The 56,056-nt window shown below is 59.3% G+C and carries 54 protein-coding genes and 2 pseudogenes (1 of these 56 running past the window's edge); 31 read left to right on the forward strand and 25 right to left on the reverse strand.

Going from position 1 to position 56,056, the window contains the following annotated elements; translation table 11 throughout:
- Positions 1-38 precede the first annotated feature (38 nt).
- The 3 genes from AC1DNW_RS17425 to AC1DNW_RS17435 form a co-directional block, all read right to left on the reverse strand.
- The gene (locus AC1DNW_RS17425) at positions 39-665 is read right to left on the reverse strand and encodes an FMN-dependent NADH-azoreductase (RefSeq protein WP_477853816.1); all 627 of its coding nucleotides are present in this window, start codon (positions 663-665) and stop codon (positions 39-41) included.
- Positions 662-1,099, reverse strand: a complete 438-nt coding sequence (locus tag AC1DNW_RS17430) for a GNAT family N-acetyltransferase (protein ID WP_477853818.1) — start codon at positions 1,097-1,099, stop codon at positions 662-664. The genes AC1DNW_RS17425 and AC1DNW_RS17430 overlap by 4 nt, the downstream gene beginning before the upstream one ends.
- Positions 1,100-1,199: 100 nt before the next feature.
- A complete protein-coding gene (locus AC1DNW_RS17435) occupies positions 1,200-2,225 on the reverse strand; it encodes a LacI family DNA-binding transcriptional regulator (protein WP_477853820.1) in 1,026 nt (341 codons plus the stop codon).
- A gap of 272 nt (positions 2,226-2,497) precedes the next feature.
- On the opposite strand from AC1DNW_RS17435, the gene AC1DNW_RS17440 reads away from it, so the two are divergent.
- From AC1DNW_RS17440 to AC1DNW_RS17460, 5 genes are all read left to right on the forward strand, one after another.
- A complete protein-coding gene (locus AC1DNW_RS17440; protein WP_113298969.1) occupies positions 2,498-3,544 on the forward strand; it encodes an ABC transporter substrate-binding protein in 1,047 nt (348 codons plus the stop codon).
- 69 nt (positions 3,545-3,613) lie between these two features.
- A complete protein-coding gene (locus tag AC1DNW_RS17445) occupies positions 3,614-4,435 on the forward strand; it encodes an ATP-binding cassette domain-containing protein (RefSeq protein WP_477853822.1) in 822 nt (273 codons plus the stop codon).
- The gene (locus tag AC1DNW_RS17450) at positions 4,432-5,694 is read left to right on the forward strand and encodes a sugar ABC transporter permease (RefSeq protein ID WP_477853824.1); all 1,263 of its coding nucleotides are present in this window, start codon (positions 4,432-4,434) and stop codon (positions 5,692-5,694) included. The genes AC1DNW_RS17445 and AC1DNW_RS17450 overlap by 4 nt, the downstream gene beginning before the upstream one ends.
- 24 nt (positions 5,695-5,718) lie before the next feature.
- Positions 5,719-6,447 carry an SDR family oxidoreductase gene (locus tag AC1DNW_RS17455; protein ID WP_113298967.1) on the forward strand — a complete coding sequence of 243 codons (729 nt, stop codon included), beginning with the start codon at positions 5,719-5,721 and terminating at the stop codon, positions 6,445-6,447.
- A 64-nt stretch (positions 6,448-6,511) separates the two neighbouring features.
- Positions 6,512-8,146 carry an FGGY-family carbohydrate kinase gene (locus AC1DNW_RS17460; protein ID WP_477853826.1) on the forward strand — a complete coding sequence of 545 codons (1,635 nt, stop codon included), beginning with the start codon at positions 6,512-6,514 and terminating at the stop codon, positions 8,144-8,146.
- 25 nt (positions 8,147-8,171) lie between these two features.
- Here AC1DNW_RS17460 and AC1DNW_RS17465 read toward each other — a convergent pair whose 3' ends face one another.
- Complete coding sequence (locus tag AC1DNW_RS17465; protein WP_477853828.1) at positions 8,172-9,071, reverse strand: helix-turn-helix domain-containing protein; 900 nt, start codon at positions 9,069-9,071, stop codon at positions 8,172-8,174.
- Positions 9,072-9,364: 293 nt separating this feature from the next.
- Here AC1DNW_RS17465 and AC1DNW_RS17470 point away from each other — a divergent pair, with 293 nt between their 5' ends.
- Positions 9,365-10,816 carry an aldehyde dehydrogenase gene (locus AC1DNW_RS17470; RefSeq protein WP_113298964.1) on the forward strand — a complete coding sequence of 484 codons (1,452 nt, stop codon included), beginning with the start codon at positions 9,365-9,367 and terminating at the stop codon, positions 10,814-10,816.
- Between the two features lie 31 nt (positions 10,817-10,847).
- Here AC1DNW_RS17470 and AC1DNW_RS17475 read toward each other — a convergent pair whose 3' ends face one another.
- Both AC1DNW_RS17475 and AC1DNW_RS17480 read right to left on the reverse strand, forming a co-directional pair.
- The gene (locus AC1DNW_RS17475) at positions 10,848-11,084 is read right to left on the reverse strand and encodes a hypothetical protein (protein ID WP_477853829.1); all 237 of its coding nucleotides are present in this window, start codon (positions 11,082-11,084) and stop codon (positions 10,848-10,850) included.
- A gap of 58 nt (positions 11,085-11,142) precedes the next feature.
- Positions 11,143-11,385, reverse strand: a complete 243-nt coding sequence (locus AC1DNW_RS17480) for a DUF982 domain-containing protein (RefSeq protein ID WP_113298962.1) — start codon at positions 11,383-11,385, stop codon at positions 11,143-11,145.
- Positions 11,386-11,642: 257 nt separating this feature from the next.
- Here AC1DNW_RS17480 and arfA point away from each other — a divergent pair, with 257 nt between their 5' ends.
- The 9 genes from arfA (at position 11,643) to AC1DNW_RS17525 (ending at position 20,674) form a co-directional block, all read left to right on the forward strand.
- Positions 11,643-13,163, forward strand: coding sequence for an arabinosylfuranosidase ArfA (gene arfA, locus AC1DNW_RS17485; RefSeq protein WP_113311858.1), 1,521 nt, complete (start codon positions 11,643-11,645; stop codon positions 13,161-13,163).
- A gap of 62 nt (positions 13,164-13,225) precedes the next feature.
- A complete protein-coding gene (locus AC1DNW_RS17490) occupies positions 13,226-14,311 on the forward strand; it encodes an ABC transporter ATP-binding protein (protein ID WP_477853831.1) in 1,086 nt (361 codons plus the stop codon).
- A gap of 140 nt (positions 14,312-14,451) precedes the next feature.
- Positions 14,452-15,720, forward strand: coding sequence for an ABC transporter substrate-binding protein (locus AC1DNW_RS17495; protein WP_113298959.1), 1,269 nt, complete (start codon positions 14,452-14,454; stop codon positions 15,718-15,720).
- A gap of 97 nt (positions 15,721-15,817) precedes the next feature.
- Entirely contained in the window at positions 15,818-16,651 is an 834-nt protein-coding gene (locus AC1DNW_RS17500; RefSeq protein WP_113311882.1) for a carbohydrate ABC transporter permease, read from the forward strand.
- Position 16,652: 1 nt separating this feature from the next.
- Positions 16,653-17,477, forward strand: a complete 825-nt coding sequence (locus AC1DNW_RS17505) for a carbohydrate ABC transporter permease (RefSeq protein WP_113298958.1) — start codon at positions 16,653-16,655, stop codon at positions 17,475-17,477.
- Positions 17,478-17,640: 163 nt separating this feature from the next.
- On the forward strand, positions 17,641-18,564 hold the full coding sequence (locus tag AC1DNW_RS17510) for an ArsR family transcriptional regulator (RefSeq protein ID WP_113298957.1): 924 nt from the start codon (positions 17,641-17,643) through the stop codon (positions 18,562-18,564).
- 255 nt (positions 18,565-18,819) lie between these two features.
- Positions 18,820-19,584, forward strand: a complete 765-nt coding sequence (locus AC1DNW_RS17515) for a GNAT family N-acetyltransferase (protein WP_477853833.1) — start codon at positions 18,820-18,822, stop codon at positions 19,582-19,584.
- 101 nt (positions 19,585-19,685) lie between these two features.
- Positions 19,686-20,153, forward strand: coding sequence for an MEKHLA domain-containing protein (locus AC1DNW_RS17520; protein WP_113509019.1), 468 nt, complete (start codon positions 19,686-19,688; stop codon positions 20,151-20,153).
- Between the two features lie 230 nt (positions 20,154-20,383).
- On the forward strand, positions 20,384-20,674 hold the full coding sequence (locus tag AC1DNW_RS17525) for a DUF2934 domain-containing protein (RefSeq protein ID WP_113318914.1): 291 nt from the start codon (positions 20,384-20,386) through the stop codon (positions 20,672-20,674).
- A 121-nt stretch (positions 20,675-20,795) separates the two neighbouring features.
- Here the strand turns inward: AC1DNW_RS17525 and AC1DNW_RS17530 are convergent, their stop codons facing one another.
- Positions 20,796-20,999: a cold-shock protein gene (locus AC1DNW_RS17530; protein ID WP_113310792.1), complete on the reverse strand. Its 204-nt coding sequence runs from the start codon at positions 20,997-20,999 to the stop codon at positions 20,796-20,798.
- A gap of 251 nt (positions 21,000-21,250) precedes the next feature.
- Here AC1DNW_RS17530 and AC1DNW_RS17535 point away from each other — a divergent pair, with 251 nt between their 5' ends.
- Complete coding sequence (locus AC1DNW_RS17535; protein ID WP_113297317.1) at positions 21,251-21,499, forward strand: hypothetical protein; 249 nt, start codon at positions 21,251-21,253, stop codon at positions 21,497-21,499.
- A 241-nt stretch (positions 21,500-21,740) separates the two neighbouring features.
- Here the strand turns inward: AC1DNW_RS17535 and AC1DNW_RS17540 are convergent, their stop codons facing one another.
- From AC1DNW_RS17540 to AC1DNW_RS17550, 3 genes are all read right to left on the reverse strand, one after another.
- Positions 21,741-22,061, reverse strand: a complete 321-nt coding sequence (locus AC1DNW_RS17540; RefSeq protein WP_113510607.1) for a hypothetical protein — start codon at positions 22,059-22,061, stop codon at positions 21,741-21,743.
- A 366-nt stretch (positions 22,062-22,427) separates the two neighbouring features.
- The gene (locus AC1DNW_RS17545) at positions 22,428-22,928 is read right to left on the reverse strand and encodes a YciE/YciF ferroxidase family protein (RefSeq protein WP_113297315.1); all 501 of its coding nucleotides are present in this window, start codon (positions 22,926-22,928) and stop codon (positions 22,428-22,430) included.
- A 458-nt stretch (positions 22,929-23,386) separates the two neighbouring features.
- Positions 23,387-24,115, reverse strand: a complete 729-nt coding sequence (locus tag AC1DNW_RS17550; protein WP_113510627.1) for an endonuclease/exonuclease/phosphatase family protein — start codon at positions 24,113-24,115, stop codon at positions 23,387-23,389.
- A gap of 98 nt (positions 24,116-24,213) precedes the next feature.
- On the opposite strand from AC1DNW_RS17550, the gene AC1DNW_RS17555 reads away from it, so the two are divergent.
- Positions 24,214-25,185, forward strand: coding sequence for a lysylphosphatidylglycerol synthase domain-containing protein (locus AC1DNW_RS17555; protein WP_113510608.1), 972 nt, complete (start codon positions 24,214-24,216; stop codon positions 25,183-25,185).
- Here AC1DNW_RS17555 and AC1DNW_RS17560 read toward each other — a convergent pair.
- On the reverse strand, positions 25,123-26,631 hold the full coding sequence (locus tag AC1DNW_RS17560; RefSeq protein WP_113510609.1) for a phospholipase D-like domain-containing protein: 1,509 nt from the start codon (positions 26,629-26,631) through the stop codon (positions 25,123-25,125). The two genes, AC1DNW_RS17555 and AC1DNW_RS17560, sit on opposite strands and share 63 nt — an antisense overlap.
- A gap of 234 nt (positions 26,632-26,865) precedes the next feature.
- Here AC1DNW_RS17560 and AC1DNW_RS17565 point away from each other — a divergent pair, with 234 nt between their 5' ends.
- On the forward strand, positions 26,866-27,066 hold the full coding sequence (locus AC1DNW_RS17565; RefSeq protein WP_113510610.1) for a hypothetical protein: 201 nt from the start codon (positions 26,866-26,868) through the stop codon (positions 27,064-27,066).
- Positions 27,067-27,285: 219 nt separating this feature from the next.
- On the opposite strand, the gene AC1DNW_RS17570 is transcribed toward AC1DNW_RS17565, so the two are convergent.
- On the reverse strand, positions 27,286-27,954 hold the full coding sequence (locus tag AC1DNW_RS17570) for a LuxR C-terminal-related transcriptional regulator (RefSeq protein WP_113510611.1): 669 nt from the start codon (positions 27,952-27,954) through the stop codon (positions 27,286-27,288).
- A 248-nt stretch (positions 27,955-28,202) separates the two neighbouring features.
- Between AC1DNW_RS17570 and AC1DNW_RS17575 the strand changes: the two genes are divergently transcribed.
- Both AC1DNW_RS17575 and AC1DNW_RS17580 read left to right on the forward strand, forming a co-directional pair.
- A complete protein-coding gene (locus AC1DNW_RS17575; RefSeq protein ID WP_113510612.1) occupies positions 28,203-31,043 on the forward strand; it encodes a helix-turn-helix transcriptional regulator in 2,841 nt (946 codons plus the stop codon).
- 178 nt (positions 31,044-31,221) lie between these two features.
- Positions 31,222-31,899 (forward strand): GNAT family N-acetyltransferase, encoded by a 678-nt coding sequence (locus AC1DNW_RS17580; protein WP_113297309.1) that lies wholly within the window; start codon positions 31,222-31,224, stop codon positions 31,897-31,899.
- 218 nt (positions 31,900-32,117) lie between these two features.
- On the opposite strand, the gene AC1DNW_RS17585 is transcribed toward AC1DNW_RS17580, so the two are convergent.
- Together AC1DNW_RS17585 and AC1DNW_RS17590 are read right to left on the reverse strand one after the other, a co-directional pair.
- Positions 32,118-33,416, reverse strand: a complete 1,299-nt coding sequence (locus AC1DNW_RS17585; RefSeq protein WP_113297308.1) for an epoxide hydrolase family protein — start codon at positions 33,414-33,416, stop codon at positions 32,118-32,120.
- A gap of 500 nt (positions 33,417-33,916) precedes the next feature.
- Positions 33,917-34,585, reverse strand: a complete 669-nt coding sequence (locus tag AC1DNW_RS17590) for a VOC family protein (RefSeq protein ID WP_113297307.1) — start codon at positions 34,583-34,585, stop codon at positions 33,917-33,919.
- 442 nt (positions 34,586-35,027) lie between these two features.
- Here AC1DNW_RS17590 and AC1DNW_RS17595 point away from each other — a divergent pair, with 442 nt between their 5' ends.
- Genes AC1DNW_RS17595 through AC1DNW_RS17605 form a run of 3 tightly spaced genes read left to right on the forward strand, consistent with a single transcriptional unit; the run spans position 35,028 to position 37,557 of the window.
- Positions 35,028-35,828, forward strand: coding sequence for an SDR family NAD(P)-dependent oxidoreductase (locus AC1DNW_RS17595; RefSeq protein WP_477853839.1), 801 nt, complete (start codon positions 35,028-35,030; stop codon positions 35,826-35,828).
- Positions 35,829-35,884: 56 nt separating this feature from the next.
- On the forward strand, positions 35,885-36,913 hold the full coding sequence (locus AC1DNW_RS17600; protein WP_477853841.1) for a D-cysteine desulfhydrase family protein: 1,029 nt from the start codon (positions 35,885-35,887) through the stop codon (positions 36,911-36,913).
- 50 nt (positions 36,914-36,963) lie between these two features.
- A complete protein-coding gene (locus tag AC1DNW_RS17605) occupies positions 36,964-37,557 on the forward strand; it encodes an NADPH-dependent FMN reductase (protein WP_113297303.1) in 594 nt (197 codons plus the stop codon).
- 485 nt (positions 37,558-38,042) lie between these two features.
- Here the strand turns inward: AC1DNW_RS17605 and AC1DNW_RS17610 are convergent, their stop codons facing one another.
- The 5 genes from AC1DNW_RS17610 to AC1DNW_RS17630 form a co-directional block, all read right to left on the reverse strand.
- Entirely contained in the window at positions 38,043-38,678 is a 636-nt protein-coding gene (locus tag AC1DNW_RS17610; protein WP_477853843.1) for a cysteine hydrolase family protein, read from the reverse strand.
- Positions 38,679-38,695: 17 nt separating this feature from the next.
- Complete coding sequence (locus AC1DNW_RS17615) at positions 38,696-39,244, reverse strand: hypothetical protein (RefSeq protein WP_113297301.1); 549 nt, start codon at positions 39,242-39,244, stop codon at positions 38,696-38,698.
- 143 nt (positions 39,245-39,387) lie between these two features.
- The gene (locus AC1DNW_RS17620; protein ID WP_477853845.1) at positions 39,388-40,380 is read right to left on the reverse strand and encodes an enoyl-CoA hydratase/isomerase family protein; all 993 of its coding nucleotides are present in this window, start codon (positions 40,378-40,380) and stop codon (positions 39,388-39,390) included.
- A 38-nt stretch (positions 40,381-40,418) separates the two neighbouring features.
- Entirely contained in the window at positions 40,419-40,889 is a 471-nt protein-coding gene (locus tag AC1DNW_RS17625; protein WP_477853847.1) for a RidA family protein, read from the reverse strand.
- Entirely contained in the window at positions 40,883-41,608 is a 726-nt protein-coding gene (locus AC1DNW_RS17630; RefSeq protein WP_477853848.1) for an SDR family NAD(P)-dependent oxidoreductase, read from the reverse strand. The genes AC1DNW_RS17625 and AC1DNW_RS17630 overlap by 7 nt, the downstream gene beginning before the upstream one ends.
- 285 nt (positions 41,609-41,893) lie before the next feature.
- On the opposite strand from AC1DNW_RS17630, the gene AC1DNW_RS17635 reads away from it, so the two are divergent.
- The 4 genes and pseudogenes from AC1DNW_RS17635 to AC1DNW_RS17650 all read left to right on the forward strand — a co-directional run bounded on the left by AC1DNW_RS17635 (position 41,894) and on the right by AC1DNW_RS17650 (position 43,604).
- Complete coding sequence (locus AC1DNW_RS17635; RefSeq protein WP_477853850.1) at positions 41,894-42,085, forward strand: hypothetical protein; 192 nt, start codon at positions 41,894-41,896, stop codon at positions 42,083-42,085.
- 18 nt (positions 42,086-42,103) lie between these two features.
- Positions 42,104-42,565 (forward strand): YybH family protein, encoded by a 462-nt coding sequence (locus AC1DNW_RS17640; protein WP_477853852.1) that lies wholly within the window; start codon positions 42,104-42,106, stop codon positions 42,563-42,565.
- A gap of 272 nt (positions 42,566-42,837) precedes the next feature.
- Positions 42,838-43,041: pseudogene (locus AC1DNW_RS17645) on the forward strand (LysR family transcriptional regulator); the annotation flags it as partial.
- A gap of 230 nt (positions 43,042-43,271) precedes the next feature.
- Positions 43,272-43,604 (forward strand): hypothetical protein, encoded by a 333-nt coding sequence (locus AC1DNW_RS17650; protein ID WP_113297297.1) that lies wholly within the window; start codon positions 43,272-43,274, stop codon positions 43,602-43,604.
- Positions 43,605-43,866: 262 nt separating this feature from the next.
- Here the strand turns inward: AC1DNW_RS17650 and AC1DNW_RS17655 are convergent, their stop codons facing one another.
- Positions 43,867-44,658 (reverse strand): SDR family NAD(P)-dependent oxidoreductase, encoded by a 792-nt coding sequence (locus tag AC1DNW_RS17655; RefSeq protein ID WP_477853854.1) that lies wholly within the window; start codon positions 44,656-44,658, stop codon positions 43,867-43,869.
- Between the two features lie 600 nt (positions 44,659-45,258).
- Positions 45,259-45,864 carry a L,D-transpeptidase gene (locus AC1DNW_RS17660; RefSeq protein WP_113312096.1) on the reverse strand — a complete coding sequence of 202 codons (606 nt, stop codon included), beginning with the start codon at positions 45,862-45,864 and terminating at the stop codon, positions 45,259-45,261.
- A 191-nt stretch (positions 45,865-46,055) separates the two neighbouring features.
- On the opposite strand from AC1DNW_RS17660, the pseudogene AC1DNW_RS17665 reads away from it, so the two are divergent.
- A pseudogene (locus tag AC1DNW_RS17665) lies at positions 46,056-46,323 on the forward strand (type II toxin-antitoxin system RelB/DinJ family antitoxin).
- 551 nt (positions 46,324-46,874) lie between these two features.
- Here AC1DNW_RS17665 and AC1DNW_RS17670 read toward each other — a convergent pair.
- The 3 genes from AC1DNW_RS17670 to AC1DNW_RS17680 all read right to left on the reverse strand — a co-directional run bounded on the left by AC1DNW_RS17670 (position 46,875) and on the right by AC1DNW_RS17680 (position 48,584).
- Positions 46,875-47,210 (reverse strand): hypothetical protein, encoded by a 336-nt coding sequence (locus AC1DNW_RS17670; protein WP_477853856.1) that lies wholly within the window; start codon positions 47,208-47,210, stop codon positions 46,875-46,877.
- 118 nt (positions 47,211-47,328) lie between these two features.
- Complete coding sequence (locus tag AC1DNW_RS17675) at positions 47,329-47,775, reverse strand: hypothetical protein (RefSeq protein ID WP_477853858.1); 447 nt, start codon at positions 47,773-47,775, stop codon at positions 47,329-47,331.
- Between the two features lie 137 nt (positions 47,776-47,912).
- Entirely contained in the window at positions 47,913-48,584 is a 672-nt protein-coding gene (locus AC1DNW_RS17680) for a glutathione S-transferase family protein (RefSeq protein ID WP_477853860.1), read from the reverse strand.
- A gap of 118 nt (positions 48,585-48,702) precedes the next feature.
- Here AC1DNW_RS17680 and AC1DNW_RS17685 point away from each other — a divergent pair, with 118 nt between their 5' ends.
- Both AC1DNW_RS17685 and AC1DNW_RS17690 read left to right on the forward strand, forming a co-directional pair.
- Entirely contained in the window at positions 48,703-49,632 is a 930-nt protein-coding gene (locus AC1DNW_RS17685; RefSeq protein WP_477853862.1) for a LysR family transcriptional regulator, read from the forward strand.
- A 370-nt stretch (positions 49,633-50,002) separates the two neighbouring features.
- A complete protein-coding gene (locus AC1DNW_RS17690) occupies positions 50,003-50,662 on the forward strand; it encodes a response regulator transcription factor (RefSeq protein WP_113297288.1) in 660 nt (219 codons plus the stop codon).
- Here the strand turns inward: AC1DNW_RS17690 and AC1DNW_RS17695 are convergent.
- Entirely contained in the window at positions 50,659-51,909 is a 1,251-nt protein-coding gene (locus AC1DNW_RS17695; protein WP_477853863.1) for a sensor histidine kinase, read from the reverse strand. The genes AC1DNW_RS17690 and AC1DNW_RS17695 overlap by 4 nt on opposite strands.
- Before the next feature lie 471 nt (positions 51,910-52,380).
- Here AC1DNW_RS17695 and AC1DNW_RS17700 point away from each other — a divergent pair, with 471 nt between their 5' ends.
- Positions 52,381-56,056 carry the 5' end (the start) of a peroxidase family protein gene (locus AC1DNW_RS17700; RefSeq protein WP_477853865.1) on the forward strand. 4,403 nt of this gene lie beyond the right edge of the window, so 3,676 of the gene's 8,079 nt are visible here — the first part of the coding sequence; its start codon is at positions 52,381-52,383; its stop codon lies off the right edge, out of view.

Genomic DNA, 56,056 nt, shown 5'->3' on the forward strand with positions numbered 1-56,056 from the left:
CAGCCGTTCTTTTCAAGACAGCGCGTGTGCTGCCGGCGCTACGATCCCATGAGGGCAGACGTTAGACCGAAGACTGGATCGGCAGCAAGTTGGCGATCGGCCTGCGCCAGGGCTTGCTCGGCAACATCCGGTCTCACCAAACCCTGCAGGCGGATGAAGCGCACATCCTCAAGGCCGATCGTCGCCAGAACATGGGTGAGATAAGCAGAGAGATAGTCGGGTTGGCGGGCCTGCGGACCGTGATAGACTCCACCCGAACCGACGACGATGAGCGTCGGGCGATCGGCGAGCAGGCCGACCTTATAGCCATCCCGATAGGTAAAGCTGCGCCCGCCGCGCAGCACATAGTCGATCCAGAGTTTCAGCGATGCCGGCACCGAAAAATTATGCATGGGTGTGGCGACGATCAGGTAATCGCAGACTTCGACCTCACGGATCAGCATTTCCGAATCGGCAAAATCGGGCGCGTCATGTTCAGCCTGGCCGATGATCGCGTCGGCATAGGCTGCCCTGATCGGCGAAGCATGGAGGCGCGAAAGGTCGCGTTCGACGAGTGCAGTGTCGGAGTAGGCGCTGAGCAGATTACTGGCTGCCTTTTTCGCCAGCGTATAGGCGCGCGATGCCGTGCCCATGGGGCTCGCATTGAGAAGCAGGATGGTCTTCATGCGCCGGTCTCCTCCAGAGCCTGACTGAAATGCAGGCCGCGGGAAAGAAGCCCGTTGCGGAAGTAGAAGCGCTGGGCGAGGGAATTAGCAAGCCCGGTGTCGAGCACCAGAAAGACGCGGCGATCGGCTTTTGCCAGCCTTCGCACCTCGACAATCAGGCCCGCGCCGAGTTGAGAGCGTTGGCTCGCCTGGCTGACCACAAGGTCGTCTATATAGGTGAAGCGGCCATAGATGAGGTTTTCAAGATGGCGATAGCCCGCCAGTCCCGAGAGCTTGCCATCCTGCCATATGCCGAGAAGCTTATAGCCCTCGCGCTGCTGCCGCTCGATGCGCTCGCGATAGATGTCGGCATCGTGGAGTTGCTGTCGCAACTCGCGCATGACAGGAAAGCTCTCGGCGATATCCTCTCTGGTTTCGATATGCTTGAAGATCATGTTCTGCTCTTGCTGAATTGAGATCGGCAAGAGCTAAGCCGTCCTTGGCCCGCTCAACAGAACCAAGAATCGAGAGATCGACTGGGCCAACAAAAGGCCATCAAGCGTCCTGTGCTTCCGGAATGAGCGGCGGAACCTGGATGACGACAGGCTTGTTCGCTCCGGATTCGATGAGCTCGAAGACCTTGTTCAACATGCCTGGCACATCCTGGCGCACCATCTCGATGCCATTTCCGAGTAAGGTGACAAAGGGGTCCCAGTCGAAGCAGCCGAGCACCAGACTGCGGTCGTCGAGATGACCGGAGCGGCGGATCCAGCGCATGACGCCTTCAAGCGAGATCGTCGAATTGATGAACATGCCCTTGGGCAGCGCGTTGGCCCCAAGGGCGCGCTCGTCCAATGCCTTTTCAGCCTTTTCCGGCGCATAGCCGCAGGCAAGGATATTCTCTTCATGAACGGAAACGCCGAGGTCGGCATGGGCCGCGCGGAAGCCGCGGATACGTTCGGCCGTGTTGTGGTCGCTGCCGCGGCCGCCGATGAAGAGCAGCGGCTCCATCTTGCCGAGCCGCTGCTCGCTGTTTTTCAGAATGCGGCGCGTCAGCTCGCGGGCACCGGCAAAGTTGTCCGATATGACCGACGGGGCGAGCGCGCCGGGCAGGTCGAGATTGAGGCTGCGCACGCCTGCGGCCGCGCACATTTCGGTGATCCGGTCGGGATCGGTCGCGCCCGTCGCGATCAGGCATTCGACCTGGTAGGACAGCATGGTGCGCGCGGCCTCGACCTCGAGCTCCGGGTCGCGGCGTGTGCAGGTGATGATCGGGAAAAGGCCGCGCGCACGCGCCATGTCTTCGAACAGTTCGACGATCGAGCCGAAGTAGCGGTTATCGTATTTCGGCACGATCATGCCGATAATGTGGGACTTTTCACGCCTTAGCAGGCTCGCCTGCATGTTCAGCGCATAACCCTGTTCCTCGGCGATCCGCATGATCTTTTCGGCAAGTTGGCTGCTGATCCTGCGTTTCTTCCAGTTGCCGTTGAGCACGGCGCTGACGGCGCTGGCCGATGTGCCGGCAAGGGCCGCCAGATCATAGATCGTCGTCCTCTTCGTCTGCTTGACGTGATTCAAAATGTCTTTCTCCATTTGGCCTAACTTGACATCAATCGGCAGAAGTGGCAATTCTTGCTTCATCGATTGAGCAAGCTTGCGCAATCGATGATACAAACCGGTCAACGGACCGGTACAGGGAGGTATTTCTAAGAAGCTACGGAGAGGTTGTCCTTTTGCGGGGACGCTTTGCTCGTCGTTTTCATGGCGGCGACGGCGGCGGCGAGCGGGCGAACCGTGGTGACTTCCAGCAATGCCTGGGCCTGTCTATCGATCACACCAAGGAGGAGAAAATGAATTATCGCAATTTGCTTATGGCCTCGGCGACCGTTTTCATCGGTTTTGCCGGCATGGCCTCGGCTCAGGAAGCGGCGACCGTCGCCTTCCTAATGCCCGACCAGGCATCCACCCGCTATGAGCAGCACGACTTCCCCGGCTTCAAGGCCGAGATGGAGAAGCTTTGCCCGAAGTGCACGGTGATCTATCAGAACGCCAATGCCGACGCCTCGCTGCAACAGCAGCAGTTCAACTCGGTCATCGCCCAGGGCGCTAAAGTGGTCGTTCTCGACCCTGTGGATTCTGCCGCTGCGGCCGGTCTCGTCGAAATCGCCCAGTCCCAGGACGTCAAGGTCATCGCCTATGACAGACCGATCCCGGACAAGCCGGCCGATTATTACGTCTCCTTCGACAATGAAGGCATCGGCTATGCGATCGCCAAGTCGCTCGTCGAGCATTTGAAGGCTTCAGGTGTTGCCGATGGCGCCGGCGTGCTCGAAATCAACGGCTCGCCAACCGATGCGGCTGCCGGCCTTATCCGCGACGGCATTCATCGCGGCCTCAAGGAATCCGCCTATAAGACGCTGGCCGAATATGACACGCCGGAATGGGCGCCGCCGAAGGCACAGGAATGGGCTGCAGGCCAGATCACCCGTTTTGGCGCCGACATCAAGGGCGTCGTCGCCGCCAATGACGGCACGGCAGGTGGTGCGATCGCCGCCTTCAAGGCCGCCGGCGTGAAGCCGGTTCCGCCGGTCACCGGCAATGATGCGACGATCGCAGCCCTTCAGCTCGTCATTTCCGGCGACCAGTACAACACGATTTCCAAGCCGTCGGAGATCGTTGCTGCTGCTGCCGCCAATGTGGCAGTGCAGATGATCAAGGGCGAAAAGCCTGAGGCCAAGACGACGCTCTACAATACGCCGTCGCAGCTTTTCGTTCCCGCCGTCGTGACTGCGGAGAACATCAAGGCGGAAATCTTCGACAAGAAGATCCAGACCGCCGAGCAGATCTGCACCGGCGAATATGCCGAAGGCTGCAAGAAGCTTGGTATTACCAACTAAACGCGCTTGAGTGAGCTCCGGCCGCGTTCGTCGCGGCCGGATGCCCCTATTGGCAGGAAAGGCTGCACGATGAGCAGGGATGTGAAGGATATGCCGGAGAGAGGAGAGACGATCCTCCGGTTGAGCAATATTTCCAAAAATTTTGGCGCGGTTTCGGCGCTGACCGATATCGAGCTCGAAGTGAAAGCCGGTGAGGTTGTGGCGCTGGTCGGCGATAACGGTGCCGGCAAATCGACACTTATCAAGGTCCTTGCTGGCGTGCACCAGCCGTCCTCCGGAACGATCGAATTCTGCGGCAGCAATGTCACGCTCGAGAGCCCCGGCAAGGCGTTGGAGCTCGGCATCGCCACCGTCTTCCAGGATCTTGCGCTCTGCGAGAACCTCGATGTGGTCGCCAATCTCTTTCTTGGCCACGAAATGTCCCCCTGGAGCCTCGATGAGGTGGCCATGGAGGTGCGCGCCTGGACGTTGCTCAGAGAACTCGCCGCCCGTATCCCCTCAGTGCGCGAGCCGATTGCCTCCCTTTCGGGCGGCCAGCGCCAGACGGTTGCCATCGCCCGCTCGTTGCTGCTCGATCCGAAGATCATCATGCTCGACGAGCCGACAGCAGCCCTTGGCGTTGCCCAGACCGCGGAAGTGCTCAACCTCATCGAGCGCGTTCGCGAGCGCGGCCTCGGCGTCATCATTATCAGCCACAACATGGAAGACGTGCGCGCCGTGGCGGACCGCATCGTGGTATTGCGCCTCGGGCGCAACAACGGTGTCTTTACGCCCGACTCTTCCAACCAGGAGCTCGTCGCTTCCATCACCGGCGCTACCGAAAACGCTGTGTCCCGCCGGATCGAGCGCAAGACCGGCGCGCCCCATGAAACCAGCGGGAGGCCTGCATGAGCCAGAAGATATCAAATCCCATCAGCAAGCCGGCCGCTGCTCTCGATCGCAGTGACGAACGCGTCCGCCACGACGACAACGTTCGCGGTATGATCAAGGCCTTCTTCGACCGCGTACGGTCGGGCGATCTTGGCATGCTGCCAGTCTTCGTCGGCCTCGTCGTCATCTCGACGGTCTTTTCATTGCTCAATCCGGTGTTTCTGGCACCGAACAATCTCGTCAACCTGCTGTTCGACTGTGCCACTGTCGGCGTGATCTCGCTCGGCATCGTCTGCGTTTTGATGCTCGGTGAAATCGATCTCTCGGTCGGCTCGATGAGCGGTCTTTCCTCCGCCATCCTCGGCGTGCTCTGGGTCAATATGGGCTGGCCGATCCCGCTGGCGATCCTGGTGGCGATCATCGCCGGTATCGTCGTCGGTACGCTTTACGCGGTTTTTTATAACAGGCTCGGCATGCCGAGCTTCGTTGCCACACTTGCCGGCCTCCTGGCACTGCTTGGCATGCAGCTTTATATCCTCGGGCCGACGGGCAGCATCAATCTGCCCTTTGCCTCGCCGCTCGTGCGCTTCGGCCAGATCCTCGTCATGCCCGACTGGCTTTCCTATATGCTGGCGCTGCTGCCGGGTCTGGTGATGGTCATCAATGAGATGCGCAAACGCCATCAGCGGCTGGCCTCCAACCTGTCTTCGCCGCCCGTCGGTACGCTTGCGGTCAAGGCCATCGTTCTGACGGCTGCTCTGGAATTTGCCGTCTACTATCTCAATCTCGGCCGTGGCGTGCCGTGGATGTTCGGCCTTTTCGTCGTAATTGCCGTTATCCTGAACTATGCGCTGACCCGCACCAAATGGGGCCGCTCCATGTTTGCCGTCGGCGGTAATCGCGAGGCCGCACGCCGCGCCGGCATCAATGTGCGCCGCATCTATCTCAGTGCCTTCGTTCTCTGCTCGACGCTCGCCACCATCGGCGGCATCCTGTCGGCCTCACGGCTCGCGTCGTCCAGCCAGCAGGCGGGCACGGGCGACGTGAACCTCAATGCCATTGCGGCGGCGGTCATTGGCGGCACCAGCCTGTTCGGCGGACGCGGCAGCGCCTATTCGGCCCTGCTCGGCATCATCGTCATTCAGGCGATTTCCAACGGGCTTACGCTTCTCAATCTCAGCTCGTCGCTGCGCTACATGATCACGGGCGCCGTCCTGGCAATCGCCGTCATCGTCGATTCGCTTGCGCGCCGGTCCCGTGTCAGCCATGGCCGCGCCTGAACCGCATTCTCAAGGAGTATTCGCATGACTGATCTCATGAAGGGCAAGGTCGCCGCCATCACCGGCGCGGCTTCGGGTATCGGGCTGGAATGCGCCCGCACCCTGCATGCCGAAGGCGCTACCGTGGTGCTCATCGACCGTGCCAAGGACAGGCTCGAGGCTCTCTGCAGGGAGATTGGTGAGGGCGCCCTGCCGCTCGTCGTCGATCTGCTCGACGGCCCGCAGGTTTCCGGAATGCTGCCGCGCATTCTGGAAGCGGCCGGCCGGCTCGATATCTTCCACGCCAATGCCGGCGCCTATATTGGCGGGCCGGTTGCCGAAGGTGATCCGGATGCCTGGGACCGTATGCTGAACCTCAACATCAATGCCGCCTTCCGTTCTGTCCATGCGGTGCTGCCGCATATGATCGCCCAGAAGTCCGGGGATATCCTCTTTACCAGCTCGATCGCCGGCGTCGTGCCCGTCGTCTGGGAGCCGATCTATACGGCTTCGAAATTCGCCGTTCAGGCCTTCGTCCACTCCACCCGCCGGCAGGTCGCCCCGCATGGCGTTCGCGTCGGCGCGGTGCTGCCTGGACCGGTCGTTACCGCGCTCCTGGATGACTGGCCGAAAGCCAAGATGGAAGAGGCGCTTGCCAATGGCAGCCTGATGCAGCCGAAGGAAGTGGCCGATGCCGTGCTGTTCATGTTGTCCAGACCGCGCAACGTCACTGTCCGCGATCTCGTAATCCTGCCGAACAGCGTCGACCTCTGAGGTTGACAGGTGCGGCTCTGGATTGCTCTAGAAACCTGATATTGCCGATTTGAATCGAGAGATCATGAGCGACACTTCACACGCGTCAGGAGCGGGTGCCAAACATGTCATCGGCGTCGATGTCGGCACCGGCAGCGCCCGTGCGGGCCTGTTCGACCTTAATGGCCGGATGCTTGCCTCCGCCAAGCGGGACATCACGCTCTTTCATGAGGCCGGCTCGATCGTCGAGCAGTCGAGCACCGAGATCTGGGCAGCCGTCTGTGCCTCCGTCCGCGAGGTCGTTGCCGCAAGTGGTATCGATCCGGCATCCGTGGCGGGTCTCGGTTTCGACGCGACCTGCTCGCTTGTCGTGCTAGGCGAGGGGGGCAAGCCGCTTCCCGTCGGTCCCTCCGAAGATCCGGACCGCAACATCATCGTCTGGATGGACCACCGCGCCGTTCCCCAGGCGGAGCGTATCAACGCACTCGGCCATGACGTGCTGCGTTACGTCGGCGGCCGTATCTCGCCGGAAATGGAAACGCCGAAGATCCTCTGGCTGAAGGAGAACCGCCCACAGATCTTCGATACCACTTGGCAGTTTTTCGATCTCGCAGACTTTCTCACCTGGCAGGCGACAGGTGATCTGTCGCGTTCCACCTGCACAGTCACCTGCAAATGGACTTATCTTGCCCATGAGAAGCGGTGGGATGCGTCCTATTTCCACCAGATCGGTCTCGGCGCGCTGGCCGAGGAGGGCTTCGCCCGCATCGGCCAGACCATCGTCGAGCCAGGCTCGGCGGTCGGTCAGGGCCTGACTGCAGCTGCAGCCGAGGAACTTGGCCTCACTGCGGGAACGGCGGTTGCTGCCGGCCTGATCGATGCCCATGCGGGCGGGATCGGAACCGTTGGTATTGGCGACGGCCCACAGGCCAATCTCGGCTATGTCTTCGGCACCTCGTCCTGCACCATGACCTCGACATCAAAGCCCGCCTTCGTGCCCGGCGTCTGGGGTCCCTACTACTCGGCCATGGTGCCGGGTATGTGGTTGAACGAAGGCGGCCAGAGCGCGGCAGGTGCGGCCATCGATCACCTGCTTTCCTTCCATCCGGCTGCCGCCGAGGCGCGGGAGCTGTCGAAGCGCATTGGTCTTCCGTTGCCGGTACTGCTGGCGGATAGGGCTGCGCAAAAGGCGGGTCAGCCCTCGGATGCCGTCAAACTCGTCGCAGGCATGCATGTCGTTCCCGAATTCCTCGGTAATCGTGCCCCCTTTGCCGATCCGCATGCCCGTGCCGTCATTGCCGGGCTTGATATGGAAAGAGATATCGACAGCCTGGTTGCGCTCTACGTCGCCAGCCTTTGCGGGATCGGCTATGGCCTGAGGCAGATCATCGATACGCAGGCCGATGCCGGCGTTACTATCGATAACATCGTCATCAGCGGCGGCGCCGGCCAGCATGATTTCGTGCGCCAGATGCTTGCCGATGCGAGTGGCAAGCCGGTGGTCGCAACGAAGGCTGAAGAGCCTGTCCTGCTGGGCGCTGCGATCCTCGGCGCCGTCGCCGGCGGGCTGTTTGCCGATATGCGTGAAGCCATGACGAAACTGTCGTCAGCCGAAGAGACCTATAAGCCGACGCAAGGCGCGATCGCCGATCTTCACGCAAAGCGTTACGAGGGCTTCAGGCAGCTTCAGACGCTGACGCGCGAGTTGCGGACGTTCTGAACCCGTCGCCTCAATCGCTCGTGCCTTACGGCCAGGCGGCAAAGGATGGGGCGGCGCCTTTGGCCGACTGCGCGGCGATCTTGCGCCGGTAGGCGCCAGGTGGCTCGCCAACGCGGCTTTTGAAGAAGCGGCTGAAATAGCCGGGATCGCGAAAGCCGAGCCCGAAGCCGATCTGCTCGACGGATTGTTCCGATTGCCCAAGCCGCAGCTTTGCCTCGGCGATCAGCCTTTCATGGATCAGCTCCATCGGGCTTCGTCCGGCGCCGGAAATGCAGACCCGATGCAGATGGTCATAGGTGATGCCCATCGTTCGGGCGATATCGGTAATTGCCGGCTGTTCGCGGTAACGCAATTCGACGATCTGCCTGAACCGTTGCAAGGTGGTCGCCCCGGTGCCTGACGTCTTCGTCGGTGACGATGCCCCTGAGGCCCGCCATATCAACAGGAGCAGCACGGAAAAATAGGCGCTGACAAGCGCTGTCCCGCCGGGTCGGCGGTCCCGTGCCTCCTGCATCATGACCTCGAAGGCGCGACCGATATCGCCCGCATGCCCCGCCAGATTTTCGTTTTGAGCCACGACAACGCGTTCGATCATGTCGTGCAACTGCACGGCGGCCGGGCTATCGCCGACCGTTCTGTGGACAAAGTCTTCAGCCGCCGAGAGCATCCCTCCCTCGCTGCCGGCTGCAAGAACGAAAGTTCCCAAAATCCGTCGCGGCAGCCAAAGTGCCGCAGGTGCCGAGAGCGTAAGCCCCGCCTGTCCGTCGATGGATAGGCTCGCGCTGCCTCGCGAGACGAAGAAGGCCTGATAGAAGGGACGGCTGCCGGGGGCGTCAAGGCTCCAGGTCTGACTTCCGAGGCCAGCGGAAATCATCGATGCGGTGACCGACAAGGCCGGCATGTCGAGCAACTTTTCCGCCATCATGAACTCCGGGCACGCGACTGGCTGGGCGATCACAGGCCAAGCGGGAATTTGAAGAATTCGCGGAAAAGTACAATAAACTGCCAGGAGAATCCATTCATTTCGCCGATGGATTGGTTCCTACTGGACCCCGAGGAGAGCTTGAATATCAGGCGATAGGGGTGAGGACCTTCCAATGAAAGACATCGGTCTATCGGTGTGACCGATTCGCATGCCCCGGCGGAGCCGGAAACCAGCAAACATCATCGCGCCGGGCCCTTGGCGGGTTTTACAGCGCATATCTGAAAGGCAAAGAGATGGTTGATCTGATGCTTCTCATTGGCGGTCGTGCCATCCCGGCTTCGAACGGCGCAACCTTCGAACGATTAAACCCGATTACCGGTCAGCTGGCGACGAAGGCCGCCGCGGCGACGCTGGAAGATGCACACGCTGCGGCTGCCGCTGCGGCTGCAGCCTTTCCGGCCTGGTCGGCGCTGGCGCCGACCGAGCGGCGCAAGCGCCTTTCGAAGGCCGCCGACATCCTGGATTCCCGCACCGGCGAATTCATCGCTGCGATGGCCGAGGAAACGGGGGCTACGGCCGCCTGGGCGGGCTTCAACGTCTATCTCGCCGCCAATATGCTGCGCGAAGCGGCCGCGATGTGCACGCAGATCACCGGCGAAGTGATCCCCTCGGACAAGCCCGGCCTGTTAGCGATGGCCGTGCGCCAGCCGGCCGGTGTCGTCCTCGGTATTGCGCCGTGGAACGCCCCTGTCATTCTCGGCGTGCGCGCTGTCGCCCTGCCGCTTGCCTGCGGCAATACCGTTATCCTCAAGGCATCCGAGCTTTGCCCGAAGACGCATCATCTGATCGGCGAGACATTGCGCGAGGCGGGCCTCGGCGACGGTGTCGTCAATGTGCTCAGCAATGCGCCGGCCGATGCTGCATCCATCGTCGAAAAGTTAATCGCCCACCCGGCGGTGCGCCGTGTCAATTTCACCGGCTCGACCCGCGTCGGCCGCGTTATCGCCGAGGTCTGCGCCCGCCATCTGAAGCCCGTACTGCTGGAGCTTGGCGGCAAGGCGCCCTTCGTCGTGCTCGATGATGCCGATATCGGCGAAGCCGTGAAAGCCGCGGCCTTCGGTGCCTTCATGAACCAGGGGCAGATCTGCATGTCGACCGAAAGGATTGTCGTCGACGAAGCGGTAGCCGACGAGTTTGCCGATCAGTTCGCCCGCAAGGCCGCGACGCTGGTGGCCGGCGATCCGCGCCAGAGCAATTCGCCGCTCGGCTCGATGATCGGTCTGGATGCGGTGGAACGTGTCAACGGCCTGATCGAGGATGCGGTGTCCAAGGGCGCCCGCCTGCTCGCGGGTGGCCGCGCGGTCGGAACGCTGATGGATGCCGCGGTGCTCGACCACGTGACCCCATCAATGCGTATCTACGGAGAGGAAAGCTTCGGTCCGGTTGCCTGTATGGTGCGCGCGCGCGGTATCGATGAGGCGGTCCGGATTGCCAATGATACGGAATACGGCCTGTCTGCCGCCGTCTTCGGTAGGGATGCCGCCCGCGCCATGGAGGTTGCGAGACGGATTGAAAGCGGCATCTGCCACGTGAACGGCCCGACCGTGCATGACGAGGCACAGATGCCTTTCGGCGGCGTGAAAGCCTCCGGTTACGGCCGCTTCGGCGGCAAGGCCGGCATCAACGAGTTCACCGATCTCAGGTGGATTACGGTGGCATCGCAGCCCGGACACTATCCGATCTGACACGAGACTTGGCGAGCCGGCCTGGCACGCTTCAGAGACGGTGGCACACCGTCACGAATTCCGTGCGCGGAATGTAGCGGTATTCGACGATCATATCGGTGCAATCGAGATGCCGGCGCTGCACGTAGTGTGCACGAATGACTGGCTTCGGCCGATGCTTGACGACATGGGGTCGTTCATAACCTTGAATCATGTCGGCAGATATGGCCGGGCCTGTCGAAATGGTGGCCACGGCCAACGTCAACAACGATACCAGCAAGGCGCGCATGCAGTCTCCCTCCTTATAAATATGGGTGGACGCCGCATGTGCGCGTCCGCCCCTGGGCTCAATGTGTGGTTAGTTTCGCTTCTGCTGCTGCAGCGAGAAAATCTTCCCTTGCCGTTTCCAGGCTCACACGTCCTTCCACGGCGCCCTTGCAGGCGTTGCTTGCTTTGACGAATTTTGCCCCCGTGCGCCGTGGCCACCCGTCGTGAAGATAGATGAGTGCGTCGAACGGGCCCATGACCGTCCTGGATCCGGAATTGTCGAACTTGATTTCGATCGGTTCGCTCCATTGGGCATTCGGCATCTTTTCCTCCTCCTGTTGCGAGCGCCCAAACGCCTGGAGAAGGAATTTGTTCCCGCCCTTGAGATTGGTTGGTTAATCGCGGCTTTATCGACCCGGCGGAGAACCACGACCGGGACCGAAACGCCTGATTTCTCACAGATTTCGCTGGTCCGGCACCATACTGAAACTGTTTTTTTGATATGAAACAAAATACTTGATTAAAAAAACCTCTCAGATTAGCTTGCTCAAAAATTAAATTCAATAAACGAGGAACATCAATGCGGGCTAAAGCGACCCTGAATAGGGAATTTACCATCTCGACCGTCGACAAGCGCGTCTATGGCTCCTTTCTGGAGCATATGGGCCGTGCCGTTTACACCGGTATTTATGAGCCGGGTCACGAAAAAGCTGATAAGGAAGGTTTCCGTACCGACGTTCTTGATATGGTGCGCGATCTCGATATGCCGATCGTCCGGTATCCGGGCGGCAATTTCGTTTCGGCCTATCATTGGGAAGACGGCATCGGCCCGCGCGATCAGCGTCCGACGCGTCTTGATCTTGCCTGGCGGACCCGCGAGACCAACCAGATGGGCGTCAACGAATTCGCCGACTGGTCGAAGCTCGCCAAGACCGAGATGATGCTCGCCATGAACCTCGGTTCGCGCGGCCTGAATGATGCCCGCAATTTCCTCGAATATTGCAACCATCCTGGTGGTACCTACTGGAGTGACCTGCGCGCCAAGCACGGATACAAGGACCCGCACAATGTCCGCATCTGGTGCCTCGGCAACGAGATCGATGGTCCCTGGCAGGTCGGTCATAAGACCGCAACCGAATATGGTCTGCTTGCCAATGACGTCAGCAAGGCCTTCAAATATTTCGACAAGACGCTCGAGACCGTGGTCTGCGGTTCGTCTAACGACAAGATGAAGACCTATCCCGAGTGGGAGGCACAGGTTCTCGATGCGAGCTATGACAGCGTCGACTATATCTCGCTGCACAAATATTTCGGCAACGAAGAAAACGACACGCTCAACTACTATGCCAAGGCGATCGAGCTCGATCGCTACATCGTCACGATCGGCGGCGTCATCGACTACATCAAGGCAAAGAAGCGCTCGAAGCGCGACGTGAAGATCTGCTTCGACGAATGGAACGTCTGGTATCACGACCGGAAGGAAGACGATCAGCGCTACAAGAACTGGGATTGGCCGGAAGCGCCGCCGCTGCTCGAGGAACTCTACAATCTCGAGGACGCGATCTTCGTCGCCTCGCTGATCAACGTCTTCATCCGCCGTTCCGACCGCGTCAAGATCGCCTGCATGGCGCAGCTCGTCAACGTCATCGCCCCGATCCTGACCAAGGCGGGTGGACCGGCCTGGCGCCAGTCGATCTACTACCCGCTGCAGTTTGCTTCGAAGTATGGCCGCGGCACAGCTCTCAACATTTCCGCGTCAGGCCCGACCTATGATTGCGAGGTGGCACAGGACGTGCCCTATCTCGATCTTTCGGCGGTGTTGCAGGAGGATGGCAAGAGCATCGCGCTCTTTGCGATCAACCGTAGCCTTGACGAGGCGATCGATCTCGATGTCGCCCTGCAGGGCTTCAAGGGCGCGAAGATCGTCCAGCATCATACGATGGTGGGCGACGATCTGAAGGCGCGCAACTCTGTCGAAGACCAGAACCGCATCGTGCCGAAGGCAGGGTCCGGCCTCCAGGTCACCGACGAGGGTAGGCTCACCGGATCGCTGCCGGCGAAATCCTATCATTTCATCCTGCTGTCCGTCGCCTCGGCGTGAGCTGAATGCCATCGGGGCAGCGGAGGAGGCTGCCCCGTCCGGAGTGCCCATCGGGAGGATATATGTCTGGGATAAAACTGACTGACGTCAGGAAGTCGTTCGGGTCCTTCGCTGTCATTCACGGCGTCGATATCGAGATCGAGCAGGGTGAGTTCGCCGTTTTCGTCGGCCCTTCCGGCTGCGGGAAATCGACGCTGCTGAGGATGATTGCGGGGCTCGAGGAAACGAGCGGCGGGCAGATCAGCATCGAGAATGAAGACGTAACGCACAGGGAGGCGTCAAAACGCGGCGTCGCCATGGTCTTCCAGTCCTACGCGCTCTATCCGCATCTTTCCGTCTTCGAAAACATGGCCTTCAGCCTGTCGATCGCCAAGCGGCCGAAGGCAGAGATCCAGCAGAAGGTGAAGGCGGCCGCCGATATCCTTCGCCTCGGCGACTACCTGCAACACAAACCGAGCCAGCTTTCCGGCGGCCAGCGCCAGCGGGTGGCGATCGGCCGCGCCATCGTGCGCGAGCCGCGGGTCTTCCTGTTCGACGAGCCGCTCTCCAACCTCGATGCCGAATTGCGCGTGAAAATGCGCATGGAGATCGCCCGCCTGCACCGGCAGATCGGTGCGACGATGGTCTATGTCACCCATGACCAGGTCGAGGCGATGACGCTTGCAGACAAGATCGTCGTGCTGAAGGAGGGCATCGTCCAGCAGGTCGGCGCACCCCTGGAGCTCTATCGCGATCCACAGAACATGTTCGTCGCTGGGTTCATCGGTTCGCCGGGCATGAACTTTCTGAAGGGAAAGGTCGTTGCCGCTGGCCAGAACTCCGCCCGCATTGAACTCGATGACGCGCCGGGTCAGGTTTTCGAGCTGCCGACACGCGGCCCGGTCGCTCAAGGCGCAGCCATCAATGTCGGCGTCCGGCCCGAGAATATCGGGCTTGGCGCCTCAGATGGAGGCCTGACGCTGCCTGTCACCGCTGAATTCACCGAAGAGCTTGGCGGCACCGGATATCTTCACGTGCTGACCGCGACCAATGCGGAGATGACGGTCGAGTGCCGCGAAAGCAGGCCTCAGCCGAAGGAGAAGATCAGCCTCTCTCTGAGAGTGCCTGAGATGCTGGCCTTCGATGCCGAAGGCAGAAGGCTCAGCTGATTGAACGGGGTCCGGAGCTGCGATCCGGAGACCGGAAAGGAATGCAGGAGACGTGATCGCGCGCCTTTGGAGGAGGTCCGCGACAGAAGCCGCCCCGGGCACCGGGGTGACCCAACCCATGCTTTAGAGGAGGAACAAACGTGAGAAAACTCTTAAAACTTGCCGTTTCGGCGGCCATCGCATTGCTGCCCTCGGCAGCCGCATTCGCGCAGACGGACATCACCTGGTGGGATTTCTTAAGTGGCGGCGATGGTGTGCGCATGAAAGCGCTCATCAAGGAATTCAACGACACCCATCCCGACATCAAGATCAACGCCACGACGCTTGAATGGGGCGTGCCCTTCTACACCAAGGTGCAAACGTCAGCTGCTGTCGGCCAGCAGCCGGATATCATGACCTATCACATGTCGCGTTATCCGCTCGCCGTGCCAACCGGTATCCTGCGGCCCTTCTCGGACGAGGAGCTTGCTTCCGCAGGCATCAAGAAGGAAAACTATGTCGACGCGGCCTGGAAGCAGGCTACCTTCGACAACAAGGTCTACGGCATTCCTTTTGACGTCCACTCGATCGTTCTCTACTATAACAAGACCATCCTGAAGGAAGCCGGTCTGCTGGGCGATGACGGTCTGCCGAAGGGCCTCGACGGTCTCGCCAATTTCAACGCCGCGCTCGACAAGATCAAGGCGACAGGCAAGGTCGAATATCCGCTTTCGCTGCACACGGATGAAGGCGGCTCCATGTGGCGCGTCTTCTACACGCTGCTCTCCCAGCAGGGCGCCAAGTTCATCGACGGCGACCAGATCTTGCCGGGCGATGCCGGTGTAAAGGCGCTTCAGACCATGGCGAACTGGGTTTCCTCAGGCTATTCGCCGAAGCTGATCTCCTACGAAGCCTCGATTGCGCTCTTCACCTCGGGCAAGGCTGCGATGCATGTCAACGGCGTCTGGGAAGTGCCGACGATGGCCGACCTTGCGAAGAAGGGCGAGCTCGGCTTCGAATGGGGCGCCATCGAAATCCCGAACCTGATGGGTACCCAGGCCACCTGGGCGGATTCACATTCCTTCGCCGTTCCGAACAGCGACAGCAAGCCGATCACCCCTGAAAAACTGAAGGCCGTGCTGCAGATCATTGCCTGGATGAACCAGCACAGCATTTCCTGGGCCAGCGCCGGTCATATTCCTGCTTTCAAGCCGGTGACGGACAGCAAGGAATTCAAGGAAATGCAGCCGAATGCCACCTATGCGAAGCTTGCCGATACGGCTGTCTTCGATCCGGTTTCCAAGCTCGCCGGTGTCGCAGGCCCGATCTACGAGGCAACACAGAACTTCGTGGTTCCGGCTCTGAACGGTCAGCTCGATCCGGCGGATGCCATCGATCAGATGCGTGAGGAGCTGCAGAGCCAGCAGTGAGACGATGCTGGCCGGAGTATCTCCGGCCAGCCTTCCTCCAGGGAGATGATCTGTGGTCAACAATGAAAAGCGGCGCAAGACGATAACGGCGATCACCATGATTGCACCGTTCCTGATCGCCTATGCGGTCGTGTTTGCCTATCCGGTCTATAAGATGTTCGCCTTGAGTTTTACCGACGCCCCGCTCGTCGGCGAAGGCCAATGGGTCGGCTTCGACAATTATATCAGGCTCTTCCATCAGAAGCTCTTCTATACATCGGTCTGGAATACCGGTTATTTCGTCGTTTTGACGGTTATCCCGAACACGTTGATCGGCCTTGGGCTGGCACTGATGGTCGTGCGCCTGAAAGGCTGGATGCAGAGCCTCGTGCTGGTGCTCTTCTTCATCCCGTATATTCTTCCGGTTTCGGTTGTCACCCAGATCTGGAAATGGGTGCTCGACCAGCAATTCGGGATCGCACAGTTCGCGATCGAAGCCTTCACCGGCTCACGCGTCAGCGTCTTCCGCGATCCGATATGGGCCATGCCCATGGTTGCGCTCGTGACGGTCTGGTGGACCAACGGCTTCAATCTGCTGCTCTTCATTGCCGGCCTGCGCAACATTCCCCACGACTATTACGAGGCGGCGACGCTTGACGGCGCGACGCGCTGGCAGTGCTTCAAGCGCATCACCTGGCCGCTGATCTGGCCGGTAACCGCGCTGGTGCTGACATTGCAGCTCATCCTGCAGCTCAAGATCTTTGATCAGGTCTATCTGCTGACAGAGGGCGGGCCGTTCAATTCCACGTATGTGCTCTTGCAACTCGTCTATCGCGAGGCTTTCCGATCGAACCACGGTGGTCTCGGCTCCGCAGTCGCGGTGATCCTGTTCATCATCATTGTCGTCGTCTCGGTGCTGCAATATCAGCTCCTGCGAGTGAGGGAGCGCTGAGATGCCCGGCAAATCAATCGGCAATACGCTTCTTCTGATCCTCACAGTGGTGATCGCCTGCACCTGGGCTTTTCCGATCTATTGGGCGATCGTCACGTCCATCAAGCCGGAACAGGACGTGGTCAACAAGACCACCCTTTTCCCTGACGTCTTCAATTTCTCAGGCTATTATTATGCCCTCTTCGAAACCAAGCTATCGACCTGGTATCTAAACTCGATCGTCACCTCGGTGACGGTGACCGTCGTCGTCATCCTGATCAGCGTCATGTGCGCCTATGCGCTGTCGCAGATCGTCTTTCCCGGTCGCAAGCTTCTCTACGGCATCATCCTGGCGAGCTTCATGGTGCCCTCGCAGGCGCTGGTCATTTCGCAGTTCGTGCTGATGCATAAGCTGAACCTGATCAACACGTGGGGCGGCATCATCCTGCCCCAGCTGATCGTTCCCGTTGTTGTCATCGTCTACAAGCAGTTCTTCGATTCCGTGCCGAAGGAGCTGCGCGAGGCGGCCAAGCTCGATGGCTGCGGCGAGTTCCAGATCCTGTTCAAGCTTTATCTGCCGCTGAACTGGGGTATTACGACAGCGCTGGCGATCATTACCTACATCATGGCTTGGAACGCCTTCCTCTGGCCGTTCCTCGTTACCAACTCCGACGACATGATGACGATCACTGTCGGCATCACCCAGACGAGAGACGCATTCGGCGTGAAATATGCGCGCGACATGGCGGTGGCAATCCTCGCTGCGATGCCGGTCGCGGTTGCCTATCTGTTGTTCCAGAAACGCGTAACGCAGGCCCTCATGCTGTCATCGGGCATCAAGGGCTAAGTGCGTGAGAGATTGCTTCCGGGCCGAGGTGAGAAGGCCCTGCCGGTCCGCGAGAGCTCTCCCGAGGCGCGGGCCGGCACTTCCAGAAAAGGCGGCGACATGGACTATGCCACCGTGATATCAGCTGAAACCAACAAGAGAGACTGGAAACCAGTATCAAGGTATGGAGACGAAACTTCTAACCGTTGATCCGATGCGGGACGTTGACGTCGTCCAGGCTCTCGGTTCCCCGACGCGTATCGAAATCCTCAACCTGCTGCGCCAGAAGGGGCCGCTGAATGTCAACGACATCGCGGCGCAGATGCGCTTGCCGCAATCGACGACCGCGACCAATCTGAAGTCGCTCGAGCAGGCCGGCCTCATCCAGACACAAACGATGAAGGCGACGAAGGGAAACCAGAAGGTCTGCTCCAGCATCTATGACGAAATCCTCATCCGCTTCGATACCAACGGTACCAAGGCGAGCGGGGATGTGGTGACCGTCAGCATGCCGATCGGCCTCTTTACCGAATTCGACGTGGGGGCGCCCTGCGGCCTCTGTTCGGTCAACAATGTCATAGGCATGCTCGACGTGCAGGAGGTCTTCCTCGACCCGCAGCGCATGCAGGCGGCATTGCTCTGGTTCACACGAGGCTATGTCGAATACAAGTTCCCGAACAATGCCAAGGTGTCCGGCAAGAAGATCCGCAAGGTTGAATTTACGGCCGAACTAAGCTCGGAAACCCCGGCTACCAATGCCAATTGGCCGTCCGACATCTCGATCTGGGTCAACGGCATCAAGGCAGGACACTGGACTTCGCCCGGTGACTATGGCGATCGCCGCGGCATGTATTCGCCATCCTGGTGGAAGCTGTCGGGCTCGCAATACGGCAAGCTCAAGACCTGGACGATCGACGAGACCGGCACCTGGATCGACGGCGCCATGGTCTCGACCCAGACCATCACCTCGCTCGGCATAGCCGACCATCACTCGATCCGCTTCCGCATCGGCATCGACGAAAAAGCCGATAACCCCGGCGGTATGAACCTCTTCGGCAAGGGTTTTGGTGATTTCGACCAGGATCTGGTCATGTCGATCTTTTTCTGACGCGCGACGAGCCAACGATGCCGCAACGGTTTGCTGCGTGTTCGAGCGGCCTATCCATTGCCCTCCGTGGTTGCTCTTGACCTCTCTTGACCGCCGCACACTTTATCCGCGAGGAAAAGGGAGGCTATCTCGACGCTGCGATTCCGGTCCTGACGGGTATGCGCCGCAGTAACTTACTGCTGCCCCTGTGGGCAGCTCGTCATAAAAAAGGGGAATAGGTTGAGCATTTCAAACGATCGAATTGCCAGGGAAGAGATGATCGAGGCCAAGGCTTTCGTTGATCTGGCCAGGATAACGCCGCAACCATTCAAGGACAGCGTCGAATTTGCCTGCATGCCATTGGGCGACGGCTGTGCCATTTCGCTGCCATCGGCTCCCGCCATTGGCCTCAATCGCATTTTGGCCCTGAATGACATCGACGAACTCGACGCCGCGCTTGGTTGGATGAAGACCAAAACAGGCAGGCGGCACGTCCAGATCAGCGAATCCTCCGCCTCCGATGAAATGCGTGGATGGATTCTGGATAAGGGATTGATCGAAAACGGTGCCTGGGCAAAGCTCACGCGATCCGCTCCAGTCGTTCCGCTTTCAACCGAAGGGCCCGTGCGTGCACGCTTGGCCGGTATCGATGACGCTCCGACTTTTGGCAAGCTGATGTGCGCAGGCTTTGGTTTTCCGGCGGAGCTTGAGCCGCTCTGGTCATGCCTTGTCGGCAAAAGCGGCTGGGCCTGCTTCATTGCGGAATTGGAGGGCACGCCGGTCGGGACGGGCGCGCTGTTTATAGAGAATGGTTGCGCCTGGCTGGGAGCAGGAGCGACACTCCCTGAATACCGAAATCGCGGAGCGCAAAAAGCGCTGATCAATGCCCGGCTGAACGAAGGCCTGGCCCAAGGCGTTTCTCTGTTTGCGGTCGAGACAAGTGAACCTCAGGAGGGGCAGCCGAACATATCCTTCGGAAACCTGACCAAGGCAGGCTTCAAGCTCTCGTATATCCGCAAGAACTATCTCTTGCCGAACTAAAGGCCCCTCCCACCGGTGCGGCTGCCGCACCGGTGCCCATGTTCGGTGAATACATGGGGCGCGAAGATGCGTGCAGCGTCCGCGCTGGAGAAGGAAACCATATGCAGCTGAACGGTGAACTGAACCCGAACGACCCGGAATTTTTCGAGCTTCTCACCGGGAGCTTCAGACGTCTCGTCGGCAGAGCTCTTGTTCCCAAGGAACGTGGGCCCGAGTGGCTCTACGGCGATGCCCCTTTTGTGGTCCTGGCCCATAACACCGCGCCCAGTCCTGTGTTTGTCTACGCCAACGGTGCGGCCCAGAGGCGGTTTGGATATAGCTGGAGCGAATTCGTAAAGCTGGAATCCAGGCTGTCGGCGGGCCCCAGCGAACGGGGAGAGCGTCAGACGCTGCTCGATGCTGTGGCGCAAAATGGGTATATGGCGGGCTATCGTGGTTTGCGTGTTACGAAGTCAGGGAGCCGCTTCTGGATGGAAGACGGGATAGTCTGGCAGCTCCGAGACGCAGAAGGGCAGGATTTTGGCCAGGCTGCGATGTTCTCTCAGTGGGTAGAGGTACCGACCTCTTAAATCAGCAATGGCGCTTAGGAATCATATCGAGCTTTCGCTGAGGCGCCTGGCCTCTGGTGCGAGACGATCCTAACCGGCGGCTGGAAACCTCGAAGTTGCCCGGAGGCACAGTCGACCCATCGCGTTTTCGTGATGAGACCCAGCCGATAAATACATGCACCATAGTTGCCGCCGTAACCGACCGCGCCATTTGTCTGATCCGGACAACAATCCGACATGGAGAAAAACCGATGGCATCGAGCGAAGACCGAATCAGACAGCGCGCCTACGAGATCTGGGAACAGGAAGGCCGGCCCCATGGGGAGGACATGAAGCACTGGTTGCAGGCATTTCAGGAAATCGCCGCGAGCGCCGATGCGGGCGGTCAGCCTGCCAAGAAACCTCGGTCGAAGAAAGCTGTCGCAGCGGATTTGTCTCCAAAGACAAAAGGCGCAGACAAATCCAAAAGCGGCGCCCAGAGCGTTCCGACGACAGCCCGGCCGCCGAAATCAACCAAGGTCGCGAGCGCTACAAAGCACTGAAGAGCGGGTCCTTGGCCTGAGTCGCGCCGGCGAATTCGGCCGGCTGGTGGTGTTGAGCGGGGCGCCATTCAATGGCGCCCCGCGATGCATTGGGCTTGTCGAGAAGGAGATCCCGCTCGGCTCAGAGCGATCTGACGTTCTCGGCCTTCGACTTGCCGGTCTTCCGATCCTGGCCAACGTCGAAGGACACGCTTTGTCCTTCCTTCAGCCCGTCACCATACTGCAGCGCCGAGACGTGCACGAAAACGTCGGCACCGCCGTCGTCCGGTGTGATGAAGCCGAAGCCTTTGTCGTTGTTGAAAAACTTGACCTTGCCAGTTGGCATGAGAACCCTCGTTTCTAGTGTTGAACGCGTCGGCAACCTAACGATCAGTTGCCGCGGGATCAACCCGCCCTGCGGGTCGCAGTAACGCAGGGGGCCGAATAGGCGTCGTCCGCCGACGTTAGCGGCTCATTGAGGGCTGGGTCAGGCCTGGAAAAGGGAGCCGCGTATGATCGCCTGCCCGGGCGCGTTGTCAGCGCACTCAGGCGTCGGGATGGTTACATAGATCCCGCGACAGATGTGGAGGACATTCAATGACCCTGGCAGAATTGATTGATCAGTACCGGCCGTATCTGGCCGATGAATCCGTGGCGGTCCGCCGCAGTTGGGAGGAAATGTTCACATATACGGTCCGGCATTATGCCAAGGACACGCCCATCGATACTTTCGATCTCGACGTCCTGTCAGAGCGGCTGCTTTCCGCGGGCATGCACCATCTTATCATTGCGGGCTATGTGAAGCGGTGGCGCGACCTGCTTTCCCGGACGGGCGAACCCAACTGAGGTGACGCCGGTCGGGATGGAGCAAGCGCTCGCCATCGGCACTTTTCGGTTCTTGAGTGTCGATCGGTCTCGCACGGTCGGGCGTTATACCTTCTTTGGAAAAGCGTATAACGCCCGATCAAGCATGAACCAATGGATACGCGGGGCAACATCGCTATGCCAGGCGCGCTGCCTAGGAGACGATATCGCCAAGGCGGCCTCGGCAAATCTTGAAAAAGCACCGGTCTCCCGGGCTTTTTGCCTAGAGATCCAAGCGGAAATAGACGCCGCTGCGATGAGGGCGGTAATAGCGGTCATTGTCTCGCCAGTAACGATTTTCCCGCCAGCGCCGCTCCGAGCGCCAATCCCGATCATAGCGTTGGTGACGGTGGTGACGCCAGCCATGCCGGTAATAATCGCGATGATGATGCCGGTAGTGGCGGTGCCGGACCTGAACGACGTCGCTCTTTTCGACGGCTGCAACCGGTGCTGCAGATCGCGGCACTGCCGAAGCCGGCTCCGCCGCAACGAAGGCCGAAGCGAGCGAGAGAGTGGCCGCAACGATAAAATGGGCGATTTTCATAGAGCTTCTCCATGGTAGATCATGGGTAAGCGTGGCCCCGCCGGCATGAACTCGCTCTGAAAACAGGCTTCATGTTAGGTTCATGGAAGACTACAGACGTGGAACAGGCGACGCGAGGGCTGCTGCTCTCAAACTCGGTTGTATGACGCGATTAGCCTCGTCAGAATCGGATGTCCATCTTCGGCGAATTGATGAAGCTCGCTACCTTCGCCGCGATGGAGTTTCTGGTCGAGGATCGTCGCTGTGTTGTTCTGGCGGGCATCGACGTTTTCTTGGCCATTGTCTCCATCCGTTCCGATATGTGTGAATTGCCGATTGAAGAAAGGCCGCCCTGGTGGGCGGCCTTCTCGCGGGACCTACATCGGTTCAGGCGGCTTTCTGCCCCTTGGCGTTGGCCGAGGCGAGTGCGAGCTCAGTCAGCTTCTTGTCTGTGGCCTCTTCTTCGGCAAGGTTTGCCTGAAGAAGGGCGACAGCGTCGTTGAGGCCGATCTGCTTGGCCCAGGTGATCAGCGTGCCGTAGCGAGCGATTTCATAGTGCTCGACGGCCTGCGCTGCCGAGATCAGACCGGCATCAAGGGCAGCCGTGCCCTTATACTCCTCCATGATTTCTTCGCCTTCGGCAATGATGCCCTGGATGGCCTCGCAGGTCTTGCCGCGAGCCGGTTTGCCGAGAAGTTCGAAGACCTGTTCGAGTCGTTCGATCTGGCCCTGGGTTTCGTCGCGATGCTTGAGGAAGCCGGCCCTACCTTCCTCGGACTGGGCGGCGCGAGCCATTTTTGGCAGAGCCTTCAGGATCTGTTTTTCCGCGAAATAAATGTCCTTGAGAGTGTCGAGGAACAGGTCGTTCAACGTCTTGCTAGTTGCCATGGTGGATCCTCCTGTGGCGAAGTGCTGATTGTATCGGTCTGTCCTCCGGTTTGCCGGGGTTAGACGACCTGTTCCCAATGTTTGCGCCGCATGATTGTTCCAGTCCTCAACCGTAGGGGAAGGAGTTGATCCCTGGCAGTTCCAAGACGTCCATTCGACGGTCCATTCCAAACATTAGGGGAGACAATGACCGCAAGCGCACTCAGATCACGGCTATGTTGGCGTCTGGCAGTACGGCGCGCCCGCGCCGCCACCAGCAGCAAGCTTCTATACGCTGCCGTCTGGATCAATTGGTTCTCGGGACCGTTGGTGTCGTACCACACTCCGGTGGCTGCCATGAAAGCTCTCAAATTGCATGGCAACCACGACATTCCGATGCGAGAGCGCGCCGGATTCCCATATCTGGGGCGACGGATGCCATGACGCTGAAGCCAGCAGGATGACAGCGAGGGTACGGTTCAGCCGAAGGCGATTTCCGCCAGAAGGGGGAGGTGGTCCGAGGCAATCCTTGCCAGCCTCGTCTCAAGGACTGCGGCTTTCCTTACGACTAGATCGTCGGTTACGAAGATGTGGTCGAGACGCATCAGCGGGTAGCGGGAAGGAAAGGTCGGTCTTGGCGGTGCGGCGCCGGCAAGTTGGGCATCCTTCAGCGACCGCGTCGCAAGACGATAGGTCACCGATGCCGGAAGGGCATTGAAATCGCCACACAGAATGCTCGGAACAGTCTCGTCTGCCGTACCGCGCAGCCAGCCGGAATTCAGCAGCGTGGTCATCTGCTGGATGCGCTCGCGTCCGCGAAGGCCGAGATGCGTGTTGACGACGAGCAGTTTCCTTTCACCAACCATTATCTCCACGGAAAGAGCACCGCGCGTTTCGCCGATGGACGGTAGCGGGCCGGCCTTGACCGCACCGGTCGGTAGCGCGGTGATGATTGCGTCGCCGTATTGCTCCTCCGCGACTGACAGCGCCGGATGGAAATGCGCCTGCATCTTCAGGAGTGATGCGATCATGTGCGCCTGGTCGACACCGCCTGTCCTTCGCCGCCCGACATCGACTTCCTGGAGAGCGACGATATCGGCCTCGGCCTCGGCGATGACATTGGCAATGCGGCCGGGGTCAAGCTTGCGGTCGGTACCGATGCAGCTATGCACGTTGTAGGTCAGAAGTCTGATCGGTTTATCCGGCATGGCCCGCTGAAAGGTTGCTGCTGCTAGGAACACAAAACCCGGCCATTCGTTCCCGCAGATCGAGCAGCAGCGCTCGCACCTTGCATTATGGAAGATCGATGACATTGAAAAGCATAATCTGGAATGGACTGTTTGTTGCCGCCCTTTGCCTGGCATTCTTTCTTCTCTATCGGATTTTCGAGCAGTACAGTTATGATCAGGTCGTCCAGTCGGTGCGTAGCATACCGTTTTGGAGATTGTGCCTGGCACTTCTCTGTGCAGCTGCATCCTATCTGTGCCTGAGTTGCTTCGATTTGCTGGCAATCCGTTCTCTCGGCAAGTCGTTGCCTTATCCAAAGGTCGCACTGGCTTCCTTCGTCAGCCTTTCGCTCGGGCACAATATCGGCTTTGCGGGGCTGAGCAGCGGGGCTTTCCGCTACCGCTATTACTCGCGCTGGGGACTGACAGCTGAGGATGTGGCAAAGATCATCCTCTTTTGCGGCGTCACGGTCGGGCTCGGACTGGTGACGTTGGGCGGCCTTGCAATGATCATCAATCCCGTGGATGCCGGGCGCCTTCTGCAAATCGGGACGGCAACGACCCGACTGTTCGGCTTGCTCGCCCTTGTCCTGCCGGTCGCCTATGCAGCGCTGGCATTTTTTGTGCGCGGCCAATTGCAGCTGTGGCGCTGGTCGTTTCAGCTGCCGCGGTTTTCGATCGCAGTTGGGCAGGTCGCGATCGGGACGATCAACTTCATCTTCGTTTCCGCCTGCCTGCACCAGATGCTCTCGGCCTTCGGCTCCGTCGCCTTTTTCCGCTCGGTGACGGCTTTCGTGCTCGCCAATTCGGCAATCCTTGCGACGCATGTCCCGGGCGGTCTCGGCGTGCTCGAGGCAACCGTTGCCTATGTCGTGCCGAAGGAGGCGTCGATCGGCGCGCTCATTGCGTTTCGCTGCGTCTATTTCTTCATCCCGCTAGTGCTCGGCACCACCTTGCTGTTCATCAGCGAGGTGGTCTTGCGGCGGCATTCACGCGAGGCGGGTGATGAGACGAACTCGACGGATGAGCGAGCGAAGGCCCAATCGGTGTAACGGTGCAAAGGGTCGAGCGGGGTCGAAGATAGCTGTGCCGGGAATGGGAACGGTGCTGCCGTCCGGCTTGACGGCGTATTCTCGCAGACCGCGCGGTCCGGTGTTGAAATCTGCGACCGCTGCGATCGTCGAGCCGGTGCGGGTGATGGCCCCGGCAAAACTCTCCGCGGTGGTACCGAGGAACTCTGCCAGCAGCCTGTTGCGCAGATCAGCGATCGCATGGCGGTGGTCTGTATTTCCGGCCTGGAGAAGCATGTCGCATTCTGAATCCAGCCCTTCCGAGCGGTTGTTGAGATTGGAAGAGCCAATGCGAACGAGCTCGTCATCAGCGATGATCAGTTTGGAATGGACAAGCACTTCCAGTTCACCATCGACCTTCCCTGGCACGACGGGGTAAAAAACGCGCAGACGGTTATTGCGGTCGGCCCGTTTCAGGCGCCGGATGACGCGATCGCGATTGTTGCCCATGACGATTTTTTCGATCAGCCCGTGGGAACTGCGCGTGCAGATGACGATCACTTCCGGCCCGTCTTCCTCCTGCAGGCGCGCGGCAATGGCGTCGGCAATGCGGAAGGAGGAAAGATATTGCGTCTCGATATAAAGCTGCCGCCTGGCCCTGGCGATGACGTCAAGCGTCATGGTGATGCCCTCGCCAACGCCGGACTGAAAGGCCGTCGAAGGCTCCGTCAACGCGAAGCTGACTGGGCAGTTGACCAGCGAAATGGAACGATCGTCCGGCCAGGTGAAATCAATCCCCTCGGCAAGGGACGCGTGGGTCTCACCGGTGGCTTTTTCCCACCGCCGTCTTGCAATTTCACCGATGAGCCGGGCGGCATCACCGGTGACCATGGCCTGAACGTCGTGCAGCGGATCGTAGGAAACGCCTTCGGGCGCGCGCCGTAGTTTGTCTTCTGCGCGATGGCGCCGCGTATCCCACCGCCGTGACGTCAGGTCCATTCCACCGATGAAAGAAACCGCGTCATCGACGCAGACGAGTTTTTGATGATGGCTGCCGCGTATCGCGTGCTGGATATCGAAGCGCAGATCAATCCCCGGGCTCTTCGGGAAGGTCTTCTTTCGCAATAGTTTCAGGGATTTTTCCGAATAGATCGGGCCGAACGCCCAGATGAGGATGCGTATTTTGAGCGCCGGATTTGCCGCGCTCAGTGCATGCAGCATGTCGCCCAATGTCTCGTCGGATTTGTCCGGCTCCATCAGGATATCGGGATTGAAGTCCCATCCGACGATCCAGATCGTGCGCCTGGCCATTCGTAACGTACGCGCCAGTTCGGCGAAATAAGTGTTGCCGTTGATGAGGAAGGCTGTGTACGCAGCCGTATCACCCAATGGAAAAGCTCCTGCCCTCCGTCTTTCGCCGCCGCTCGACCGTTGTTCTTTTGCTTCACGTAATCCCGGATGATTGAAGATATTTTCGGCTATGGTCATGGCTGCCTCAGGCTCTGAACTGATCACAAACGCTCAGAATTTTCCGAGGTTCCCTCGTGGGGCCGCACTCGTGCTGGATCGCGGCGGAACGGTCGATGCGAAAGCAATGTCAATACGCAGCTGCGCCAGTCCGTGGTGGGGGTATGGATGCCGAGAGATTGGCGATCACAGGAGCCGACACCAATGGAACCTTCATCGATTACTCAGGTTACTCATCATCAAAGGAGGAATGCCATGGGAACGACATCGCCGAAGGATGGTGCACCCGGTACCACTGATCAATCGCCACGTTGGGAGGGTCCGCAGGGAAATACGCCCCGCGGTTATATGCGCGCCAAGGACAATCCCGACAAAGCCAGAGACGCCAATGGAGAGAGTAGTAGCGATCCGGTCGTAAAGAAGGTGACCGACGGCTTGAAGCAGAAGGGTGATTGAAGTCGTCCTGATCGAAAGCGGGCTTGCTGAAACTGGGCGGCGGGCTGTCGTCCTGCCGCACGAGAGGTGAAGCGATCCAATCGCTGTCGGTGAGGAGTTTCGCATGGCGGCGAACTCCAGGAAACCCGAGATCGGTAGAAGGAAACTGTTGCCGACCGGTTGTGTCAGGGCTTCCAACGGACTGCAGTCTCTTCTCTCAACTCGACCGCTTTGAGGATATCACAGCGCTGATTGGAAGCTGGGACTGGATCCGCAAGCTGGTCCAAGTTTCGCGACCATGTTGACCAGATCGGGGAGAGTCCTGGCTTTCATCTTTCTCATCACCTGTCCTCGATGAGCCTTTACGGTTATTTCGCTGATATTCAGTCTATAAGCCACCTGCTTGTTCAATAGCCCCTCCGCCACAAACGTCATGACCTGTCTTTCTCGCGGGGTTAACGTGAGAAAATAAGCTTCCAGGCGGTCCGCGTCACTGACCGCACGGATTGCGGCGTTCACCTCTTCCACCAGAAAGCTTGGTTCGTCAGGTTTGGGCATGAATGTTACGCGGAATTTGCTGGTCGTGGCTGTCATCGCGGCGCGGGGCTTTGCGGTCAGAACGATGATGGGGCAATGCAGCGCATGTAGACAAATGAGGTGCGTGAGATCTGAGACCGTCAGATCGGCCATGCCAGCATCAACGACGATGCAATCGAAGCCGCCGGCCTGCGTTGCGCCTAGAAAGCTTGCCGCCGAATCATAAGTCTCAGGATGCCATCCCATTCGAGAGACATGTTCATGCAGGGCCGTGCCGATATGGGCGTCGTTGCTCAGAACTGCCACGTCCGGTTGGCTGGACGGTCTGACGTCAACTTTCAAAGGAGCGGTAAGGTGTTTGGTGACGTACATGCCATTCCCCTTCATTGATTGTGCGCTAGCTATGCCGTGGCTGGATTGTTTGATTGATGTGTCATGCTCGTTGGTGTGGGTGTTGCTGTCATGGTTTTAGACGAGCGCGCCTGATCATGCGACTTAAGTGGCGTGACAGAACCTGAAAAAAGCTGAAGTATTCTGCTACGGGTTGTTAAAGGACTGTTCCGCAATCTGTCTCTTATATGTTCTTATCGCTATGACTTCATCAGATAGAACGGATCGCTTTGGGACAGATTGAGATTGGACTTTTCGAGTACTCCGGATGGGAGTTAGATCTCGAAAAGCGAGAGCTACGTGCCATGGGGGCACCGGTCCCGCTCGGCAGCCGTGCGTTCGAAATCCTGGAGACCCTCGCCCTCTCCTCGGGCGGGATCGTAACGAAGGACGAGCTGATGAAGCGAGTCTGGCCCGGCCTTGTCGTCGAGGATAACACTCTTCAAGTACATATCTCAGCGATACGGCGGGCACTGGGAAAGGATCGCGACTTGCTCCGGACGGTGTCCGGCCGGGGGTATCGACTGCTCGGCGAATGGACGGAACCCGAGGCGCGATTCCTTGGGTCAACACCAGCGATCCGCGTGGAACCCAGCGAACGAGGGGCTTTCGTCACGAACATTCCTTCGGCCGCGTCCGAGCTCATCGGACGTCAGTCTTCGATTTCGCAGATTATAACGCTTATGTCGGCCTATCGCGTTGTAACCCTCACAGGACCGGGCGGGATCGGAAAGACGGTACTCGCATCGGAAGTCGCCCGACGTCTGCAGCCATCCATTGATGGAGATGCGTTCTTTGTAGAGCTGGTGTCGCTCCCAGATCCGAACCTCGTTCCGACAACGCTAGCCCAGACTCTCGATTTGCGCCTTCAAGGTGACGACATCTCCGCCGATCTCGTGGCACGAGCCATCGGCAACCGAAAAATGTTGCTGGTAATCGACAATTGCGAACATGTTGTCGATGCTGCTGCGGAGATGGTCGAGGCGATCCTGCGTGCCTGCCAGAACGTGTCCGTCCTTGCCACGAGCCGGGAGCTTCTTCGCATAGAAGGCGAATTCACCTACCGCGTGCCGCCGCTCGAAGTACCTGCGAAAGAAGAAAAGGTCGATGCGCTTCAACACAGTGCGGTTCAGCTATTTGTCGCTCGAACGCTGGCGCTACAGTCTGACTTTACCATGAGCAAGGACAGGGTCTCGGTTATCGCGGGTATCTGCCGTCATCTCGACGGAATTCCCCTGGCCATAGAGTTCGCCGCCGCTCGCGCGGCCACCTTGGGTCTTCAACAGATCGCTGGCCGTCTGGATGATCGATTCGTCCTCCTCACCGGCGGACGCCGAACTGCTCTGCCTCGACACCGAACGCTCCGGGCCGCTCTTGATTGGAGCTACGAGTTGTTGCCGGAAGGCGAGCGTCGCCTGCTTCGTAATCTGGCCGTCTTTCCCGCAGGTTTCACTTTAGAGGCGGCCACGGCAGCAAGCGGGGAGGACGAGGAGCAAACCGCTTCAGGGCTTTCAAATCTCGTCTCAAAATCGCTCGTGACATTTGAAGGAACAGACGCGGCTCCTCGCTGGCGTCTTCTGGAGACCGTGCGGGTCTATTCTCTCGAAAAACTTGGGGCGGGTGCTGACTATCGTCTGACGATGCAGAGAAGTGCGGAGTTCTTTCGATCGTTCTTCCAGCCATTTTCGAATGCGAATTCACTTCAGGTGGCGATCGAACGTCTCGGTCCCTATCGCCGGGAGATCGATAATCTACGCGCCGCTTTGACTTGGGCCTTATCGTCTGATGGCGATGGAAAGCTGGGAGCGAGACTGGCCGCCGTCGCCTCCGATTTTTGGACCGCGATATCGCTCGTGTCCGAATCCGGGGAATGGGCTCAAAAAGCACTGTTTCAGCTTGAAGACGAGGCGGGCAGCCGCACTGAAATGGTACTGCAATGCGCCCTCGGATTTGCACTGATCTATACCCAGGGCATGAGCAAACGGGGAAGGGACGTGCTTATTCGTGCTCTTTCACTGGCGAAAGCTTTGGGTGATGCTGATTATCAGCAACGAGTGACTTGTGCGCTTTGGCTTTTCTCCGCCCGTTCAATGGAATTGAAGGACGCGCTTGCCTATGCCCGCGAATACGAGAAGGGTTCCGATGACCGAGACGCGCAGTCGCGGGCAACAGCAGCGTGGATGATTGGGATCCCGCAGGCCTATCAAGCTGAGCACTTGGAAGCGCAAGACAGGCTTGATTGGGCCGCGAGGAATTCGCCCCTCACCAATCGCCGCAGAGATATGCTGAGGCTGGGAGCGGATATTCGGACGTCCTCCATGGCTCACAACACGGTCAATTTGATATCACTGGGTCGATTGGATGCAGCTTCGCGGACAGCGGAAGATTCAATTCTCGAAGCGCGCGCGACCAAGCAACCGTTTGTATTTTGTGTCGCTTTGGCCTGGGCGTCGGCCTTCGTATCCCTGAGCCTGGAGAACGACCTTCGAGCCCGAGAGTGGGGCGAAGAACTGATTGAACATGCATTGCAGCACGGTCTAAAACCTTTCTACGCGGTGGGCCTGTGCGTGCGTGGCAGTTTGGCTTCACGATCAGGCTCCCCCGCAGAGGGCATAGACGCCCTTCGAGCCGGGCTTCGTGAAATGCATGAGACCTCATATTTGCTGTTCTATCCCTTTTTCATGTGTGAACTCGCAACCGCGTTGCAGATGGCTGGACGTTTGGACGAGGGCCTTGGGCAAATCCAGGAGGCATTGAGGTTCTCAGCCGACAAGGGCTACCAGTGGATGGTACCGGAACTGCTGAGAAGAAAAGGCGAGATAATCGCGACGCGAGATGTCAATGAAAGATTGCCGGTGAACCTGTTTCACGAGGCGGCCCATAGAGCATCCGCTCAAGGCGGTCTTTATTGGGAGCTGACCGCGAGCATCAGTCTGGTTGAATATCTTGCCAGCCGCGGCGAACGGGCATCGACCCGAAAAATCCTCCTTCCAGTGTACGAGCGGTTCACAGAAGGTCTTTCGACCCCTCGACTTCTGCGGGCGAAGATGCTGATAGGCACGGATGCATGAAAGCTTCCTCGGACTTCGCGCTAGCCGGCCCTCCTGACACATCCGCCGCGGCCGGTCCAAGCGCCATACCTCATATGGAAGCGACCGTTCCTCCGCCAAAGTGACCTTGTCCCAGTAACGCGGGCGATTGCCTTTAAAAGACGGCTGGCCTATCCACTCTTTGACCAGAGGAGTGACGATGCGCGATCTTTCCAACTACAAGGTTGCCGCCCCAGGCTATGTGACGCTGAAGGGCCGCTATGCGTCGGTTGAACCGTTCGTTCGTGCAAGGCATCTGCAGGAGCTGTGGGATGGGCTGGGCGGCATGGGTGTCAATCCTCTGCTTCTTTATTTTGCGCAGGACGATTTTGGCGGCATCGACGATTTCGGTACATGGCTCGACGACGTCAAGAATAGCGGCTGGCTGACGCATATCTTCCGCAACAATGCGACTGGTAAAGTCGTCGGCATGGCCAGTTTCATGCGTGCCGATCCGGCCAACGGCGTCGTCGAAATCGGCGGTGTTGCGCATGGTGCTGATATGAAGCGCTCTCCAATTTCGACGGAAGTGCACTATCTGATGGCCAAGCACGTGTTCGAAGATCTAGGCTACCGCCGTTACGAGTGGAAGTGCGACAACAAAAACCAGCCGAGCAAGACGACGGCTGCGCGCTATGGCTTCAGCTTCGAAGGCGTCTTTCGCCAGCATATGATCGCCAAACGCCGCGATCGCGACACGGCCTGGTTCTCGATGATCGATGGCGAATGGCCGTTGCTCAACGATACTTTTGAGGCCTGGCTCGCGCCCGGCAATTTCGATGCGGAGGGGAAGCAGCTCCGCCGGCTAGCGGATATCCGAGCGCACCTGGGCAAATAACAGCTGCTATATACTCGGAACGCTGCTGACAGGCAGTTGCCGTTGCCACATTCTGTCTGGCGCCCGGTTCGTGATTCAATTGACCACGGCAGGTGCTGTGGATCGGCGACTTCTCGCCGGTGGTAGGGGTCGTCGACTGCTGTCCCGCCCGGTCATGCTTCCGCAAATGACTGAATAGGAGTTGAGGGCTGGCGCAGGATCACCGCGCCAGGCCTGCGTCAGATCTGATCGCGCAGCGACTTGAAGGAAGCGCGCAGCTCCGCCGTGAACAGTTCCGGCTGTTCCCAGGCAGCGAAATGGCCGCCCTTTGCCGGCCGCCCGTAGTGGATAAGCTTCGGATAGGCCTTCTCCGCCCAGCTCTGCGGTGCCTGGTAGATCTCATCCGGGAAGGCGCTGACGGCGACCGGGATCTTGATGCCGCGCGGATCGAAGAAGCCGCCGGAGGGGAAATGCGCATTGTCCCAGTAGAGGCGCGCTGACGAGATCGCCGTATTGGTCAGCCAGTAGAGCGTGACATTGTCGAGGATGTCTTCGGGCGTCAGACCCTCTTTCTCGCCATTGAAGGACCGGGCGATCATTCGGTAGCTGCGGATGTCGTGGTCGAGCATCCAGGAGGCGAGGCCGACGGGTGAATCGACGATGCCATAGAGCGTCTGCGGCCGGTTGTTCATCTCGATCGCATAGCCGAGGCCGTTCTTGTAGAAATCGTCGAGCTGCTCGTAAGCACGCTTCTCGTCAGCCGAGAGATCTGATGGAGCCGGGGCGCCTGCCGACAGCAGCTTGGCGATATCGGCGGGCACGGTAGCGGCCATATTGGTGTGGATGCCGATGAGGCCCGCGGGCTCCTGCACTGCCATCAATTCGGTCACGGCATTGCCCCAGTCGCCGCCCTGGGCGACATATTTCTGATAGCCGAGACGCTGCATCAGCACGGCCCAGGCCTTGGCGATGCGCGGCGGGTTCCAGCCTGCCTCCTTCGGCTTGCCGGAAAAGCCGTAACCCGGCAGCGAGGGGATGACGACATGGAAGGCATCGGCCTCGGTGCCGCCAAAGGCGGTCGGATCGGTCAGCGGCCTGATGATTTTCAGCTGCTCGATGATCGAGCCCGGCCAGCCATGGGTGATGATGATGGGCAGCGCGTTTTCATGCTTGGACTTCACATGGATGAAATGGATGTCCAGCCCGTCGATCTCCGTCGTGAACTGCGGGAAGGAATTGAGCCGGGCTTCGGCCTTGCGCCAGTCATGGGCGCGCCAGTATTTGGCGACCTTCTGGATGGTGTCGAGCCTGACACCCTGCGTATCGTCTGAGACCGTCTCGCGATCCGGCCAGCGGGTGGCGACGACGCGGCGATGCAGGTCCTTTAGCTGGTCCTCGGTCGCAGTGAATTTGAAGGGTTTGAGGTCAGAACTCGCGCCCGTGGCGGCGAACGCTTCCGGGATCATGCTGGCAGCGCTGGCCGAGGCCGCGACCGCAAGCAGTGTTCGACGTGTGACGGTTGGCTGTATGTAGGACATGGCATCCTCCTTGCGTGTGTGCCTTGTTTTTACGAGAAGGAAGGTCACACCAAAGAAGGGCTGCAACTATTGCACCAAGGTATGGTCGATACCTTGGTATCAAACGGCCATTCCAATGGTGCGGCGGTTCCGAAAGTTAGGTCCTTCATCGACTTTGCAGGTCCGCATCTGCGTTCGGAACTGGAACGCATAGCCGCCGAGAGCCTCACCATACCCATTAACGGATGGGTGCCGGCATCGAAGTGACGACTTTCCTGATTGGCGAATGCCTCAGCCGGGTGGAACGCTGCACGCTTCGTGGTCGGCGATTACCTGAATGTCACGTTGGATTGAACGAGGGTGAGCCGGACGCAACGCGATAGGCCGGTCCGACAGGCTAGTTCTTGCACCACTGTCTGCCGGGGAAGTCGTCTGTGGGCAAAATACCACCCCGCGTGCGGAATTGAAAGCAGTGGAGGAAACCAATCCAACGTGACGGAGCGGACGACGCTCGAAGACGTTCAAGTCGGCAGTTTCGCGCCCGCCTGCTCCTTGATCAGGTAGTCGGCGTACCAGTCGGGCCAGTTGTCATCATGCTTTCCACCTTCACGCTTCTCATGCTCGCCATGGGCGTCCGCGGCCCTTCGCAGGGCGCTCGCAAGATCGCTGGCAGAGGTGAACGCCGCCCTTTGTGCATCTATCCGACCAGGAAGTCTGGACGTGACCTCCTGGAACAGCCAGCCGTTCCCGTCGGGATCGGAAAAGGACGCGAATGAGCCATAGCTCGAACGCGAAGGATGTGGACCGGGCAGGCGCTGGTCGGCGCCCTTGTGGTGGAACACGCCGCCGGCATCGTGGAAGACGCCGCTCATTTCGGCACCGCGTGCGGCGAGCGCCGCGTGCGCCATCTCGATGTCGGAGACGATGAGATGCAGCCCTTGCGCAGAACCTGGCGCGGCGGTCGTCACGTTCGCGCCGAAGATGACGGAGCAGGGAGAGCCGGGTGGCGTGACCTGGACAACCCGGAAGCCGTCTTTCCCGGACACGTCGGCGTCGAGCCGCCAGCCGAGGCCGGTGTAGAACGACTTGGCGCGATCGACGTCGGACACGGGAATGACGATGACCTCGAGCTTCATGTCGACGTCGCCAGTACGAGTGGACTTCGGTTCGTATTGTTCATGGATGGCCATTTCGATCTTCCTCGATTGGATTTTGTCCGCGGCATTCCCGCTACGCGGCGACGATGCGCTGACCCCTGCGTGGCTGTCCATTATGCGAAGGTGTCGGACGTCACGGACCGATTGTCGACCGATCCTTAGGTATCGCCGATACCTTCGCACAATATCATCGGCGCCCTTATCGGACGATTTCTATGACGCATTCCAACCATATCGATCCAAGGGAGGGCGTCGTGTCAGCAGAGGTCGAAACCGGGGCCGCGGCGGCTGCACTTGGCATTCTCCAAAGACCCGCTTGTCCAGCGTCCGGCAGTGACGCCATCCGGCCGTTCAGGTGCGCGATCCAGCAGAAAGAACTCGACGAGCTTCGCCGCCGAGTTCTCCGAACTGCGTGCAGCTTTCAGGACGTTACGCTGACGCCTGCCCGGACACACCTCAAGCAAGGAGAAGCACGATGACGAATTTTCCAAGAGGCACTGCGCTTATCACGGGCGCGTCGTCGGGCATCGGGGCGCTCTATGCCGACAGGCTGGCGCGACGCGGTTACGACCTCATACTCGTGGCGCGAGGTCAGGACGCGCTCGCAAAGATTAGAGAGGACATCGTGCAGGCAACGGGCCGGACGGTGACCACAGTCCGTGCGGATCTCGGTGAGCGGGACGACCTTCTGAAGATCGAAGCAATCCTTCGGAGCGACCCGTCGATCACGATGCTGGTCAACAACGCCGGGGTCGGCGCCGTCGCGCCATTGCTCATGTCTGACGTGGAGGACATGGAGCGAATGATTAGGCTCAATGTGACCGCACTTACCCGACTGGTCTATGCGGTCGCGCCGTCCTTCGTCGCGCGCGAGCACGGGACAATCGTCAACATGGCCTCCGCTTTGGGCATCGCGCCCGAAATCCTCAACGGGGTCTACGGAGCGACGAAGGCCTTCGTCATCGCCCTGACCTTCTCTTTGCAGAAGGAACTGGCCGAAAAGAACATCCGGATCCAGGCAGTCCTTCCAGGCGCCGTCGACACCCCGTTCTGGGAGGCTTCCGGGGGCTCGTTGGACAGGCTACCCGACCAGATTGTCATGACGGCAGAAGACGCCGTCGATGCAGCGCTTGCCGGTCTCGACATGGGCGAGCTGATCACCCTTCCATCGATACCCGACATTGGGGACTGGAACGCCTATGAAGCTGCTCGCCAGAAGCTGATGCCCAACCTCTCACGCGATGTTCCGGCTGCGCGATATCAGACCCGGCGCTGAAATGGTGACAAGGTGGATGCCTACGTCACGAAAACGACGACTCGTATGGAGCCAAAATGCTCGATCCCGCTCTACTAAGCCAATTCCCCCGCGTGCGCCTCATTGAGGGGGCAACCCCGATCCAGCGGCTGGCCCGACTGGAGCAGGTGCTGCCTGCTCAGCAAAAAGGCGTCTCTATCTGGGCGAAGAGAGACGATCTCATGGAACTAGGAGGTGGGGGCAACAAGCTCCGAAAGCTTGAGTTTCTTCTGGGGCAGGCGACAGCGGAAGGTTGCGACACCGTGGTCGTGACCGGCGGAGTGCAGTCGAATTTCGCTCGATTGGCCGCCGCCGCCTGCGCCAGAACCGGGCTGGCATGCGAAGTCGTTCTTTCTCAGATGGTACCGCGGCATAGCGAGATCTACCGGGCCAATGGCAATGTTGTGCTGGACCGACTGTTCGGTGCGCGTGTTCATATCTTGGAAGCGGGAGACGATGCCGGTGGGTTCGTCGCCCGCCGGGCGTCTGAGATCGCCGCATCGGGGAGAAAGGCCTTCGTCGCCACGCTCGGCGGTTCGACGCCGGTGGGCGCCATGGGATACATCGACTGCGCCTTCGAGATCGCGGCGCAATCGGCTGAAATGGGCATCGCCTTCGACCAGATCGTCATTCCAAATGGCAGCGGCGGCATGCATGCCGGCCTCGTGGCTGGAGCGGTGGTGGCCGGTCGAGATCCTTCCCGGATAAGGGCGCACACTGTCCTATCGGCGGCAGACGCCTGCGTCATCGCAACAGCCGACAAGGTCAACGCGGTCCTCGAGCTTCTCTCGAAGAAAGACCGCATCAAGCCGGAAGATCTGCAAATAAGCGGCACGCAGCTTGGTGGCGGCTACGGCATTCCGACCGCCGCCATGGTCGAGGCGGTCAGGATCGTCGGCAGGTCGGAAGGTCTGCTTCTCGATCCTGTCTACGGGGGCAAGGCGTTTGCCGGTCTGCTTTGCGACATCGAAGACGGCGTTATCGCGCAGGGATCGAACGTCCTGTTCGTGATGACTGGAGGTTCCCCAGGGCTCTTTGCATACGCGGATGCCCTGAACGGCAACTGATCGCCATTTCTGAGATCATCGACATCAACTCAACAAAAGTGAGGAATATTATGGCTTTAAAACCAAAAATCGCGGTTATCATCGGCTCCACGCGGCCCACTCGTTTCGCTGACAAGCCGGCGCAGTGGATACTGAAACAGGTGCAGGCGCGCGGTGATATGGACGTCGAGGTGGTCGATCTGCGCGACCATCCCCTGCCTTTCTTCGACGAAGTGGCGTCGAACGCATATGCGCCGAGCCAGAACGCGGAAGCGGTTCGTTGGCAAAAGACGGTCGGCCGCTACGACGGCTACATCTTCGTCGTCGCGGAATACAATCGCTCGATCACCGGGGTGCTGAAGAACGCCCTCGACCAGTCCTACACGGAATGGAGCCGTAAGCCGTTCACCGCCATCGCCTACGGGAGCGCCGGCGGATCGCGCGCGCTCGAACATCTGCGCGGGATCGGCGTAGAGCTGCAGATGGTCTCGACCCATGCGGCCGTCCACATTGGCGGCAGCGATTTCTTCGCCGTATTTTCGATGGGCGGCAACAAACCGATCGAGGAGATCGAAGCGAATCTTCTGCCGTCGGCAAAGACTGCGCTCGACGAACTCGTCTGGTGGGCAAAAGCCACGATGGCCGCCAAGGCTGCCGAAATCTGATTGCTGCTGATGGATGTGCTTCGTGGAAGCGTTGATCGCCTCCGCGACGTCTTTCGTTGCCGGGGCCATAGATACTCATGCTTTTGAGCGGCTCGGGGCAAGAGGTCGATCACGGAGCGACGTGGCATGATAGCCTGCCGCTCCACCGCCGCGACGTCTCGACCCAGGTTGCGAACGCATCCGAAGACGGCCGGCGGCACATTCGAACTGCGCGGGAGATCTGAGGCGGCGGGAATGTCGTCGGCATCGACATGCAAGGCGATGGTCGCTGACGTTCCAACAATAGACGATCTTTGGTGTTGCGGACCTAACGTCTGCAGCCGGTGCGAAGCAAGGCGTTCAAACGCCTTGGCCGTTTCCAAAAGCGCAGCGGCCCCCGAGGGCAGGCCAACCCCGGCGCTCGAAAATCAATAGATCTCCGCTCGCGCAAAATCCGGCGACCTCATAAGAGCGCGCCGGATTTGGTTGACGGGTTCGAGGCGGACCTATGGCGCGTGGGTGAGGGCGATCGCTGCGATCGTCTCCTTAGCGTCGACGATAGCGCTGGCATAGCTCGGGAGATTGATCTCCAGCGCGGCATGCATCATTTCCGGCGAGTAGTCCGCAACCGCGTCCTTCACGACCGTTACATCGTAGCCAAGCTCCGCCGCGTAGCGGACTGTGGCCTCGATGCAGGTGTGTGCGACAAGCCCGATCACGATGACCCGCTGGATGCCGTGCCGCTTCAGCTGGAGATCGAGATCGGTGTTGGCGAAACCGCTGGAGCACCAGTGCTCGGAGGCGACGACCTCACCCGCCTGGGGGACGAATTCGGCGCGAAACTCACCGCCCCAGGTCCCGAATTCGAAACTCTTGCGGTGCCAGGCCGCACGCTGAATAGGGGCCACGAACTTCCAGTTTTCGTAGTCGCCCTCCCGATAGCGGTGATGCATCGCAAAGAAGACCCGTAGCTTGGCGTCCCGTGCAGCGGTCAGCACCTCCAGCATGTGCGGAACGCAATTGTTCGCCTCCGCGACCTCCTTGATCCGGGGCCAGATCTTGCCGCCCTCGGAGATGAAATCATTGTAGGGGTCGACCACGAGCAATCCCGTGTTGCTGCGGTCGAAGGACAGTTGTGTCATGGAAGTCTCCTCGACGGTCAAGCAACCTTTGTGGATGTGTTATGCAGTGCCGCGCGCTCGATGCTCGCAGCAAATAGCGGGGTCTCGCCCTTGTTGTGGGCGATGGACATCGGCTGTCGCTGCGTGCGAAAGAGTTCGAAAGGGATGCCCTGGCGGTCGAGGAAAGCCATCATTTCCTCCGTCGCGTACGATCTTACGCGGTTCGTGAATTCGCAGCGGGCAGCGTCGATCTTCTTCACGCTCAGCTCCCAGGTGACATGGATGGTCACCCGGCCGTTCGGCGTGAAGACATCGGAGTCGGAGTCTAAAATCAGATGATCTTTTTCGCCCAAAGTCTCCACGTAGTGCTGGACCATCAGGCTTCCGCCGATCGTCTCGACGTTGATCGACATCCGGGTACCGTCTGGCGCGGTCGTGAAGCCAGCGGCGATGTGTGCGGGCGAGCAGCCCTGGTATTCCTTTTCCGACAGGGTGAAGCACCATTCCGGAATGTCGACCATCTCGATAGGTGCGTTGATGATCGCCGAAAAGGAAGAGTCGACGATCTGGTTTTCGATGCTGTGCATATGACGTCTCCATGATTGATCTGGTAGCTGAAGGCGAGTTTACCGGGATTCCGAACAGTGAATGATACGGGGGCCTCTGCGCAGGCGGCTCAACGTTGGCGCCCGCGCGACCTGCCGTGTCACTGCGCGGGCACCGCTCCGACCTAGTTCTCGGCCAGGGACTGCGTGTAATGCCCAAGACGGGTTTCGATGTCAGGATCCTTCTGCAGGCCCATCTCCATTAGCCTTCCGATCTTCTTCTGGGCCACCGGGCGCTGGACAGACGTAATGAAAGCATCCCAGCCCGCCCCAATCTCAGGATTGCTCGGAAGGCTTGCGAAGTCGACCAGCCGTTTCGTGTCGGCGATTGCCTGGCGGTCGAAACCGGAGATTCGGGTTGCCAGGGCGTCGACGAACGGATCGAGCTTGTCGTCGTCGAACGACCGGTTGACGTAGCCGTACTCCTCCGCAAGATCGCCGTTGATGTCGTCGGAGCCGAGAAGCACTTCGAGGGCGCGGCCGCGTCCCATCAGCCGCGGAAGCCGCGCCATCGGGCCGCCGCCTGGGACGAGCCCTGCGCCGACCTCCCATTGCGATAGGATCGCTTTCTGACGGCTGGCAAATCGCATGTCGCTGGCAAGAGCAAGTTCGCTGCCGACCCCTGTCGCACGCCCGCGGATCAGCGCGATCGACACCACGGGCGATTTGCTGATGCGCACCAGCATATCGGGGAGGGGATGAAGCCCGGTAGGTCCCGAGGGGAGCCTGGTGGAATCGGCCAGTGGAGGCGTAAAATTGTAGTGGGTTAGGAAGAAGCCTGGAACCGCGCTGTCAAAGACGACGACCCTGAGATCGGGATCGGTTTCGATTTGCGAGACTACTTTTTCCATCTGCGGGATCGTTTCCGGTCCGAAGATGTTGAAGGGCGGGTTGTCGAAAGTGACGCGCCAATAGGCGGGCGTCCGCTTCTCGACCTTTATCTGTTGCGCCTGCTCCTGGCCGGGCTCGGCTTTGACGTCCGGCGCATGATCGACATTCTCGGCGACCTTTGTCTGACCGGAAAGGGCGAGCGCCGGAACCAGCAGCAGGGCCGCAGCGGTGAGAAACGTCGATGACAAAGCGAGGGTGCTTGTTGCGGTGGGTGGTCTGACTTTCATGACTGCCTCCATTTCGGGTTGGGAGCGAAGACTATTCGCTAGGATTCGATCTCGCAGACGAGTTCGATCTCGACGGGCATTCCAAGCGGTATGCTGGAAACGCCAAGCACGATGCGTGGTGGGAGCCTGGCGGCGCCGAATATATCGAGCAGCAGCTCCGACGCCCCGTCGGCAACCTTGGGATGCTCGTGGAAATCGGACGGGCAGGCGATGTAGACGCCGAGCTTGGCAATTGACCGGATCCTGTCCAGCGAGCCCAGATGAGACCGCGCAGCGGCAAGACCGCTCAGACAGGCGGTTCTGGCGGCCTCATAGCCCTGTGCGACCGAGAGGTCCTTGCCTACCAACCCTGTGTAGAGAGGGACGTGCCCGACCACTGGAAGCATGCCGCTCAGGAAGAGCAACGACCCGGCCCGCACCGCCTCGACGTAGGCGCCGAACGGGGTGGGCGCAGCCGGGATGACCAGAGCGAGTTCCCTTACGCGCGCTTCCGCGCTCGCGACTACCATTTGCCGAGATGTGCGCCGTTGTCGACGTGCAGCACCTCCCCGGTGATGTTGGCGGATTCCGTGAGATAGACGACGCCATCGACGATCTCCTGGACAGCGGTGATTGTGCCCATCGGCGACAGGGACTCGAGAAAGTCCCTGGGGTTTTTCGCGTGCAAGGGCGTGTCGACGACGCCCGGCGAAATTGCGTTCACGCGGATATTGTCCTTGGCGAATTCAAGCGCCAGGCTTTTGGTGATGGCGTTGAGGCCGCCCTTGGTGATCATCGGCAGGGACGCCGTCACGCCGGCGATCGGGTGGTCGGTCAGCGACGACGTGAGGGTGACTACGCTTCCGCCGGACCTCTGGCGCAGCATCTGCCTGATGGCGCGCTGCGTGAAGTGAATGAACCCCTCGACGTTCGTGGCCGACAAGCGGCGGAAGTCTTCGATGGTGTATTCGAGAAACGGTTTTGTGAAGAACACCCCGGCATTGTTGACGAGCGCGTCGATGGAACCGAATTGCTCGACCGCCGCATTCGCAACCCGCTCGGCGGTTTCGGGATCCGCGACGTCGCCGCTGATCAATTCCAGCCGGCCGGCGCGGTCGAACAGGGTCGTCTCGCTGATGTTTCGGGACGTGCCGATGACGTTCCAGCCCTTGTCCAGAAATGTCTTGACCAGGCCGGCTCCGATGCCCTGCGAAGCCCCAGTAATCACCACAGTCTTGTGCACGCTCATGCCTGCCTCCGTTCTGGCGACGCGGAAAACCTTCGCCCGCCACGTGGAGGGCGGTCGCTTGGTTTTCGAGTGATGCGTTGATCCGGCGATGAGCCGGGAGCTTGCCGGACGGTCGCGCCGTCCTTCGCTCTGCCAAGACCATCGCGCCGAAAATCGAGCCAGGATATTGTACCAAGGTGTCTCTGATACCTTCGGATCGGGTCCCTTCGTCAGCACACCAAAGTCCAATAGAATGGGCGATCGCCGGAGCTAATAGTCGCTGCACCACGAATGAATGGAGTTCACATGACCCGCTGGCCGGATCGCCGCATCATCGACCTTTTTGGAATCGAGCTTCCCATCATCCGGGCGTCTATGGCCGGAGCTGCCAAGTGCTCTGTTGAAGGTCGAAGGGCTCAGCAAGGCTTCGGGGAGGTCCGAGCCGCGACGAAGGCGCCCGTCAACCTGAACTTCTTCGCGCGTCTTGCGCTACTTTGAGTACCAGAGGAGTATTCGATGAATTGGCATCTCATGGAGATCGACGGTGACGAGATCGAGCAGGGTGACGGAACCCCCCTTGATGCGTTGATCGAATTCTACCGGGCCTTTAACGCGGGCGATCTCGCGGGGCTGGAGGCCGCTTGGCTCGGAGGTTCGGAGCCCAGCATGGACAACCCCATCGGTGGCATCCGCCGCGGGTGGGACCAGATCGCCGAAGGTTACTCGAAGCTTTTCGAAGGGCAGGCAAAAGTCCACGTGACCTTCCACGACTTCACGAGTCAGGGTGGCGACGACTGGCATCTCTTCGTCGGACGCGAACGTGGGACGTGCAGGACGGAGCGTGATACGCTCGACGTCGCCTTTCGGACGACCCGGTGGTTCGTGCGCAGGAACCGGGCCTGGCGACAGCTTCACCACCACGGGTCAGTCGAGGATCCGAAGATGCTGGCCGATTACCAGAGACTGATCTTCGGATAAGTGCCTAGCCGCTTGATGTCGGCACCCTCGACTGCTCTGGTCAAGATGGACTCCGCGAACGAGAGGAGCGACGCCGGCGCAAGCAGCTCGGTCGAACGGCGCATCGCCTCTGTCTGCAAAGCGGCGGTGCTTAACTGGAAGGTGAGGCGAGAACACCGGCCCAACGTCCTGAAGCAATGCAGAATCGTTGCCGCAACCGTGTGCGGGTTGCCAGTCAGGAACGCGCCATTCGGACCGCACAGGTGGTCGAGCTGCGGCTGTGTCGGCGGCGGGTGCTTGCTTTGGAGCATGAGCTCGTGCTGCAGATCTTCATCCGCTCGACCAGGCGGGTGGAGCTGACGCGGGCAGGGTGTCCTTCTACGAGCGAACAGTCAGAATCCCCAGCGAGGTCGATCTCTCGAGAGATCACCAGGTCGGTGGCCGGTAAGACGGAACGGAAGATTGCGATCGGCACCGTTTACCCGGCCATGATCGGAAGCGCGGCGCAGTCGTGCGGTGCCGCTTCGCGATCGATGATGCCTTCAGACACGGCTGCGACGGCCGTGCGGTCTGCCATTCCTCTACAAATGATCCGGATGCTCTCTATCATCGGACGCCCGGCACCACGGCACCCGCCCCCTACGGTCCCAACGCCGGCAACCTACTTGCTGGCGATCCTTGGCCGACAGCTGTATGCAGCTTGCGGAAAGACGAACGAAGGTCACTTATGAGAATAGAATTTCTGCTTTGGCTCGCCGGTGCAATGGCAACATTCCTGGGCGCAGCGACCGCTTCACGTACCTATATTGCGACCAACAGCATTCTCGTGCTGGTCCTGTCACTCGCGCTTTATTGTGTGGGTAATCTCATCATGGTGCGGCTGATGAGAGAGGGTGGAATGGGGCTTGCGATATCGGTTTCCGCCGTTTCTCAGCTGCTGCTCATCAACGTGATTGCATATTTTGTTTTTGACGAGCGGCTCGCTCCCTCACAGATGGTCGGCGCGGGACTGGGTTTGATCGCAATGGTGCTGTTGTTATTCCCAATTGGGCAAAGATAGCGCAACCCGACAGCTACAGTTCTTCGCAACATGGGAAGCGGCGGCATACAAGATGTCTCAGGCTCCGTCCCAGCGCACGGCCTGGTCAAGCCCACCCGGCGGGACGTCGAAGCGGCCGAAATTCTCCGCGCCGGAACGCGGGCTGATCGGCGCGCTTCAAGTTCGCAGGCCACGCAACCGCCAGGCTGCGTGGCCTGCGCGCGTCCGCTGCTTGTCCCGGTTCCCGAAACTCGTGCGCAGAGGCGGATTACCGGGGCTGTCGTCAGAGCGTGTCGATCACGCCACCGTCGACGCGAACGGAAGCCCCAGTGGTGGCAGACGCGAAAGGCGATGCCAGATAGGTTACGAGGTTTGCGATCTCCTCGACGCTCGCAGCTCGCTGAATGATCGAGCTGCCGCGATGCTGCTTGACGAACGCAGTGGCGATTTCCTCGATCGGCTTCCCGGTCTTTGCACGTTCCTCGGCGAGCATAGCCTCCACGCCCTCGGACAGCGTTGGGCCAGGCAGAACGGAATTCACCGTGACGCCCGTGCCCGCCATCCGCTTGGCAAGGCCACGGGCAACTGCAATGTCGGCCGTCTTGCTGACGCCATAGTGGATCATCTCGACAGGAATGTTGAAGCCTGACTCCGAGGCGATGAAGATAACCCGTCCCCAATTCGATTTTTGCATGCCCGGAAGATAGGCACGGGAGAGCCTGACGGCAGACATCACATTGACCTGCCAGTGGCGATCCCAAACTTCGTCGTCAGCCTCGAAGAAGTCGATCGGCTGGAAGATGCCCGCATTGTTGATCAGGATGTCCACATGCGGAACCCTCGCGACGAGAGCGCCACACCCTGCAGCGGTCGCGAGATCGGCCGCGACGGCGTCGACGCTGCCCTTGACACCTTCACCCTTCAGGCGTTCGGCGGCCTTCGCTGTTTTCTCATCGGACCGGCCATTGAGCACCACGTCCGCGCCTGCGCTTGCGAGCTGGCGGGCTATCGCGTAGCCAATGCCTTCTGTAGATCCGGTAATCAGCGCAGTCCTGCCTGTGAGATCGATCTGCATTGCGTGCTCCTGTTGGGTTGGATCTCCGAACGTATGAACTGCCGATCAATGTCGCAACACCTCGGTTACCAGACGCCGGTCGTTTAACTACTCCACGGTTTACAACATCGCCATTGTGGTTCGATTTTATTCAAGGCAGTTATCCCGCTGCCGTGCGAGCCACTTCGCTTCAGTTGTCGACTTGAGCCTCACACCACCGCTGACGCTCAAGTTCTGGGATCGACGACTTTGGGACGATCCAGGTCCTGCCGATTACCAGTGGAGATGCAGGGGGGTGGGTGTGTCGGCGACATAAGGTGCTCAAGTGAGCTGATGCCTTCCGCTCTCTGTCACCACGAGAACAGGAGTGCCGGATACGGTAATCTCTCTCACCAAGGTGTCGGCTTCCAGGCTCGCGACCAGCGGCGTCGAAAGGCGCTTATCGCCAACGATCCAACCTCTGCCAACGCGTCGCTGTCGGCGATAACTTGCAATCGCTTTCAGCGCTTCAAGCTTTGCTTTGGACAACGACTTAGGTTTGGCATCTCGCATGTACGATCCATTCTGCTGATCTTTCCTACAGAATCTGGTGATCGTGGATCGGTTCTGCCAGAAGTTCTATCAGCGATGAACAATGACCCTCGTTCCCGGCTTTACCATATCGTAAAGCTCCTCCACGTCCTGACGATACATGCGAAAGCATCCGCTTGATGCATTTGTTCCGATCGAAGACGGGTCATTGGTACCGTGAATGCGCAGCAAGCCGTCGGCCAGATAGATCGCTCGCGTTCCGAGCGGGTTGTTGGGACCGGGCCTCATTACGGCTGGAAGTTTCGGGTTCTTCTGACGCATGCTCGCGGTTGGGCGCCATTCCGGATGTTCTTTCTTCGAGACCACTCGCGTCGAACCGAACCATTGTTTGCCTTCACGACCAACGGCGATCGGGTAGACATACTGCTCTCCCCACGGTGCCGAGTAATAGAGGGTGTGCTCGCTCGTCACGATCACTATAGTTCCGCTTGATCTCGTTATTGGTGCTCGGTTGGGCGGCGGGTCGCGATAGCGGGGAAGCGGCTGGTATTCGGGCTCTGGTGGATAAGGGGTGTACGGATTGTCGTAGCCGTAGCCATCATACTCGTCGTAACCATCATAGGGCCCATAGACTTGGGCATGAGACTGGACGGCGGTCAGAAAGAGGGCCGCAGCCAGGATAGCAAATAGCCTCATGGTCGTCATCCGCTTGTTAAACAAGCGTTATTAGGACGAGTTCTGTGGCGGGACTATGTCCGCGCCCTTCCATCTCAAGCGCGGTTCTTCCCCGAGTTTTCGAGGTAAAAAGTGTCAGCCCCGAATGAAAGTCGTCTAGCCGTGGATTTTGTCATGCAGATGCATTGCGTTAATTGCGAAGGAGATTGACCATGGCTTCAAATGCACTCGTCCAGATACGAATAGAGATGTTAAAGAATACGCCGCAGCGGCTCTCGAGAGCATCGGTTTGATAGTGTCGGATGCTGTGCGAGTTCTTTTAACGCAAACAGCAACGAGGGCCCGGCATACGACGCCTGATTTCGGGAAAAGGTTTTGAAGGCGCTTGAGGATACGCGCCCTGATATCGATGACGCGGGAGCACGATTTCGAGAGCGCCGTAGGCACGCCTTACATTGCGGTTTATGTCATCATACCTGACCGGATAAGCACTCTGCGAATTTGGCATAGTGCGTAGATGTGGCCGCCGAATGGGATTCCGAATAACGCCGGATACGGCGCAGCCCTTCGATTCCCGTCAAAGCGCGGCCACCTCACAGCGTGGGCAAGGGAATATCCAGCATTTTGTTATTCGCATTCTGCGAGCGGCGAAGTGCGCGTTCGTAGTGCCGAACGCACAATGGAGACGAATAGCTTATCTACCGAGATTTGGACCTACGTGTCACATTGTGCGCAAGCTCACTTGTCGTCGCGAACTCGCCAAAAAGCGCGGTCAGCTTGGCTTGCTCCCTCTCGTCCAGCCTGTGCTTCAAGCAAAAGTCGGAGATGCACCAAACCTTCTTCACCACGACAGGCTCGGCTGAAATCGAATCGATGTGCTGCATTTTAGTCCTCCCACTTCGCAGGCTAGCGAAGCGAACATTAGCTGGCAATGAAATAACGAGATCTTCCCAACAATTCTCCAACACCCGCTGGGCGCTTGGCGGCGCAGCGATAGTCAACTGCTCGGCCCCTGGCGGGGTATTGGACGATCAACTTACCGAAACAGTTTGTTCGATGATCTGCTGTACGCCCCTGACTTCGGTGGCAAAGGAATAAACTATTTCGCTGGGCACGCGGCCGATGGCGGCGATTGTAAGCTTCTCATAATGATCCACTGTATTAGCGAGAGCCTCCTTGTCGCGAAAATAAAGTTCGTCTCTGCCCACTTCGCCCAGTTTCCGACGCAGCTGCGGTGCCAGCATCTTTCCATGATCGTCGAAGATCGTTTTGTAGGCGTCGGCGCTCGTTGTATTCAGCAAAATCGCCCAGATATCCTCCGCCCTGGATCTTGTCTGCAGGAAGTGTTCGGCGGCATTCTCAGGCATTTCGACGCCGGCCGGGAGATAAAGTTCCTCCAGGTCATGGGGCGGAGGCTCGGTTCGGGTACGGCTGGTTAGATCCATGGTAGTGCTAGGTCGGTAAGCGACCCCAACAAAGTCACGATCACCATACGGCAAGCATCGCTCTTAAACGCTGCTGCAGGGCGGGCGGTTCGACGTTCATTCGCACGCAATGGAGCGCGTAGCGCATCGGTTCGCTAAATGGCATCCAGGCGCGCAGATTATCAAGAAGCATCTCGGACATCATGTCTTCGATCGGCCCGGCGCCGAGCTGGCCAAGCGCCTGTTGATGATCTGGGAGTCGGGCTCGGGCGATGACGGCAAGAGCCCGCTTCAAGGTCTCCTCCTTCGAGTCATTAAGCAAATCCGTCGACCAATGCCATGCCCCGGGATCAGCAAGGTAGGCCTGCACAAAGTCTTCTGCGGAGGCCGGCCGGTCACCACAATCAGCCATATCGGGTAGCCAGGAAGCATCCGACGCGATCGCGTCCGGCGTGAACGCATTATTGGAAACGAACGCTGTATGGCGCTTTGGCTTGCGCGACTTCATGTGAAACCCATTCACCTGCTTTCGTGAAGCCTAGGCTAACCTGGCGACGGCCCACCGCGCCATTGAAAAGATCGTCGCGATTCCGGCCAGCGCGCACCATCTTCATACGCGCACTGGCCAGACAGGAAGGCCAGAAATTATAGTTTCACGCCGACGCTCGCCAGGAAGATTTCCATACGGTTGTCAACCTCAGCCTTCGTCTCAGCCCACGCTGGGAACGACTGGAGAAGATTGTCGTGCCAAGCGATGAGGTTTGGATATTCCTTGAACGGAAACTTTGCACGATCGGCCTGGGAGAAGGGAGCCGCGATATCGATATCGGCAAAGGTCAACGTATTGCCAACCATGAACTCACGGCCTTCAAGATGCTGGTTGAGTACTTTCGCTGCAGAGCGGATCTTACCCTCAGCAAATTTGATGAGGGACTCGTCCTTCGCTACACCCATGACCGTCTTCCCCACGCGCTCATCGAAGATCGTGGTGGTGAAGGTGCGCCACTGCTCGCCCGACCAGAACATCCACTGAAGGACCTGAAAGCGCTCCTCCTGCGTGGTTCCGACCAGCGGCGAATTCACCTTGTTGGCGAGATACAAGTTGATTGCAGAAGATTCCCAGAGAATGGTGTCTCCATCCTCCAGAACCGGCGTCAAACCGTGGGGATTGAGACGGGATTTGAACTCGTCGGTCTGGCTCTCGCCTTTGAAGAGGTCAACGGTAACGCGTTCGAGTTCAATGCCCATGATCTTCGCAGCGGTGTTCACGCGACGCAAGCTGCCCGAGCCCGCATCACCATAGATCTTGATTGTCATAACTGTTCCTTTCGGCTCCGGCCCGTGAAAGGGCGGCCGAACGTTAATTCCCATATTCTTTTTACGAATGGCATCCATGCTTTATGAATGCCATCTATTCCCAATTGGAATTCATTAATTGTTTGGAGTAAAGGTGATGGATAAGCTAGATGCGATGCGGATGTTCGTGCGCGTCGTCGAAAGCGGAAGCTTTTCGCAGGCAGCGCGAGATCTGAACGTCAGCCAACCGACGGTCAGCAAGCAGCTCGCTGCGCTCGAAGCGCGGCTCGGGACGCAACTCCTCGCGAGAAGTTCGCGTGCCCTTGCCGTGACGCCTGCAGGACAGGACTATTATGAGGCCACCGTCCGTATTCTTCAAGATCTCGACTCCGTCGAAGAGAGAGTCCTTGAAGGGCAGTCGCGCCCCTCGGGGCTCGTCCGAGTGACCCTCTCGCCAGCATTCGGGAGGATGTTCGTTATTCCCCGACTAGCGGATTTTAGGACGAGTTTCCCTGACGTCGCGATCGAGATGGAAGTCTCCGGGCGGCACGTTGACCTTATCGAGGAGGGAATAGACGTCGCGATCCGCATCGGTCGGCTTTCGGATTCAGCACTCGTCGCGCGACGCATCGGCGACATGCGGATGATAACCCTAGCCTCCGCCGGCTATCTTGCCCAACACGGCACACCGCAAACGCTAGTCGAACTGCGCACCCACCAACGTATCAGCTATGTCCACCAGGGCGATATCATCGGGTGGGGTTTCCACGTAGACGGCCGGCCGGTCACGGTCGACGGTGGGGGAGCGTTCCGCACAAACGACGCCGAGCATATCCGCGGCGCGGTCCTCGCGGGCCTCGGCATCGCCCACCACGCAAGCTGGTTGTTCACGGATGTGCTGGCCTCCGGCGAGGTTGTACAAATTCTGGACCAGCATGCGCCGCCGCCCTTTCCGATAAACGCAGTTACCGCTGCCGGACGGCGCATGCCCTCGCGAGTGCGGCAATTCATCGATTTCCTCGCTGCGATTTGCGCCGAGGAGCCGGAATTAAAGGTCGGCGACGGCTAGCCCGTCATAGTGCGGACGGTTCTGGATTGCCCCTGCACAGGAGGACGCTGAACAGGCCCTTGTCGTCCGTCCAGTCGGCCATTGGTAACCATTCCGCTGCGCGCAACGACAAGGTCGGGGTCGCATGGCAGTACTTGTGGTTACAGTCAGTATGGATGGCTCGCCGGCTCCTACCGCCTATAAGCGCGGTGATAGGGTTTGAACCTCAATTCAGAGTTCAATCAGCCGCGTGACTAGTTTGTCGTAGCTCTTCCGAGATCATCCTCTGGGTTTACCTCAGCATCGACAGAAATACTTAGAAATGGCTAGATGGACATGAAATTAATTTCGGAATATCAATTATACGTTTACTTTATGCAGGGTGTATAACATGAGTCCAATCTCGGTAGCGCTAGTTGACGACCACCCTCTGATGCTCGCTGGCCTAACTGAAATCCTTAGAAAGCAACCCACATTTTCTGTTGCGGCAACTGGATCGAGCGCGGACGATATATTGGACATTGGCCTGAGGTTGGCACCTGACGTCTTTGTCGTCGACCTGATGATGCCGGGAAACATTTTCGACGTGATCGCGAAGCTTGTCGAAAAAATCCGAACGAAGATCCTGGTCTTCACGGCAATGACGGGCAGCGATTATGCCGTGCGCGCCCTCAACGCGGGCGCAAGCGGGTATGTCCTCAAAGGAAGCAGCGCACAGGAACTCCTTCAAGCCATCGCGACCGTCCACCGCGGCGACATGTTCATCACCCCTGCATTCGCCTGCAAGGTCATCGAAGAGCTTAAGATAGCCTCCCTCAAAAAGATGACCGGCACGGAAGTAAAGCTCAGCATCCGCGAGGGCCAGATCATCAGAATGCTGCTGCGGGGCTTCACCAATCGGCAGATTGCAGCCGACCTGCAGATCGGCGAGAAGACCGTCAAAAACTACATGACTATCCTCATGCAGAAGTTGAATGCACGAAATCGCCTGGAAGTATTACTGGCCGCGCAGAAGCTTGAGGGCGGCACAGATCCGATCCAACGCCACTAGATACCATTCCCCTCCATCGGCACCACGACCTGAAGCTCCGTTCCGGAGCGCGGACCCCGGCGGATGTCAACGCTGCCGCCAAAAGCCTCAACCCGGTTTCGAATGCCCTGCAGCCCGAGCGGCCTGTGACGGGCTTGGGAATTGCTCACCCCGAGGCCAGGACCATCGTCGGCAATGACGACAGTAATGGCTTGCTGATCTGCTGACGCCGAAACGCGCTGGTCACGGCCGCCGCCATGGCGGAACGCATTGTTGAGCCCCTCCTGCACGACACGGTAAAGACAGATCTTCAAGGGGTGGGCAACACGCTCGGGCAGGCGGTCATACGCCACTGTCACTTTCGATCCCGTCGCATATTCGTGCTGATCGACTGCCATGCGCAGAGCCGCTTCGAGCGGCATATTTTCGATCTCCGGCATGACCAGCCCAGTCGAAAGCTCTCGCAGCTCTGCCAGGACCTGGCTCGCGATGTGAGAGGGAGCAAGATCAGCCTCCGTGACGTCGGCCGCGCTGTCGAAGGTCGTCCTTGCCGGCACGGGCGCATCTGAAGGCCTCCCCAGTTTAAGGATCAACAGGCTGAGCAGCTGGACGGGACCGTCGTGCAGATCGGCACCGATCCGGTTCAGGAGTTGCTCGTTCGATTTCGTCGCATCCATGCGCGCCCTGTCGGCAACCTTGCGAAGCTCGGTATTCTGATCCGCGAGCGCCTGAGCCTCCGTCAGCTGCGCCTTCAGCGTCATCCTCTGATTGGCGATGATATTGCTCGCCCGCCGGACAATGAGGAACAGCAGGGCCATGATGGCCAAAGTCGTTGCGCCGACGATTGCCCATGTCTGACGTTGGACCCGGCCTCGCTGAACGAGGAATTCGGCTGCGTCCTCATAAAGCTCTCCGACAGCGATGATTTCGCGCGTGCCCGAGCGATAGATGGGTGCATAGATTTCAATGAGCGGACGGTCGGTCGTCGGCTCTTCCTCGCCTTCTCCGTCATTGTGACCAGTCTCGAGCTGCGCAACAACCCGACCTGTGAAAGCCCGCTTGATATCGGCCGACGGGAAGGCTTTTCCGATAAGAGATTTATCGGTGCTGTAGATCACCATCCCGTCGTTGCGCCAGATCCTGAAGCCTTCGACTCGTCGCGCAAGATCAGTCCCGATCAAAAGATCGTCCAATTCCTTGCGACGGGATTCCGCGACCTGCAGGTTGCTTGCCGATCCCTCGACGTGACGGGCCAGAAAACCCTCCATGTAGAGGGCTCCGGATTCGGCCCGGCTCCTCAGCTGATTTGCGGCAATCTGGCTTGTCAGCCACTCACCAAGGATGGCCATCGAACTACAGATGATCAACCCCGCCACAATCAGGAACTGCTTCGTTAAATCAATGCCTTGCCAGTATCCTAGTATGCCGGATTTCTCGCCGCCGAGGCTCTTCCTGAAAGGGACGTAAGTCACATTTATTTCCGGGTCTAAAGTCCCGACCTCCCGAAGACCAAAGTCCGTGAATGTCAGCGGACCTTTGGAACTATCCCCTGGCCTTGCCTGAAGACATTATCTGATCGTCGCAGACAATGCTGAAGATTTTCTATTGGCTTTCGCAATCTCATCTCCGGAACCCCAGTAGAAAATGTGCCGCAGAGCAGACGATGCCTGCGAATGCAGGGACGGGAAAAGCATTGCCGGAACGATACCGTTTTCTGGACAATCCAAGGGGGGAATAAAATGGTCACCTATATTCGATCGGATCTCGATTTCATCCTGAAACAGATCAAAATCGCGGAAGCGGACGCCGCCTTCCGGCAAGGCATATCGACCGGCGATCCGAACAACGTCGCAAAGCCGTTGTTCGGCCCCGGCGGGTCTATCCCGACCTACAACCTTTCCTGGGGCCTGCGCACCGTCGACGGTACCTACAATAATCCGCTGCATCCGGAATGGGGTGCTGCCGACAATGAGTTCCCGGAACCCCTTGGCACTCAGTTCAAGACGATCATGGTGCCCGCCGGGGCCGGTGGCGCTTTGGTGCCCGTCTCATACAACCCGACGGCCGACAACGATGGCCCCGGCCCGTCCGTCGCGGGCGACGTCTTCGACCCCACAGTCCGCACCATCTCAAACCTGATCGTTGATCAGACGCTCGGAAATCCCTCCGCGATCCTGACGGCTCTGCAGCGCGCCGGCATCGTTCCCGCAGCGCAGCAGATGACAGTCACCGCTCAGATCTCAGCCGCTTATGAACCGCTCAAGCCATTGTTCAACGCTGTCGGCACAGCCGAGCGGCTGAACGCCGAGGCCCAGGCAGCAGCATCTGCCAGCCCCAATAATCAAGCTCTACAGGATGCCGCGGCAGCAACTGCTGCGGACCTCGCTGACGCGCAGGCGGCTCTCGATGCCCAGGATGATGCTTTGGTCGCGTTGCTGGATGCCAACGGCGTCGAGCTCGATGGCGTCAATGTCGTCATCACCAATGCCGCGCCGGATGAAGGCCTCTCGGCACCGTTCAATTCCTGGTTCACCCTGTTCGGCCAGTTCTTCGACCACGGTCTCGACCTCGTCGCCAAGGGCGGCAACGGCACCGTATTCATTCCGCTGATGGAAGACGATCCGCTTTTTGTTCCGGGCAGCAACACCAACTTCATGGTGCTGACCCGCGCTACCCTTGCCGGCCCGGGCGCCGACGGCATCATGAATGATGACCCTCTAACGGCAGTTAACGAAGCCGCCGACAATACCGATCGTCCCGTAAACACGACGACCTCGTTCGTCGACCAGAACCAGACCTATACGTCTCATCCATCTCATCAGGTCTTCCTCCGCGCCTACACGCTCAACGCTGCCGGCGAGCCGGTCTCGACGGGCAAGCTCATCGAGGGCGGCAATGGCGGCATGGCGACCTGGGCTGATCTCAAGGCGCAGGCTGCTGATTTCTTGGGGATCCAGCTTCTCGATGCCAATGTCGGCAATATTCCATTGCTGGCCACCGACCCCTATGGCGAATTCATCCGAGGCGCCAATGGCTATCCTCAGATGGTAACAGCTACGGGCCTCGTCGAAGGCGACCCGAATGCCAATGGTGGATTGGGCGTCCTCGTTCCGGCGAATGCTATCCTTACAGGCCATGCCTTCCTGGCCGACATCGCGCATAATGCCGTGCCGGGCGGACTGGCCGATGGCGACATCGAGATCGGTCTTGAAAACCCCGGCAACGAGCCTGGTGTCTACGACAACGAGTTGCTCGATGCGCATTATGTCGCCGGCGACGGCCGTGCCAACGAAAATATCGGCCTGACGGCGGTGCACCATGTGTTCCATTCGGAACACAACCGGCTGGTCGAGCATACTCAGGAGGTGGTGCTTGCAGACGCCATTGCGATGCTGGCTGACGGCTCTTCGCAGGCTGAGGCTGTGGCCTTCCTGAACGAATGGCTGATCGATGATGTCGCTGCGGTTCCCGCCACCGGAGCAGGCCTTGTCTGGGACGGCGAGCGGCTCTTCCAGGCCGCCAAGTTCGGTACCGAGATGCAGTATCAGCACCTCGTTTTCGAAGAGTTCGCCCGCAAGATCCAGCCGAATATCAACGTATTCCTGGTTCCGGACGGGTTCGACGTTACGATCGATCCCTCGATCGTCGCCGAGTTCGCCCATGTGGTCTACCGCTTCGGGCACTCGATGCTGACGGAATCGATCGATCGCTTCGATCCGAACTTCAACCCTGACCATATCGGTCTGATCGAAGGCTTCCTCAATCCGCTGCAGTTCGAAAACAATGGCGGCACAACGACTGCCGATGCCAATGTCGCAGCCGGCGCCATCGTCCGCGGCATGACACGCCAACCCGGTAACGAGATCGACGAGTTTGTCACCAGTGCGCTGCGCAACAACCTGCTCGGCCTGCCGCTCGATCTTGCGACCATCAACCTGGCGCGTGGCCGTGATACCGGCGTGCCATCGCTGAACGTGGCCCGCACGCAGTTCTACAACGCCACCAACCAGGATGTCTTGCTCAAGCCCTATGAGAGCTGGGTCGATTTCGCCGGCCATCTGAAGCATGAGGCCTCGATCATCAACTTCGTCGCGGCCTACGGCACACATTCACTGATTGACGGCCAGACGACACTTGAAGGCAAGCGTAACGCGGCGCTCACCATCATAACCGGCGTGTCGGTCGGCGGACTTGAAGTCCCGCTAGATCGCCTCGACTTCCTCAACGCGGCCGGAGCCTATGCCGGCGGCACACTTGGCGGTCTCAACAATGTCGATCTCTGGATCGGCGGCTTGGCGGAAGCGATCATGCCCTTCGGCGGCATGCTCGGCTCGACCTTCAACTTCGTCTTCGAAATGCAGATGGAAAAGCTGCAGAACGGCGACCGCTTCTACTATCTGCAGCGCCTCGATGGCCTGCACCTGTTCGGTGAGATGGAGAACAACTCCTTCGCCGCCATGATCATGCGCAATACCGACGCCACCCATCTGCCGTCTGACGTGTTCTCGACCCCCGGTCTCATTCTCGAGGTCAACCAGGCCCGGCAGTTCAACGATCTCGATGGCGACGGCACTCTGGAGAGCACTGATCCGCTCGGCGACGGCATCCTCACGCAGCTTGTCATCCGCAACAATCCGGCGACCGTCGGCCCGGACACCAACTACCTGCGTTATACCGGGGGCGATCATGTGGTCATGGGCGGCACGGAAGCCAATGACACCATAATCGCGGGTATCGGTGACGACACGCTGTTCGGCGACGGCGGCAACGACCGGCTGGAAGGCGGGTTCGGCAACGACATCATCAACGGTGGCGACGGCGACGACATCATCGTCGACAGCGGCGGCGACGACAATATCAAGGCCGGCAAGGGCAACGACGTGGTTCACGCCGGGCCTGGTCTCGACCTGGTGATGGGCAATGACGGCCAGGATTTCATCTTCCTGGGTACGGACATGGGCTCGGAAGTCTTCGCCGGTACCGGCAACGACTTCATTTACGGTAACAAGAATGCCGAACGCATCCTCGGCAACGAGGGCAATGACTGGATCGAAACAGGCACGTTCGACGGTGCGCCTGGCGACAATTTCGACGAAATCTTCTCGCATGACGAGATCGACGGCCATGACGTGTTCCTGGGTGATGGCGGCTTCGACGAGTTCATCGGTGAAGGCGGCGACGATATCTTCGTCGGCAGCGCCGGCCGCGGCAAGATGGTGGGCATGTCCGGCTTTGACTGGGCGACCTACAAGGACAACCCGAACTTCGTGAACGCCGATCTATCGATCCCGATCGTCTTCGACGAGGCCCCGACACTGCCGCAGAATGCCGCGCTCGATGAGTACGAGTCGGTCGAGGGTCTGTCGGGGACAAGGTTCGGCGACGTCCTGACCGGCACGAACACTCTTGCGGCTG

Source organism: Rhizobium sp. 05L429 (genome assembly GCF_056397645.1).

Bases quoted from the DNA above. Each gene is read 5' to 3' on its own strand.
- AC1DNW_RS17425 (WP_477853816.1), bottom strand. From the start codon at position 665: ATGAAGACCATCCTGCTTCTCAATGCGAGCCCCATGGGCACGGCATCG.
- AC1DNW_RS17430 (WP_477853818.1), bottom strand. From the start codon at position 1,099: ATGATCTTCAAGCATATCGAAACCAGAGAGGATATCGCCGAGAGCTTT.
- AC1DNW_RS17440 (WP_113298969.1), top strand. From the start codon at position 2,498: ATGAATTATCGCAATTTGCTTATGGCCTCGGCGACCGTTTTCATCGGT.
- AC1DNW_RS17445 (WP_477853822.1), top strand. From the start codon at position 3,614: ATGAGCAGGGATGTGAAGGATATGCCGGAGAGAGGAGAGACGATCCTC.
- AC1DNW_RS17450 (WP_477853824.1), top strand. From the start codon at position 4,432: ATGAGCCAGAAGATATCAAATCCCATCAGCAAGCCGGCCGCTGCTCTC.
- AC1DNW_RS17455 (WP_113298967.1), top strand. From the start codon at position 5,719: ATGACTGATCTCATGAAGGGCAAGGTCGCCGCCATCACCGGCGCGGCT.
- AC1DNW_RS17460 (WP_477853826.1), top strand. From the start codon at position 6,512: ATGAGCGACACTTCACACGCGTCAGGAGCGGGTGCCAAACATGTCATC.
- AC1DNW_RS17465 (WP_477853828.1), bottom strand. From the start codon at position 9,071: ATGATGGCGGAAAAGTTGCTCGACATGCCGGCCTTGTCGGTCACCGCA.
- AC1DNW_RS17470 (WP_113298964.1), top strand. From the start codon at position 9,365: ATGGTTGATCTGATGCTTCTCATTGGCGGTCGTGCCATCCCGGCTTCG.
- AC1DNW_RS17475 (WP_477853829.1), bottom strand. From the start codon at position 11,084: ATGCGCGCCTTGCTGGTATCGTTGTTGACGTTGGCCGTGGCCACCATT.
- AC1DNW_RS17480 (WP_113298962.1), bottom strand. From the start codon at position 11,385: ATGCCGAATGCCCAATGGAGCGAACCGATCGAAATCAAGTTCGACAAT.
- arfA (WP_113311858.1), top strand. From the start codon at position 11,643: ATGCGGGCTAAAGCGACCCTGAATAGGGAATTTACCATCTCGACCGTC.
- AC1DNW_RS17490 (WP_477853831.1), top strand. From the start codon at position 13,226: ATGTCTGGGATAAAACTGACTGACGTCAGGAAGTCGTTCGGGTCCTTC.
- AC1DNW_RS17500 (WP_113311882.1), top strand. From the start codon at position 15,818: ATGATTGCACCGTTCCTGATCGCCTATGCGGTCGTGTTTGCCTATCCG.
- AC1DNW_RS17505 (WP_113298958.1), top strand. From the start codon at position 16,653: ATGCCCGGCAAATCAATCGGCAATACGCTTCTTCTGATCCTCACAGTG.
- AC1DNW_RS17510 (WP_113298957.1), top strand. From the start codon at position 17,641: ATGGAGACGAAACTTCTAACCGTTGATCCGATGCGGGACGTTGACGTC.
- AC1DNW_RS17515 (WP_477853833.1), top strand. From the start codon at position 18,820: ATGATCGAGGCCAAGGCTTTCGTTGATCTGGCCAGGATAACGCCGCAA.
- AC1DNW_RS17520 (WP_113509019.1), top strand. From the start codon at position 19,686: ATGCAGCTGAACGGTGAACTGAACCCGAACGACCCGGAATTTTTCGAG.
- AC1DNW_RS17525 (WP_113318914.1), top strand. From the start codon at position 20,384: ATGGCATCGAGCGAAGACCGAATCAGACAGCGCGCCTACGAGATCTGG.
- AC1DNW_RS17530 (WP_113310792.1), bottom strand. From the start codon at position 20,999: ATGCCAACTGGCAAGGTCAAGTTTTTCAACAACGACAAAGGCTTCGGC.
- AC1DNW_RS17535 (WP_113297317.1), top strand. From the start codon at position 21,251: ATGACCCTGGCAGAATTGATTGATCAGTACCGGCCGTATCTGGCCGAT.
- AC1DNW_RS17540 (WP_113510607.1), bottom strand. From the start codon at position 22,061: ATGAAAATCGCCCATTTTATCGTTGCGGCCACTCTCTCGCTCGCTTCG.
- AC1DNW_RS17545 (WP_113297315.1), bottom strand. From the start codon at position 22,928: ATGGCAACTAGCAAGACGTTGAACGACCTGTTCCTCGACACTCTCAAG.
- AC1DNW_RS17550 (WP_113510627.1), bottom strand. From the start codon at position 24,115: ATGCCGGATAAACCGATCAGACTTCTGACCTACAACGTGCATAGCTGC.
- AC1DNW_RS17555 (WP_113510608.1), top strand. From the start codon at position 24,214: ATGACATTGAAAAGCATAATCTGGAATGGACTGTTTGTTGCCGCCCTT.
- AC1DNW_RS17560 (WP_113510609.1), bottom strand. From the start codon at position 26,631: ATGACCATAGCCGAAAATATCTTCAATCATCCGGGATTACGTGAAGCA.
- AC1DNW_RS17565 (WP_113510610.1), top strand. From the start codon at position 26,866: ATGGGAACGACATCGCCGAAGGATGGTGCACCCGGTACCACTGATCAA.
- AC1DNW_RS17570 (WP_113510611.1), bottom strand. From the start codon at position 27,954: ATGTACGTCACCAAACACCTTACCGCTCCTTTGAAAGTTGACGTCAGA.
- AC1DNW_RS17580 (WP_113297309.1), top strand. From the start codon at position 31,222: ATGCGCGATCTTTCCAACTACAAGGTTGCCGCCCCAGGCTATGTGACG.
- AC1DNW_RS17585 (WP_113297308.1), bottom strand. From the start codon at position 33,416: ATGTCCTACATACAGCCAACCGTCACACGTCGAACACTGCTTGCGGTC.
- AC1DNW_RS17590 (WP_113297307.1), bottom strand. From the start codon at position 34,585: ATGGCCATCCATGAACAATACGAACCGAAGTCCACTCGTACTGGCGAC.
- AC1DNW_RS17595 (WP_477853839.1), top strand. From the start codon at position 35,028: ATGACGAATTTTCCAAGAGGCACTGCGCTTATCACGGGCGCGTCGTCG.
- AC1DNW_RS17600 (WP_477853841.1), top strand. From the start codon at position 35,885: ATGCTCGATCCCGCTCTACTAAGCCAATTCCCCCGCGTGCGCCTCATT.
- AC1DNW_RS17605 (WP_113297303.1), top strand. From the start codon at position 36,964: ATGGCTTTAAAACCAAAAATCGCGGTTATCATCGGCTCCACGCGGCCC.
- AC1DNW_RS17610 (WP_477853843.1), bottom strand. From the start codon at position 38,678: ATGACACAACTGTCCTTCGACCGCAGCAACACGGGATTGCTCGTGGTC.
- AC1DNW_RS17615 (WP_113297301.1), bottom strand. From the start codon at position 39,244: ATGCACAGCATCGAAAACCAGATCGTCGACTCTTCCTTTTCGGCGATC.
- AC1DNW_RS17620 (WP_477853845.1), bottom strand. From the start codon at position 40,380: ATGAAAGTCAGACCACCCACCGCAACAAGCACCCTCGCTTTGTCATCG.
- AC1DNW_RS17625 (WP_477853847.1), bottom strand. From the start codon at position 40,889: ATGGTAGTCGCGAGCGCGGAAGCGCGCGTAAGGGAACTCGCTCTGGTC.
- AC1DNW_RS17630 (WP_477853848.1), bottom strand. From the start codon at position 41,608: ATGAGCGTGCACAAGACTGTGGTGATTACTGGGGCTTCGCAGGGCATC.
- AC1DNW_RS17635 (WP_477853850.1), top strand. From the start codon at position 41,894: ATGACCCGCTGGCCGGATCGCCGCATCATCGACCTTTTTGGAATCGAG.
- AC1DNW_RS17640 (WP_477853852.1), top strand. From the start codon at position 42,104: ATGAATTGGCATCTCATGGAGATCGACGGTGACGAGATCGAGCAGGGT.
- AC1DNW_RS17650 (WP_113297297.1), top strand. From the start codon at position 43,272: ATGAGAATAGAATTTCTGCTTTGGCTCGCCGGTGCAATGGCAACATTC.
- AC1DNW_RS17655 (WP_477853854.1), bottom strand. From the start codon at position 44,658: ATGCAGATCGATCTCACAGGCAGGACTGCGCTGATTACCGGATCTACA.
- AC1DNW_RS17660 (WP_113312096.1), bottom strand. From the start codon at position 45,864: ATGAGGCTATTTGCTATCCTGGCTGCGGCCCTCTTTCTGACCGCCGTC.
- AC1DNW_RS17670 (WP_477853856.1), bottom strand. From the start codon at position 47,210: ATGCCTGAGAATGCCGCCGAACACTTCCTGCAGACAAGATCCAGGGCG.
- AC1DNW_RS17675 (WP_477853858.1), bottom strand. From the start codon at position 47,775: ATGAAGTCGCGCAAGCCAAAGCGCCATACAGCGTTCGTTTCCAATAAT.
- AC1DNW_RS17680 (WP_477853860.1), bottom strand. From the start codon at position 48,584: ATGACAATCAAGATCTATGGTGATGCGGGCTCGGGCAGCTTGCGTCGC.
- AC1DNW_RS17690 (WP_113297288.1), top strand. From the start codon at position 50,003: ATGAGTCCAATCTCGGTAGCGCTAGTTGACGACCACCCTCTGATGCTC.
- AC1DNW_RS17695 (WP_477853863.1), bottom strand. From the start codon at position 51,909: ATGGAGGGTTTTCTGGCCCGTCACGTCGAGGGATCGGCAAGCAACCTG.